Annotated in this window: 43 protein-coding genes and 3 pseudogenes; 26 read left to right on the top strand and 20 right to left on the bottom strand. The window is 56.9% G+C overall.

All coding sequences use genetic code 11. The features are described 5' to 3' along the window. Positions 1-497 (bottom strand): hypothetical protein (locus tag ECTHA_RS20125; RefSeq protein ID WP_174411983.1); only part of this gene is annotated, 497 nt, incomplete at its 3' end. Between the two features lie 246 nt (positions 498-743). Between ECTHA_RS20125 and ECTHA_RS0100790 the strand changes: the two genes are divergently transcribed. The 5 genes from ECTHA_RS0100790 (at position 744) to ECTHA_RS0100810 (ending at position 10,762) form a co-directional block, all read left to right on the top strand. Next, the gene (locus tag ECTHA_RS0100790) at positions 744-2,192 is read left to right on the top strand and encodes a type I restriction-modification system subunit M (RefSeq protein WP_244875607.1); all 1,449 of its coding nucleotides are present in this window, start codon (positions 744-746) and stop codon (positions 2,190-2,192) included. Further along, positions 2,192-3,346 (top strand): restriction endonuclease subunit S, encoded by a 1,155-nt coding sequence (locus ECTHA_RS16400; RefSeq protein ID WP_051582518.1) that lies wholly within the window; start codon positions 2,192-2,194, stop codon positions 3,344-3,346. The genes ECTHA_RS0100790 and ECTHA_RS16400 overlap by 1 nt, the downstream gene beginning before the upstream one ends. Next, positions 3,343-6,561, top strand: a complete 3,219-nt coding sequence (locus ECTHA_RS0100800; RefSeq protein ID WP_026623421.1) for a type I restriction endonuclease subunit R — start codon at positions 3,343-3,345, stop codon at positions 6,559-6,561. The genes ECTHA_RS16400 and ECTHA_RS0100800 overlap by 4 nt, the downstream gene beginning before the upstream one ends. Positions 6,562-6,609: 48 nt before the next feature. Continuing rightward, entirely contained in the window at positions 6,610-8,109 is a 1,500-nt protein-coding gene (locus ECTHA_RS19710; RefSeq protein ID WP_156946776.1) for a hypothetical protein, read from the top strand. Positions 8,110-9,586: 1,477 nt separating this feature from the next. Then, the gene (locus tag ECTHA_RS0100810; protein WP_026623423.1) at positions 9,587-10,762 is read left to right on the top strand and encodes a hypothetical protein; all 1,176 of its coding nucleotides are present in this window, start codon (positions 9,587-9,589) and stop codon (positions 10,760-10,762) included. Positions 10,763-11,147: 385 nt separating this feature from the next. On the opposite strand, the gene radC is transcribed toward ECTHA_RS0100810, so the two are convergent. From radC to ECTHA_RS0100835, 5 genes are all read right to left on the bottom strand, one after another. Continuing rightward, positions 11,148-11,693, bottom strand: a complete 546-nt coding sequence (gene radC, locus ECTHA_RS0100815) for a RadC family protein (protein WP_051582519.1) — start codon at positions 11,691-11,693, stop codon at positions 11,148-11,150. Between the two features lie 11 nt (positions 11,694-11,704). Beyond that, positions 11,705-12,514, bottom strand: a complete 810-nt coding sequence (locus tag ECTHA_RS16405; protein WP_035368892.1) for a DUF932 domain-containing protein — start codon at positions 12,512-12,514, stop codon at positions 11,705-11,707. A gap of 153 nt (positions 12,515-12,667) precedes the next feature. Then, positions 12,668-13,615 carry a recombination directionality factor gene (locus ECTHA_RS16410; protein ID WP_051582520.1) on the bottom strand — a complete coding sequence of 316 codons (948 nt, stop codon included), beginning with the start codon at positions 13,613-13,615 and terminating at the stop codon, positions 12,668-12,670. A 125-nt stretch (positions 13,616-13,740) separates the two neighbouring features. Further along, positions 13,741-14,772, bottom strand: coding sequence for a YqaJ viral recombinase family nuclease (locus tag ECTHA_RS16415; RefSeq protein ID WP_084306612.1), 1,032 nt, complete (start codon positions 14,770-14,772; stop codon positions 13,741-13,743). Between the two features lie 88 nt (positions 14,773-14,860). Beyond that, positions 14,861-15,193 (bottom strand): hypothetical protein, encoded by a 333-nt coding sequence (locus ECTHA_RS0100835; protein WP_026623425.1) that lies wholly within the window; start codon positions 15,191-15,193, stop codon positions 14,861-14,863. 675 nt (positions 15,194-15,868) lie between these two features. Here ECTHA_RS0100835 and ECTHA_RS0100840 point away from each other — a divergent pair. Both ECTHA_RS0100840 and ECTHA_RS0100845 read left to right on the top strand, forming a co-directional pair. Then, positions 15,869-16,552, top strand: coding sequence for a YagK/YfjJ domain-containing protein (locus ECTHA_RS0100840; protein WP_035368894.1), 684 nt, complete (start codon positions 15,869-15,871; stop codon positions 16,550-16,552). Between the two features lie 586 nt (positions 16,553-17,138). Further along, positions 17,139-18,248, top strand: coding sequence for an endonuclease/exonuclease/phosphatase family protein (locus ECTHA_RS0100845; protein WP_156946778.1), 1,110 nt, complete (start codon positions 17,139-17,141; stop codon positions 18,246-18,248). A 571-nt stretch (positions 18,249-18,819) separates the two neighbouring features. Here ECTHA_RS0100845 and ECTHA_RS0100860 read toward each other — a convergent pair. Continuing rightward, entirely contained in the window at positions 18,820-19,068 is a 249-nt protein-coding gene (locus ECTHA_RS0100860) for a hypothetical protein (protein WP_026623429.1), read from the bottom strand. 819 nt (positions 19,069-19,887) lie between these two features. Here ECTHA_RS0100860 and ECTHA_RS0100870 point away from each other — a divergent pair. The 3 genes from ECTHA_RS0100870 to ECTHA_RS0100875 all read left to right on the top strand — a co-directional run bounded on the left by ECTHA_RS0100870 (position 19,888) and on the right by ECTHA_RS0100875 (position 22,666). Beyond that, positions 19,888-20,940, top strand: coding sequence for an SPFH domain-containing protein (locus ECTHA_RS0100870; protein WP_026623430.1), 1,053 nt, complete (start codon positions 19,888-19,890; stop codon positions 20,938-20,940). A gap of 321 nt (positions 20,941-21,261) precedes the next feature. Beyond that, a complete protein-coding gene (locus ECTHA_RS19715) occupies positions 21,262-21,870 on the top strand; it encodes a hypothetical protein (RefSeq protein ID WP_156946780.1) in 609 nt (202 codons plus the stop codon). Between the two features lie 46 nt (positions 21,871-21,916). Beyond that, positions 21,917-22,666, top strand: a complete 750-nt coding sequence (locus tag ECTHA_RS0100875) for a hypothetical protein (RefSeq protein WP_026623431.1) — start codon at positions 21,917-21,919, stop codon at positions 22,664-22,666. A 129-nt stretch (positions 22,667-22,795) separates the two neighbouring features. Here ECTHA_RS0100875 and ECTHA_RS19720 read toward each other — a convergent pair whose 3' ends face one another. Both ECTHA_RS19720 and ECTHA_RS0100885 read right to left on the bottom strand, forming a co-directional pair. Beyond that, complete coding sequence (locus ECTHA_RS19720) at positions 22,796-23,638, bottom strand: hypothetical protein (RefSeq protein WP_156946782.1); 843 nt, start codon at positions 23,636-23,638, stop codon at positions 22,796-22,798. A gap of 215 nt (positions 23,639-23,853) precedes the next feature. Then, positions 23,854-24,468 carry a hypothetical protein gene (locus ECTHA_RS0100885; RefSeq protein ID WP_026623433.1) on the bottom strand — a complete coding sequence of 205 codons (615 nt, stop codon included), beginning with the start codon at positions 24,466-24,468 and terminating at the stop codon, positions 23,854-23,856. 1,463 nt (positions 24,469-25,931) lie between these two features. Here ECTHA_RS0100885 and ECTHA_RS16420 point away from each other — a divergent pair. After that, a complete protein-coding gene (locus ECTHA_RS16420; protein WP_035368898.1) occupies positions 25,932-26,111 on the top strand; it encodes a carbon storage regulator in 180 nt (59 codons plus the stop codon). A gap of 308 nt (positions 26,112-26,419) precedes the next feature. Beyond that, on the top strand, positions 26,420-27,094 hold the full coding sequence (locus ECTHA_RS19725; RefSeq protein ID WP_156946784.1) for a hypothetical protein: 675 nt from the start codon (positions 26,420-26,422) through the stop codon (positions 27,092-27,094). 6 nt (positions 27,095-27,100) lie between these two features. Here the strand turns inward: ECTHA_RS19725 and ECTHA_RS19730 are convergent, their stop codons facing one another. Both ECTHA_RS19730 and ECTHA_RS16425 read right to left on the bottom strand, forming a co-directional pair. Next, positions 27,101-28,222, bottom strand: coding sequence for a hypothetical protein (locus ECTHA_RS19730; protein WP_156946786.1), 1,122 nt, complete (start codon positions 28,220-28,222; stop codon positions 27,101-27,103). 46 nt (positions 28,223-28,268) lie between these two features. Further along, positions 28,269-29,483, bottom strand: a pseudogene (locus ECTHA_RS16425) (tyrosine-type recombinase/integrase); the annotation flags it as partial. Positions 29,484-29,945: 462 nt separating this feature from the next. Between ECTHA_RS16425 and ECTHA_RS0100905 the strand changes: the two are divergent. Both ECTHA_RS0100905 and ECTHA_RS0100910 read left to right on the top strand, forming a co-directional pair. Beyond that, entirely contained in the window at positions 29,946-31,007 is a 1,062-nt protein-coding gene (locus tag ECTHA_RS0100905) for an efflux RND transporter periplasmic adaptor subunit (RefSeq protein WP_025281202.1), read from the top strand. Then, on the top strand, positions 31,004-34,168 hold the full coding sequence (locus ECTHA_RS0100910) for an efflux RND transporter permease subunit (protein WP_029762327.1): 3,165 nt from the start codon (positions 31,004-31,006) through the stop codon (positions 34,166-34,168). Before ECTHA_RS0100905 ends, ECTHA_RS0100910 begins: the two co-directional genes overlap by 4 nt. On the opposite strand, the gene ECTHA_RS0100915 is transcribed toward ECTHA_RS0100910, so the two are convergent. From ECTHA_RS0100915 to ECTHA_RS18770, 3 genes are all read right to left on the bottom strand, one after another. Then, a complete protein-coding gene (locus ECTHA_RS0100915; RefSeq protein WP_025281204.1) occupies positions 34,155-35,006 on the bottom strand; it encodes a universal stress protein in 852 nt (283 codons plus the stop codon). The two genes, ECTHA_RS0100910 and ECTHA_RS0100915, sit on opposite strands and share 14 nt — an antisense overlap. A gap of 19 nt (positions 35,007-35,025) precedes the next feature. Next, on the bottom strand, positions 35,026-36,519 hold the full coding sequence (locus ECTHA_RS0100920) for a SulP family inorganic anion transporter (RefSeq protein ID WP_025281205.1): 1,494 nt from the start codon (positions 36,517-36,519) through the stop codon (positions 35,026-35,028). Between the two features lie 1,124 nt (positions 36,520-37,643). After that, on the bottom strand, positions 37,644-39,215 hold the full coding sequence (locus ECTHA_RS18770) for an ABC1 kinase family protein (RefSeq protein WP_025281206.1): 1,572 nt from the start codon (positions 39,213-39,215) through the stop codon (positions 37,644-37,646). 279 nt (positions 39,216-39,494) lie between these two features. Between ECTHA_RS18770 and pufA the strand changes: the two genes are divergently transcribed. The 7 genes from pufA to ECTHA_RS0100965 all read left to right on the top strand — a co-directional run bounded on the left by pufA (position 39,495) and on the right by ECTHA_RS0100965 (position 44,629). After that, positions 39,495-39,695, top strand: coding sequence for a light-harvesting antenna LH1, alpha subunit (gene pufA, locus ECTHA_RS16435; RefSeq protein ID WP_025281207.1), 201 nt, complete (start codon positions 39,495-39,497; stop codon positions 39,693-39,695). Positions 39,696-39,721: 26 nt separating this feature from the next. Next, on the top strand, positions 39,722-39,859 hold the full coding sequence (gene pufB / locus ECTHA_RS0100940; RefSeq protein ID WP_025281208.1) for a light-harvesting antenna LH1, beta subunit: 138 nt from the start codon (positions 39,722-39,724) through the stop codon (positions 39,857-39,859). Positions 39,860-40,335: 476 nt separating this feature from the next. Next, a complete protein-coding gene (locus ECTHA_RS0100945; protein ID WP_025281209.1) occupies positions 40,336-41,154 on the top strand; it encodes a motility protein A in 819 nt (272 codons plus the stop codon). Further along, on the top strand, positions 41,151-42,077 hold the full coding sequence (locus ECTHA_RS20260; RefSeq protein ID WP_026623435.1) for an OmpA/MotB family protein: 927 nt from the start codon (positions 41,151-41,153) through the stop codon (positions 42,075-42,077). The genes ECTHA_RS0100945 and ECTHA_RS20260 overlap by 4 nt, the downstream gene beginning before the upstream one ends. A 35-nt stretch (positions 42,078-42,112) precedes the next feature. Further along, on the top strand, positions 42,113-43,195 hold the full coding sequence (locus tag ECTHA_RS0100955) for an SO_0444 family Cu/Zn efflux transporter (protein WP_203225306.1): 1,083 nt from the start codon (positions 42,113-42,115) through the stop codon (positions 43,193-43,195). A 3-nt stretch (positions 43,196-43,198) separates the two neighbouring features. Next, entirely contained in the window at positions 43,199-43,867 is a 669-nt protein-coding gene (locus ECTHA_RS0100960; protein WP_025281212.1) for an SOS response-associated peptidase, read from the top strand. A 162-nt stretch (positions 43,868-44,029) separates the two neighbouring features. Next, on the top strand, positions 44,030-44,629 hold the full coding sequence (locus tag ECTHA_RS0100965) for a LemA family protein (protein WP_025281213.1): 600 nt from the start codon (positions 44,030-44,032) through the stop codon (positions 44,627-44,629). Here ECTHA_RS0100965 and ECTHA_RS0100970 read toward each other — a convergent pair. After that, positions 44,618-46,966, bottom strand: coding sequence for a LemA family protein (locus ECTHA_RS0100970; protein ID WP_025281214.1), 2,349 nt, complete (start codon positions 46,964-46,966; stop codon positions 44,618-44,620). The two genes, ECTHA_RS0100965 and ECTHA_RS0100970, sit on opposite strands and share 12 nt — an antisense overlap. Before the next feature lie 222 nt (positions 46,967-47,188). On the opposite strand from ECTHA_RS0100970, the pseudogene ECTHA_RS16440 reads away from it, so the two are divergent. Then, positions 47,189-47,887, top strand: a pseudogene (locus ECTHA_RS16440) (DUF429 domain-containing protein). Positions 47,888-47,891: 4 nt separating this feature from the next. Here ECTHA_RS16440 and ECTHA_RS0100980 read toward each other — a convergent pair. Continuing rightward, entirely contained in the window at positions 47,892-48,329 is a 438-nt protein-coding gene (locus tag ECTHA_RS0100980) for a hypothetical protein (RefSeq protein WP_025281215.1), read from the bottom strand. Positions 48,330-48,422: 93 nt separating this feature from the next. Between ECTHA_RS0100980 and ECTHA_RS0100985 the strand changes: the two genes are divergently transcribed. Next, entirely contained in the window at positions 48,423-49,532 is a 1,110-nt protein-coding gene (locus ECTHA_RS0100985) for a PQQ-dependent sugar dehydrogenase (RefSeq protein WP_025281216.1), read from the top strand. 11 nt (positions 49,533-49,543) lie between these two features. Here the strand turns inward: ECTHA_RS0100985 and ECTHA_RS0100990 are convergent, their stop codons facing one another. From ECTHA_RS0100990 to ECTHA_RS16445, 4 genes are all read right to left on the bottom strand, one after another. Next, the gene (locus ECTHA_RS0100990; RefSeq protein WP_025281217.1) at positions 49,544-49,780 is read right to left on the bottom strand and encodes a DUF938 domain-containing protein; all 237 of its coding nucleotides are present in this window, start codon (positions 49,778-49,780) and stop codon (positions 49,544-49,546) included. A gap of 2 nt (positions 49,781-49,782) precedes the next feature. Continuing rightward, a complete protein-coding gene (locus ECTHA_RS0100995) occupies positions 49,783-50,034 on the bottom strand; it encodes a BrnA antitoxin family protein (RefSeq protein WP_025281218.1) in 252 nt (83 codons plus the stop codon). Continuing rightward, complete coding sequence (locus tag ECTHA_RS0101000; protein WP_026623437.1) at positions 50,027-50,308, bottom strand: BrnT family toxin; 282 nt, start codon at positions 50,306-50,308, stop codon at positions 50,027-50,029. The genes ECTHA_RS0100995 and ECTHA_RS0101000 overlap by 8 nt, the downstream gene beginning before the upstream one ends. A gap of 69 nt (positions 50,309-50,377) precedes the next feature. Next, entirely contained in the window at positions 50,378-51,028 is a 651-nt protein-coding gene (locus tag ECTHA_RS16445) for a DUF938 domain-containing protein (protein ID WP_025281220.1), read from the bottom strand. 189 nt (positions 51,029-51,217) lie between these two features. Between ECTHA_RS16445 and ECTHA_RS16450 the strand changes: the two genes are divergently transcribed. From ECTHA_RS16450 to ECTHA_RS19985, 3 genes and pseudogenes are all read left to right on the top strand, one after another. After that, a complete protein-coding gene (locus ECTHA_RS16450) occupies positions 51,218-52,276 on the top strand; it encodes a GGDEF domain-containing protein (protein ID WP_051582524.1) in 1,059 nt (352 codons plus the stop codon). Positions 52,277-52,303: 27 nt separating this feature from the next. Next, on the top strand, positions 52,304-53,158 hold the full coding sequence (locus tag ECTHA_RS16455; RefSeq protein ID WP_025281221.1) for a Fic family protein: 855 nt from the start codon (positions 52,304-52,306) through the stop codon (positions 53,156-53,158). A gap of 476 nt (positions 53,159-53,634) precedes the next feature. After that, positions 53,635-53,965: pseudogene (locus ECTHA_RS19985) on the top strand (ATP-binding protein); the annotation flags it as partial.

A 53,965-nucleotide genomic window follows, 5' to 3' on the forward strand; every position in this document is an offset into this window, starting at 1 on the left:
CGGTAACTGATCGAGCCAGGGCGCGGCAATCTCACGCAGGCGGGGAGCAAGGGTGTCTGACCTAATGCGATCTGGCAGGCGGTCAAGGTGGGGGCGCAGTCGGTGAGCAGGTCGAGTAGCAGTCCCCTGAGGCGGTGCAAGCAATCGTCTATCGCATCCTTGCGGCGGCGTACCCAGCGCACCGCCCCTGCCTCCTCGATCTCGGGGCGCAGCATCCTGGCGGCCGCCACCAGACTGGGCGCGATCTCCGCGGTCATCACCGCCACTTCCACCGCCTGTAGCTTCCCCGACCAGCGGGCCGCCAGACAATCAGGTATCAGGGAAAACGTGCGGTGCCCCTGCGGGCAATACCAGCGGGCGATCCGTGCCCCCCGAGGCCGCTTGCGCGCATAGCTGCCGTGGCGGGCAAAGCCACAGCCCCCGGCAGGATGCAGCGGACAACACGTCAGGCTTGCTTTCAACCAGCCTTGCTGGGTAACGTATTGTTCGCCGGTCAAAGGCGTTCTCAACCGCAATAGCACACCGGCCACCGGCCCGCACGGCGGCTACCGTGGCGGGCCACTTTTATGGGTTGGCCTCAGATCATGCCCCTGTCCGCCCCGATCCGCCAGCCCGGTGAATCAATCCGGGCACTTCGCCTCACACCCGACTCACACTCTGCCACCACGCTGGCTCTATCAACGAGGAAATAATCCGCTTCAGATCAGGCGGTGATCAGCGATTTGGGGTGGGAAACAACACCCGTGCTGGGCCTGATCTTCCTGAGGTACGCCGAGCGCAAGTACGCAGCAGCCGAAGAGGTGCTCGGCCCGGTGGGTTCCGGGGGGCGACGCAAGGTGAGCAAGGACGACTACCTGGCCGAGGGGGTGATCTTTCTGCCAGAGAATGCCCGATTCTCGCACCTGTTATCCCTCACCGAGGGCGACAACATCGGGAAAGCCATCAACGATGCCATGAAAGCCATTGAGGAGGAGAACCCCGACCTCAAGGGTGCCCTGCCGCGTACCTACACGCGCCTGGAGAACTGGGTGCTGCAGGAACTGCTAAAGCTCATTGGCCCGGTGGATTTGTCGGGGGATGCATTCGGCAAGGTCTACGAGTACTTCCTGGGCAACTTCGCGCTGAAGGAAGGCCAGAAGGGCGGGGTCTTTTACACCCCCGAGTCCATCGTCAAGCTGATCGTGGAGGTTATCGAGCCTTACCATGGGCGCATCTTCGACCCTGCGTGTGGGTCAGGCGGCATGTTCGTCCACTCGGCGGACTTCGTGGAGCGTCACCACAAGACGGCCATGGACGAGATCTCGATCTTTGGAACCGAGAAGGACCAGACCACCGTCAACCTCAACAAGATGAACCTGGCGGTCCATGGCCTCTCCGGTGATGTGCAGGTGTCCAATACCTACTACGAAGATCCACACAAGGCTGCCGGGCGTTTCGATTACGTCATGGCCAATCCTCCGTTCAATGTGTCGGGGGTGGACAAGGAGCGCCTGGAGGGTGATCCCCGATTCCCCCTCGGGATGCCCAGGACCGACAACGCCAATTACCTCTGGATTCAACTGTTCCATGCGGCGCTGAAGCCCACCGGTCGGGCGGGGTTTGTCATGGCCAACTCGGCGGGCGATGCCCGAGGCAGCGAGCAGGTGATCCGCCAGAAGCTGATCGAGTCCGGTGCCGTCGATGTGATCGTCTCCGTGGGGCCGAATTTCTTCTACACCGTCACGCTGCCCTGCACCCTCTGGTTCTTCGACCGGGACAAGGAGGACGGAGAACGCGCTGATCAGGTGCTATTCATCGACGCCCGGCATATTTACCGCCAGATCGACCGGGCACACCGGGACTGGCTGCCGGAGCAGGTCGAGTTCCTGGCCAACATCGTGCGCCTCTACCGTGGCGAAGCAGTGGAGCTGGATCAGGGCAGTGAGCCGCTGCTGGCCGAGAAGGGGTTGGGCCAGGGCTACGCCGATGTGCCTGGGCTGTGCAAGGTGGCGACTCGGGCGGAGGTTGAGGCGCAGGGGTGGTCGTTGAATCCTGGGCGGTACGTGGGGGCGGCGGCGAGGGAAGCTGAGGATGTGGATTTTACGGAGCGGCTAGAGGAGCTAGCTGAGGAGCTGGAGGTGTTGAACTCAGAGGCGAGAGAGCTTGAGGAAGTGATTGCACTGAACACGTCTGCTCTGGTCGGAGGGCAATAATGAGCGACCAGTGGAAGAAGTGCTTGCTTGGTAACCTTGTCGAATTGAAGAGGGGGTATGATCTACCAACCTCTTCCAGGACTCCTGGCGACTATCCTATCGTCTCTTCCAGTGGGGTCTCCGGCACGCATGTAGAAGCCAAGGTCAAAGCTCCTGGAGTTGTTACTGGGCGATACGGCACCTTGGGGCAGGTTTTCTATATCAAAGAAGATTTCTGGCCGCTCAACACTAGCTTGTATGTGAGAGACTTCAAGGGGAATCACCCTAAGTTTATTGCATATTTCTTAGGCTCTCTTGGTCTTGCAAGCAGCAATGCAGCAGGTGCTGTGCCGGGACTAAACAGGAACCATCTTCACCAGCTAGAAGTATCTGCTCCTGATTACGTGGTACAAGAGAAAGTTGCGGCCTTTCTCTCCGCCTACGACGACCTCATCGAGAACAACACGCGCCGCATCGAGATCCTTGAGGAGATGGCCCGGCGGCTGTACGAGGAATGGTTCGTCCACTTCCGCTTCCCTGGGCATGAGGCGGTAAGCTTCAAGGACAGTGAGCTTGGGAAGATTCCGGAGGGGTGGGATGTTGTTCAGCTCAAAGATATTGTAAATAACTTTGATAGAAAGCGAAAGCCTCTTTCCAAGAAGCAGAGATCAGAAAGGCAAGGTGACTACCCTTACTATGGAGCTGCGAAGATTTTTGACTACATAGATGACTATCTTTTCGATGGGCGATATTTGCTTTTGGCAGAGGATGGTTCGGTCATAGATAAAGATGGTTATCCAGTCTTGCAAATTGCTAACGGAAAGTTCTGGGCGAACAATCACACACACATTCTTCAAGGGAAGCACCCAGTCTCAACTGAATTCTTATGCTTAGCTCTTTCAAGGCACCCTATTTCCGGTTACATAACAGGAGCCGCCCAACCAAAAATTACACAAGAAAACATGAATAGGATTCCCTTGATCATAGGCGCTTTGGAGACTCATGCTGCCTTCGACAAGCTGATAAAGCCAATGTTTGATATGCAGGAGACACTGGTAAAGAAGAACACCAACCTCCGCGCCCAACGTGACCTACTTCTCCCCAAACTGGTCTCCGGTGAGATCGACGTATCCAACATCTCCCTGCCCGACGACAAGGAGGTCGAAGTCGCATGACACCCCCGCCATCCCCCGCCTCTGCCTACTCCGAGGACACCCTGGTAGAACAGCCCGCCATCGCGCTGTTCGCTGACCTGGGCTGGGACACCGCCAATCTCTACGGAGAGTGGACGGGGACGGTATCAAGCGAGGGACGGCAGACCCAGCAGGATGTGGTGCTGGTGTCGCGGCTACGGGTGGCCCTGGAAACGCTCAACCCCAACCTGCCCACCGATGCCCTGGAAAAGGCCTTCGAGGAGCTGACGCGCGACCGCTCCAAGTTGCTGCCGGTGAACGCCAACCTGGAGGTCTATCGGCTGCTCAAGGATGGCGTGAAGGTGGAGGTGTCCGAGGAGGACGGTGGCACCGCCATCGAGATGGTACGGGCCATCGACTGGCGTCAGCCCGAGAAAAATGATTTTCTCCTGGTCTCGCAGTTCTGGGTACGCGGCGAGTTGCATACCCGACGCCCGGACCTGGTGGGCTTCGTCAACGGTTTGCCACTGTTGTTCCTGGAGCTGAAGGCCAGCCACAAAACCCTCAAGGCCGCCTATGACGGCAATCTGAGCGACTACCGCTCGGTGATCCCCCAGCTATTCACCTACAACGCTGTGGTGATGCTCTCCAATGGCTCCGAGACCCTGGTGGGTGGCACTTTCTCCCCCTGGGAACACCTATTCGAGTGGAAGCGGATCAACGACGAGGGCGAGAAAGGGGTGGTGTCCCTAGAGACTGCCATTCGGGGTATCGCCGAGCAGACGCGGCTGCTGGACATCGTGGAGAACTTCACGGTGTTCGAGGAGGCCCAGGGCGGCATGATCAAGAAGATCGCCAAGAATCACCAGTACCTCGGGGTGAACAAGGCCATCGCCGAGCTGCTGCGGATCAAGGATCGACCTGCCGGTGAAGCGGGTCGGCTGGGGGTTTTCTGGCATACCCAGGGTTCGGGTAAGTCCCTCTCCATGGTGTTCTTTACGCAGAAGATCCACCGCACCATTCCCGGCAACTGGACGTTCGTGATCGTCACCGACCGCAATGAGCTGGACGAGCAGATCTACAAGACCTTCGCCGCCACAGGGGCGGTCAACGAGGTGGAAGCCCACGCCGAGAGCGGCGCCCACCTCAAACAGTTGCTCAGCGAGGATCACCGTTACGTCTTCACGCTGATCCAGAAGTTCGGCACGAAGCAGGGCGAGACCTACCCAAAGCTATCCGACCGCCAGGACATCATCGTCATCACCGACGAGGCCCACCGCTCCCAGTACGACACCCTGGCCATGAACATGCGCACGGCGCTGCCCCATGCTGCCTTCCTGGGCTTCACCGGGACGCCGCTGATGGCCGGCGAGGAGAAGACCCGAGAGGTTTTTGGAGACTACATCTCGGTGTATGACTTCGGGCAGTCCATCGCCGATGGGGCCACGGTACCCCTCTACTACGAGAACCGTATTCCTGAGTTGCAGTTGGTCAACGACAACCTCAACGAGGATCTGACCCGGCTGCTGGAAGATGCCGAGTTGGACGAAGATCAGGAGAAGAAGGTCGAGCAGGTGTTTGCCCGTGAGTACCACCTGATCACCCGCGATGACCGCCTGGAAGCCATCGCCGAGGATCTGGTGCAACACTTCATCGGCAGGGGGCATCAGGGCAAGGCGATGATGGTCTGCATCGACAAGGCCACCGCCGTGAGGATGTACGACAAGGTTCAGGCCCATTGGCAGGCCAACCTGGCACGTCTCCAGGCTGATCTGGCCTCTGCCCCCGAGGAGCAGCAGGCAGTGCTCCAGCACAAGATCGAGGTCATGGAGACGACCGACATGGCGGTGGTGGTCTCCCAGGGGCAGAATGAGGTGAAGGAGCTGGCGGACAAGGGACTCGACATCCTGCCCCACCGCAAGCGCATGGTGGAGGAAGACCTGGACGAACGGTTCAAGGATGCCAATGACCCGCTGCGGCTGGTCTTCGTCTGTGCCATGTGGATCACCGGCTTTGATGTGCCCTCCTGTTCGACCATCTACCTCGACAAGCCGATGAAGAACCACACCCTGATGCAGACCATCGCCAGGGCTAACCGCAAGTACCCCGGCAAGGAAGCAGGACTGATAGTGGACTACGCAGGGGTATTCAGGAAGTTGCAGGAGGCGTTGGCCATCTATGGCGGCACCTCCTCTAAGGCTGGTGAATCATCGGGCAATCAACCGCCTCAGGATGACGACAGCCCCATCAAGCAGAAGGCCGAACTGGTGGAGTACCTCAAGCACCTACTGGCCAAGGCGATCACCTTTCTGATCGAGAAACAGGTCGATCCAGAAGCGATCAAGGCGGCAGAAGGCTTCAACAAGGTAGCCCTGCTGGACGACGCCGTGGAGAAGCTGCTGGAGAACGAGGAGACCAAGAAGGCCTTCCTGAACCTCGCCAGGGCCACCTCCCGAGTCTACCGAGCCATCCTCCCCGACCCATCAGCCAATGATCTGGCCCCTGATGCGGTGCTGGTCTCGGTGCTGGCCCAGAAGATCAAGGCCCTGGAGCCTGAGGTGGACATCTCCCAGGTGATGAAGGAGGTGGATGACCTGCTGGACCAGTCAGTGGCCCCGGTGCCTTACGTCATTGAGGAGACGGATGAAGAGAAGCTCTTTGACCTCAGCCAGATCGACTTTGAAAAGCTCAAGGCCAAGTTCAATAGCGGCAAGAAACGCACTGAGTCCGAGAAGCTGCGGGCATTGCTGAACCAAAAGCTGGAAAGCATGGTGGCCAGGAACCCCAGCCGCGCCGACTTTATGGAGAAGCTCCAGAGCCTGATCGAGAAGTACAACTCCGGGAGCTTGAACATCGAGGCCTTCTTCCAGCAGTTGCTGGCATTCACTGAGGAGTTGCAGGAGGAAGACCAGCGAGCGATGCGTGAGGGGCTCACTGAGGAGGAACTGGCGCTATTTGACATCATCACCAAGCCGGCGCCGGAAATGACCGACAAGGAGATCGCTCAGGTAAAGGCCATGTGTCGTGAGCTGCTGGAGACCCTCAAAAACGGAAAATTGGTTTTGGACTGGAGGAAGAAGGCCAAGGCCAAGGGGGATGTCCGGCGGACCCTGGAGATTCTTTTTGATCGGGAACTGCCGGAGAGTTTCGATGAGGAAATCTACACGGAAAAATGCGAAGCAGCCTTTCAACACCTCATGACCAATTACTATGGCGGTGGGCAGGGTGTGTATCAAATGGCAGTCGCAAGGTATTGATAGGGTATCAACGAAAGAAGAACACAGGCCTGGTGCTGGAGGATTTATATGATCAAGCTTTTTGTTATTTTAATACCCGCGTTACTTTTGCTTGGCTGCGGCGATAGCTATGAGGATCTGATTATGGAAGGAGAGCCGGCCTTTGTTTGCTCACAATTAAATCAGTACCATGTAGAAGGTAATGAAGGCGCGAAAAACCGACTGCTTAGTATCGTCATGCGTCAAACTTCAAGATACTATGATGCACCCGGGCCCGTTAGTGACTTCTTTTCTAACTACATTGCTCGTGATTTTGATTATGCAGCTCAGTTTGTACAGAGTCTTTCACAGGCCTGCATTGATGCCCCGAGTAGAAACATAGTGACTGTAAGTGTTGAGACAGTCGAGTCTCTCTACGATGAGCTTTCTAGACATCCGCGATGGGCTCTGTGTTACTCTTTTGGGAATAGGGGTGTGGGTTATCAAGAAATAATTCACGAGGCTGCTAATCCTACAGTGTTTATCATTGGCGGCGATCCTAACGCTTTTTATATCTCAAAAGTATTATCAGGTGAAGGATTCGGCCACAGCTACCTAGAATCTCAGCTCGAGAGGCGATGTGCTGATCAAAAAGGCCGTCGCATAATGTCAGTGCTGGGTACAGTTGCTCGTGAGGGGTATCGCATTATTGAAGACACCGAGCGTGAAGCTAGAATTGAAGAAGAACAACGTCGGCGAGCCGAGGAAATCGCAGAATTCTCTGTAAATATATTGGACTCAGATAACGCGTCCTGCGCTCGGCTCCATGAACAGCTGAATGCGTCACGAGGCGACGATGGCGGACCAATCCGCGATGCAATTGAGGAAATGGTCTATGATATTGCAAATTATTTAGAGCCCCACGAGGCCAGAGTGCTTGACTCCATGATAGATCAAGCTGGAGGCGCGATTAGCTTTGCTTATGGACTAAATAGAAGTTGCCGACCACCACACGCGTCAGTTGTTCGTCATGTGCAAAGTTTGCCTGATATAGAAATGGCACTTACTGACTTGGAGATCCAGGTAAATGACTTTTATACTGAACAGCGCGAGCTAGAGTCCCGCTGTCGTTTTGCGGATTCAGAAATGTGTATTGAAGCGCGGCTCGGTGCTGGTGTTGCATACGAAGCGGGGCAAAAATTTATTTCGTGCAACCAAAACAACAATAACCATAATAGTGAGGTGCCGTGTTTTGGTAGCCTGGAGGAACATTTTGAATATCAGAAAGATCTTGCAAGGAAAGAAAATATTCACCGCAGAGTAAGCGAACTAGAAAGAATTATAAGGAACCCAACACAAGAACTTCCAAATGCAGGGCACGCCATCAATCAGTTAGCCGAAGCATGCAAGCGTAAAGCTATTAATGATGGCTTAAGGGGTGGCGAATATCAGGCATATGTAACCGAGGTTTGCAACCCCGGTGCAATATATATATTCAATAATAAATACATTAATGAGCGTAAAGAAATGCAGGCTATGTTGAAGGAAGTGGATCGGCGAATCAATGCTCGCTTAGAGGCTTCGAGGTAAATTGATCGATAGAGAAAGTCAAGGATGGATTCGGGGGGGGGTATCGTAATTAGTTTGTCTTTTAGGATTTGTGTTAACAGGAGCAAAAATGACGTCGGGGGTTGATTGCTTCGTTATATGCTCAGTGAGCGTGCTTGCGTTCCTGAGTATAAGCGACGAGAGTTTATCACGATGGCGTAAGTTATAGGTTTGAGAGTGCTCATATGAAAAATCGGAGGTTTATAAAGCGACTGCAATGTGCCAAGTGTGCCGGTAGAGGGTGTTTTGAGAAAAGTAAATACGTCACTTGTGATGCATGTGAAGGTAAAGGCTGGGTGGAGCCGGTACCACTAAAGGAGGAGGTGTGCCCAATATGCGCAGGTGATGGCGTTGTCGAGCTGGTAGAGTGTGTGGCGTGTCAGGCCTGCCATGGTAAGGGGTATTTTGTAAAGGTGGCCGAATTAAGGGCCGAGAAGGTCGTATGTGAGGGCTGTTCCGGTGTCGGCTATGTGGTGTCCACAAGGTGCCCCATATGTGATGGGACATACGAGCGGGAGCTGAGTGAAGGCGAGGTCGCCACACTACTGATTGGACTATGTTTTTCAGAGAACGCTGACGATGAAGTCCTGCATGACATGACATCTACTGACGAGGCCGCTTATGCGTTAGATGATCGCGTGGTTTGTTGGGGGTGCGACGGGGTCGGAGAAGTATATGTCGCTGAGGACCTTGCGCAATGCCAAGTATTCGGAGAAGTATATATCGCTGAGGACCTTGCGCAATGCCAAGTATGTGGGGGTGCGAAGTTTATCAGTGGTAGTGAAGTCGACCCAGAAATGCCGAGTTCGTCCACGCATAATGAGTTAGCTCGTTATATGATGTCAGGCTATTGGCATGAAGGTGGTAGTTGGTATACCCATTGCGAGAATTGCGACAGAGGAGCTGTAGATGGGCGTCGTGTGAAATGCGAACGATGTGATGGGAAAGGAGTCTACGTGAAATATCGTGAGGTGGATGTGACGCCCGGTGTTACTTCGGGAAAGTAATTAAACGTTTTGGGATAGGAAGTACAGAAACCTCGCTAATCGGTCTGGCGGTTCTTGCTCAAAAAGACAAAGAGTATGCCAGCGGCTCAGATGTTAATTGCCATGAGCTCAAGGGATTCAACTCGCTGTCCTGAATACGAGTGGCCATCAGTATATCTATAGCTCGAAATTTGTTTAGGCTAAATATGGTGGTTAAATGGCGACGATTATTTTTTGGTCTACGTGTCTTGTGGATTTCGTTACGTTCGCCGAGCGTTTACGAATGTGGAAAAGAATAGACGCGCGTTATAGCGCCCCTCCTGTTAGCATACATTCCGTCTGGCTTGATAGAGTATTTGAAATGATCTGGATGCGAGTGAGAAGCGCCTAAAAAGCCGCGATATCCTCCTCACAAACTTGGCGAGCGGAGAGTTTCGAGTCTTGAAGCAAAGTAGGAAGTGTAGGAGCGATCAGTGAAGAACTTTGTTGATATCGCACGGCCCCTGCTGGATACCCTCTCTGAAGATAGGGGTCCAGCCGAAATTTTAACCCCAATCAGTACCCCGATCGGGTATATAGGGTTCGATGGCAAGGCGGTGCCGCTGAACGGGAGACCGGAAGACTGGGATCTTGGAGTCGTAGATGAAGTGACCGAAGAAAATAGAAGGGCGGCGGTTGATGTGGCAGAGGAATTAGGTATTGACGTGCTGGCATTTTATAAATCGTTCCGATTCGAGGATCATGCGCCATTTCGAGGGCAATGGGGTATCTTTCTGATTAACGCGGGTATCGGGGCGTTAGCGGGCGAGTTGAAAGGCTATAAGCCATATCTTAAACTAACAGAACTGGTTAAGATTGCTGCTGGGGCACTATACCAACATGAGCGGTACCACTTCTGGATCGATGCATGGGCTCTTGCACAAGAGTGCATACCACTATCCGACAGAGTAAAGCGCTACGAATATTACTTGGCCCGAAAGCCGATGTTGGCCTTGACTGATGACGATATAGAGGAAAGTCTTGCCAATCGCTTTGCGTTGGGCCAATTCAGAAATAATTTCCTAAGTGATGGCTCTCGAGCGTATCCGCTGTTGAGGCGTTTCTTTTTGAGGTGCCCATCCCCTTACTGCAGGTTTGACTTTGCGGGTAAGGCGCTGAGGGCATCTGAAGGTTTGCTATCGGGCAGCATCCTCAATGGGCTTCAGAGTGCTGCACTGGATTTTGTGCTCATTTCCAGACAAGAGACTGAGTTGCCTTTGCTTTGGGCACAGAGTGTTAGGCCAAACATCAGAGAGTACCCACTGAACTCTGCCGAGCTGTGTCCTGTGTTCTTGATCAAAGATGAGGAATATGCGGGTCGGGTTCAGCCTTACCAAGGGCCTAACCGTGACGAGTTCCGGCGATTTGTAGAGCGGTATCTGAACGGAGAACCGCAAAAGCGGACAGATCATGAATTTTATCGGATTGATAATGGCCAGAAAGTAAAGTTCCCGAATCCGCATGTGAACAGGATCAAGGGCCATGAATTCAGTAACATCTTGCTCAAGGCTGGGATGCGCCGTGCCGACTTCCAAAAAGAACGCGAGGCCACAAATAGGTGGAGGAAGCATGTCCCAAGGCTTGAGGCTAAGCCTCCGCTGAGCAATTAGCCTTGGAGAATCTTTGTGTGCTTAACGATACAACTGAGCTTCCCGATGCATCTCAGGTCTTGACGATGAAGTCGTTTCGTATATTGATAATTAGTTGTTTACCTGTGCTTGTTGTTCATGTGGCGAGGTTTATAATGCGTTAAGTTAAACGGGCAGCCCACCAGGAAAGCTAACCTTATATAAACATGGCAATGAGGAAGATCCCTTGATTTTTGTGCTGCCCTGAAATCAGAAAGTGACGGAGACGTAATGGATATGAATTGTCGCTGGGTCAATATCTGTCCGTTCCTTTTGAAAAAAAAGCTGCCGGCGCCTGTGCTCACCGTGACCTTGATGGCCACCATGAGACACAGACGCCGACAGCCCCGAGGGGGGCAGGCAAACACTATATCCAGCCTTTCTCGGCGAACGATACATACCCCTCATGCCCCACCACCACGTGATCCAGGGTACGGATGTCCATCAATGCCAGGGCATCCTTGACCCGGCGGGTGATGCGCTGATCCGCGTCGCTGGGTTGGGGATCGCCGCTGGGATGGTTATGCACCATGATCACGGCGGCCGCATGGTGTTGCAGGGCATGCTGGACCACTTCCCGGGGGAAGACGCTGGCCGCGTCCAGGGTACCCCGGAAGAGTTCCTGGAAGGTGATCACCCGGTGGCGCTGATCCAGCAGCAGCACCCCGAACACCTCATAGGGATAGTCCAGCAACAGGGTCTGCAGGCAGCGATAGACTTCCTCGGGCTGTCCCAGGCAGCGACCTCTGCGCAGACGTCGTCGGGCCAGCATCTTGGCCAGGTGCAACAACTGCGCTTCGGTGACCGCTTCGCTGAGCTGGTAGGTGCCGGGTGACTCCCCCGCCAGCAATTTGGGCCGGGCTTTGGGGGACGAGGCCTGGGAGGCTGGAGGTGTGGGAGATGAAAGCGCCATGGTTGCCTCCTTCACGCGGCCAGTGTCGTGCCCTTGAGCTGGGCAAAGCGCTCGGTGAGCTTCCACAGCGCCCGGTTGAGCCGCACATCCTCGGTGACGCTGCGGATCGGACGGGTACGCGTGGCACGCCCGGATCGTGACCGTCCTCGAAGCCCCCCTTTGAAGAGGTTTTCCTGGGTGCGGTTGAACACGCTCCATAGCGTGCCATTGGCATCCTCCGTGCGCCTGGCTTCCAGGATGTCGGCCGGCTTGATGGGACTTGACTGCTGCCAGTCATCGCCATAACGCAGCGATAATGCCGCTTCAGCAAACAGATGGGCCTCGCCCTGGCTGACCAAGGTGGATCGGAAGGCCTCCACACCCTGGGCAATCTTGGGCACCTGGTGGCTCAGTTCAATGGACCCTTCCAGGATCTCATCGACGATCTGCTTGCCGTGGCGGACACGAATCCCTCCCACATCACCGACCGGCGTGACCATGCCATTGAGACAGATCAGCCGGAACAATCCCAGATCCAGTTGATAAGCCGCTGAGCGGTCATGGCTGTTGGTCAATACCAGTTCGGTGATGCTATCCCCGACCGCCATCTGTCGGTCTGGGTCTTGCCGAAAGCGAATCATGTGCCGCGTCACTGCCTGGCGATCGGGGTCGCGCACGTTCGTCTGCTGGGCACGCACGGGATACCAGCCCTCGGCCTGCAAGGCATCCACTACCTGAATGGTGGGCACAAAACCGTAACGGTCGGAGACGGCCTTATCCGGTTGCTGCGCGAAGATGGCCGGGGCCGTGCGATGAAGTTCGTCGTGACTGAGAATCTGCATGGTGAATGTCCTCTTGGTTTACGTTGCGCACAGCATCACCGCCCGCTCCCCGAAGGCAGCAGGCGATTGATGGGTGTCCTGAGTGGTGTTGATGAGAAAGGGGGGAACACCGCCCAAAGCGGTGACTTGGGGCGTCAGGCAGTCCTGGAAGACTCAGGCCTGTCGGGCTTGCTGGGCAGCCATGGCTGGCCCTTTCGAGTTCGTTTCGGCCTGGGCATCTTTCTCAGAGCCCTGCTTTGGGGATTTGGCCTGCAGCTTGTCGGCCAGGGCCACGGGTTGCGAACGCTGCCAGGCATCGGGCGCATCGGGATAAAACTCCTCCACCACGTCGATGGCTTCCTCGGCACTGTCCTCGAAGGCCCCATTGGCAAAACCTGCCTTGGCCGCCTTATCCAAAGCCTCCTGGTCAAATCCCGACTCTTGGCGCTCGGCATCAATGCGCTGGGCTTCGATGAGAGCCTCTTGGAGCGTCCACCCCTCACGCAGGGTGATGTCCACGTAAAAGATGGGTGTGCCATGGCTTTGTCGGGTGGACTTGCCCCGTAGCCGCAGCTCCAGGGGCAGACAGGCCAGGCGATTGCCGGATATCGCCTTGAAATAAGCCAATCGGGCAGCCAGGGTGCGGATGGAGTTGAACCCCGTGGTGCGGAAGATGAAACACCCCAGCGGATCCTCCTCCCCGACCAGCACATTCAAACGCCCATAGGGCTTACAGGCACCGCCCTGGGCCAGGGGGCAGGTATCCGGGGCCGGACAAGGCAAGGTCTCCATGCCCTCACGGGTCTGGCGCTTGCAGGTCTCGCCATCACCGACGCACAAAGGCCGCGCCGTTTTCCGGTCAAACAGGGCATATTCGGCCCGCAGGTTCAGATCGGGTTCGTTGAACAGTAAGTGGATGGGAATGCGCCGCAGTTTGCCCTCCTGCTGGGTGCGCAGGGTCTCGTCCAAGGGGTGACGTATCCAGCCCTCCTGGGTCTGGAGTTGGGAGGTGAGCGTGAATTGATCGTCCTTTTGGGGCAGACGCTTGCCGCCCTTTTCCACCACCTTGCCAATGGCAATCCGTCCCAGGATGGGTGGGGTAATGACCAGGCCTTTGAGCATGACAGGTCTCCTTGAGTGATTGAGATCCCTACCTGACAGACAGCCCAGGACGTGACCGCCACCCACGCAGCGGCCCGCCCTGGACTGAACAGGACAGAAGGGGTTATGGACAGAAGAGGGGGGGACTACGAATCCAGCATCACAAAACGCCGCTGGCCGGGACTTTCCTTCTGGTAGGCCGCCACCAGGTCCGGATGATCGGCCTTGAGCGCCTGGGTGTTGAGCCGATTCACCGGAGCTGTCTGCTTCCAGCGCACCCGGCCCGTGGGGAACTGCGCCACCGTGGCTTCCCCCATCGCCTGCTGCAGGGTGTGACGCAACTGGGCTTCCTCCTGGCCGCGTTGCGCCAACTCATCCCGGACCCGCTGTAATCGGGCAAAGACCTCGCACAGATCGGCATCATCCGAGAAATCCACCGTCTGGCCAGAATCCCGGGGATACAACCGTCGCAGCGCCTGTCCCGCCGAATCACTGGCATCTGCCGGTGGGGGCACATCCTGCTCCACAGAACGCCAGAACTGGGCCTCCAGGGCGATCAACTGCTCGATCATCGCCTCATCTCGTTCGATGCGATGGATCTCCAACTGCTGACCGGCAATCAGCACCGCCACATCGGCCGCCTGATGACCGGTCACGGCCAACTGATGCATCACCTGCAGCTGCACATACTCCGGCACCCCGTACTGCCACAGCTTCGCGCCATGCATGCCGGCTGTCTTGCACTCCAGGATCTGGACATCCTCTGATCCCACCACTTCACGATCCAGATTGGCCAGCATCCAGCTGTGTTCGGTGTGCTGCAGGATCGCATTGACGCGTCGCACCTTGCGCCCGGTGTGCTGGGCATAGTGCTCGGCGACGATGGGCTCCAGGACCGTGCCCCAGTGAAGCGGGCATTGAAGTCGATCCTGACGCCTGTCAGAGGACTCGGATGCTCCTCTGCCGGTTTTCTCCATCCACAGGGTCAGAGGGGACTGATAGGGGTTCAGCCCCACGGCCGCTGCCGCGTCGGAACTGCCAATCCCCGACTGACGAATTGCCAGCCAGGCACGGTGATCCAGCGCCCGGGTATTGACCAGGCGCCGTGCCTGCCCGTGACGACGCCCCGGTGAGAGGGTTTCCTGGGCAGGGCAAAAGGCTTGCTGGGTTTGACTCATGATCATGCTCCTTGGGATACAGACACGGCCCAGCCGCCCGCTTCTACTCAGGAAGCAGGCTGGCAAGGCAAAGGGAAAGGCAAAGGGATTAGGCCACCTGGGGACGGAAGGTATGGCCACAGGCCTGACAGGCGTAGTTGTCGAGGACCTTGTCATCGAGTTCCTCACCCAACCGGGCACCGGCCACACCACCTGCAGTGCCCCCGACCAGGCCCCCGAAGAGGGCACCGGCCAAGGTACCCATGGCAATCCCCACCGGACCGCCAACCACACCCAGGGCCGCACCTGCTTTGGCACCGGTCAACACCCCCGCCGCACCACTGGCCGTACCGGCCACTGCACCCGTGGCACCACCCACCTTGCGACCGTACTGGCGAGATACCACCTGAGATGAACCACAACTGGGACAAGCGATCGTCATATCGACCTCCTCAAAAAACGACAAAATGAAACGTCCAACGAAGAAGCCCATGCTTCTTCAAGGAGGTGATATAGGGCTGACTTTCGTTTAAATCGACAGTTCCCCGCTCCTGTTGAGAACCTTTTTTGCTCAAAATGCGGGGCGAGGTATAATTTATACTTTTTTCAGAAAAATAAAAGGAGATCTCAAGTTATAATCTGATCATAAGAAAATAGTCTATCATTATTATAAGTGACTTGTCCGATTTAATCCGAAAACACAATTATTGAGAGAATTTTTCTACGGTAATAGTAATATGTCTTTAAAAGTATCTCTGATATTCCTAAGGATTAAATATTCCCAAAATATTTAATCCTTATAGGAAATATAAGATAGATTAAAAAATAATAAAAATAATATATAAAAAATAATAGATAAGAATAATAGATAGTAAAAAATATAATAATATTTATATAATAATCTTTTTTTAAAAAAAAGTATAGAGTGATTAGATACTGGGGATTGGGTCTGACGATTTGAAGATATGCCGTCCTTCAGATCGTTATGGCCGAGTCAATCTCTGCATGCTTGCTGACCGTAACGCCGCCAGCCCCTGGTCAGTACGCCCTTGATTCTTACAATGGCCATGTGTTGCGCAGGCCGAATGTATGGCAAACCTTGAAAGGGAGCTTGAATATGTTCGATAGACAAAACATCCGACACCCTGATTGTACGAAGCTCATACTGCACTATGACTGTGAGTACCAAGGCTACCCTGTCTTGAGGCCAGGTGAGGGACCTCTAATCGCGCAATACCTGGACAGCAGCCTCCAGACGATCCATAAGGCATTCATGGATTACGGGCGGCTGTTCGCTTTTCGGGTCGATTTGCGCTACCCCGCCAACATGAATCACCAGCCGATGCATGACGACAATCGAGTCCTCAAAAATTTCTTTGGTTATTTCAGCTATGAGCTTCAGCGACTCAATACCAAGTACCGTTCGAAGGTTCGTTACATCTGGGCTAGAGAGAAAAATCACTCTCATCTGCCGCATTATCACCTGATGTTCCTTCTCAACTATGACGCTTTCAATTCCCTGGGCAGCGCTGAGCAAAGTCCTGGCGGTGGCTATTTCGGTGACAACATGTACCATCGCTTGGTCAGGTCTTGGGCTAAAGCGATTGATTGGCCGTTGGAGCAGATGGGCGGCCTTGTCCACATCTGCCAGTCTCCCGATACTGGGCAATGGTCGCAGTGTGTTATTCGAGGAGATGCTCAGGGCATGAATGAACTGGTGCGAACGGCCAGTTACCTTTGCAAAGCGCATACGAAGTATTTTGGGCAGCGCAGCCACAACTTTGGAGCCAGTCGCGTCTGATAAACGTCTTAAAAACAGTAGCTTGTCGCTCGCTTGTGTCGATTACGCCCGGGCATGCCCTCTCGGGATCACGCACAAGGTGTCTCAGAGCTTGCCTGAGAGGAGTTGGAGGTGTTCCTGGTATGAATGTACTAGGGTAAATAATAAATCGCTTAAAAAGCTTCTCATTGCCTTCTGCGATAATGGTGCGCGATGTTGTGATATGCTGCCCTGAATTTCGGCGAGATTTTACGACTCTTCTAGGCGCTTTTGGCTCACCAATGGCGCAGGATAAAACTTGTCCTGGTATGCACTGCTGGCATGGCAACAAAGAGACTTTTTGGTTGTCGTGACAGTCTTTTTTGAGGTTGTCTGAGCTTGAGTAGGTCTTGTTGGCATATATCATGCGGTGTAGCGCGCCTAAGAGTGGATCTGCGGGGCGATCGATTGTCAGGGTATGTCTTGGTACTGGGGGTGTTCATTTTCGCTCAAATTCGAGCTCTCCTTGGTTTTTTAATATCAGGCTTGACGATGATTATCTAGGTGATTTTGAAATTATCAAGGGCTTCAGAGAATTTTTCTGAACTTAAAAAAAGTGATCGATGGAATGCTGAAGAAGAAGTTTGTCTTGTTAATTTTATTTTTTTGGGTAGCTGCGCCAGGGTTTGTGCTGGCAGAGGTTCGCATCGCGTCCTGGAATATCCAACATTTAGGATGGCAGAATGATAAAAGCTACCAAGCAGTGGCTCGAGTGGCATCTCAATATGACTTTCTAGCGATACAGGAATTAATGAACGCAGAAGGGATTGAACGTTTGGAGGCGATGTTGGAGGAAAAAACAGAGGAATCGTGGTCTTCTATCTACTCGCATCGGCTTGGGACGAGCACCTATTTGGAGAAGTATGCATTTCTTTGGCGAGACTCGGCGGTGCAGTATGTAGAGGGGGCGGTGGTTTACCTGGATGACGCGGATGTGTTTGCCCGTGAGCCCTTCAGTGCGGTATTTCGCTCGACAAACACGGGGCAGGAATGGGTGGCTGCCACGGTGCATGTCGTCTACGGGCGACGTATTTCTGACCGCACGCCAGAAATCCACGCGTTGAGGGGGTATTGGGACTGGCTGGGAGAGATCTATCCTGAACATCAGGAATATCGGATGCTCTTGGGGGACTTCAATCTGCGTCCAGGGCACCCGGCATGGGCTGAGCTGAGGGAAGTGGCGAAGCCGTTGGTGACTCGGGGTGCCACAACGCTTTCAACGCATGATCGCCAATATGCCAATCTCTATGACAATATCTGGGTGCCCAAGAAACATGGGCTGTCGATTAGCAAGGCAGGTATCGACAGGTTTCCCCAGAGCCTGAGTCAAACCACGCCTCATTACTGGAGCCATGAAAAGGCGAGGGCGCACGTATCTGACCATGCGCCGGTCTATGCCCTGTTGGGTGATGTAGAGCGCCATCCTTTGCGGTCCGGGGAGTTGTACGTGCCTAATCGAATCGGGTCTTCAGGAGACCGGCCTGCAAAACAGGCCTGTATTGATCTCAATGAATCCAGCCGCTCTGCCTTGACGCGCTTGCCTCATGTCGGGCCTGCCAGGGCTGATCAGATCGTTGATGGGCGCCCGTGGGGAGGTGTCGGTGACCTGGAGAGCGTGCGTGGCTTGGGGGGAGAGCGCGTGCGTGATATTAGTCAATCTGGGTTGTTATGCGACTGACGTGAGTGACAGTACGGGCGGGCAAGGGCCAGACGTGGGCGACAGCGGGGGAGCCTGGCCCTGGTTAGCAACCCCCGCTGTCAAGTTAGCTGGAACCTGACCCGCTGTTAGACCCTTAAAACCTCGAAGGCGGCGAAGAGAAAGGGATCAGATGAAGCACTCTGAAGAACCGCTGGGCGGCAGTGCCCGAAAAGCTGGTCCCCCCAATAATCGGCCCAACTCCGAGGTGGCAGAGGAAGAATGGATTAGCGCCGCAGATCTCAGCGAAGCCGTTGAGCTGATCCATTACGGCTGACCCAGGGGCGTCGATTTGAGCGATACACCAACGCCACATGGCCCGCATTACTCCCAATCATCGTCCTCGTCATCCTCATCGATATCAGTACAGGCAGCCGGCCAAATTTCTGAGCAACATACCGCTTCCTCACCTGACAGAGCATCGGACGGCATATGCTTGATCATTCTAAAATCCTTGGCGCTCATAATTTCATGAACTGTTTTTACGAGTAGAGGGTAGACTCTATCAGTATCGAGCGACCATCCTGAATCACATAGTGAGGAAAGCTTAACGCTATAAAGCCACGGTTTGTGGCTCCCGCCTCTTTTCACCCTGCCAATCCAGAGTGTCCTTTGTCAGGCCACGAAACAGCTTGTCCATGCCGAACTGGAGGGAGGGTACTGCCCCGGAGAGGAAGAACAGCGCCATGTGCCTGAAGGTCAGTGAGCGCTGCCGGGAAAAATCCTGGGGCCGGTAGCGATGCACGGCGACGAACTCGGGGTCATCGAGGGCTGCATCAAGCTTGTTGAGAATTGTTCTCATAGAGGCAAGCGGGGTTCTGTTGGCTGGTCAACAGTTTTTTCATGGTTCTGGAAGTTTCTGGCTTGCCTGAATTTGAGATTATTTTTTCAACTTCAATCGGTTATTGCCGCCGAGCTTAAGTTTACGATATTGCCCATCAGCGTCGCCTTCTTGATCTGAAGCAGGAAATCCGTCACAAAATCCGGTAGTGTTTCCTCGACAGTCATGCGATGGATTAGACATGGAACACCGGAACCCTGCACGGCTAGCCGCCAGATCATCGGCCCCAGGACCAGGTGTGCTCTTGCACCCGGTTGTCTGCGGGGGGGGGGCACCCCGCCTTTATGGTTGCTTTGGCGCTGTCTAGCAGAGACCTGCGTGGAACTGCTCCGCTTCCGGCTCAACCTGAGCCCGAACCCTCAAATGCGTTTCACCGACGCGCGCGAAGCCCACCCCAGCCGACGTTGCGTTCTCGTCCGCCTAAGTCGATTTGAACGGACTCCATACAACACGGGTCGCTGGTCGACAGCTCAATTTTCCCCCGAACACCACTGATCCTAAGTCGTACCGGCCTATTTCCCCTCGTGGAACCAATGTTTTCATGTTAGGGAAGTCTCTTAAATCTATGGGCTCCGAAGAATCGAAGCGGATCTGCGTTTGAACCCTGCATGTTATGGGCAGCGGCCTATCCGTGGATCTAACTCTCATGTTTGGAAGCAGAGTGAAAAGGCACTATTTGGCATTTGGCCAAAAAGCTACCTCAGCTGGCCCCGTTTTTGTGCCGCCTTGAGCGGTGCACTCTAAACGCGTTCTGTAGAAAATAACAAAGGAGATGTCTAAATGGCATTGATCGATCGAATTAAATACGACTCATTATCTGACGATGTGGTCGTATGGAAATTTCCAAGCGAGGATATCTGTCTCGGCGCGCAGCTAATCGTGAATGAAAGCCAGGAAGCTTTGTTCGTCAAGGGCGGAAAAGCCCTTGATTTGTTTGGTGCAGGCACACATACATTGAAAAGTGATAATTTGCCTTTGTTACGCAAATTGATCCACTTTCCGTTCGGTGGGAAAACCCCGTTCTCCGCTGAGGTTTGGTACGTAAATAAAACCGCAAAACGCGATCTGAAGTGGGGTACCAAGGGCCCCATCCAAGTTGTGGACCCTTTGTATAACTTCCCTGTAAGCGTCAGGGCATTTGGTAGATGGGGTATGAGGGTAGTAGATGCGCGAAACTTCATTCATCAGATTGTTGGTACTCAAAGTTCTTCTTCTTCTTCCAAGGGATACATTGGTGCTGAGCGGATTGAAGAATACTTTGTTGGCGAGATCGTGCAAAGACTTTCTGATACGCTCGGTAAGTTTTTTGTAGAAAGGAACAGTTCCGTTTTTCAAGCGAGTGCGCATCTTAATGACCTGTCGTCGTTCGTTGCGATAGGTGTCCGCTCTGAGTTTCATCGCTTTGGAATTGAGATTGTTAACTTCAATATTGAGCGTATAAGCATACCAGACGAAGAGCAGAAGAAATTCCAAGAAATTCTTGGAAAGCGCATGGAAATCGATCAGGTCAGTAAGGCGCAGGTGAGCCAAGCTTATACGACGATGCGCACTTTCGATACCCTTGAAAAAGCGGCTGAAAACGAGGGTAGTATTGCGGGTCAATCGCTTGGTGCTGGTCTAGGCCTAGGTGCGGGGTTAGGTGCCGGTGCTTCAATTGGTCAGCAAGTCGGCAGCGCAATGAATGTCCAACCCCAGGAGGAGAAAAAAAAGGAAGCAATATCTCAAGGCGACCCAATAGCTAAACTCCAGAAATTGAAACAGATGCTTGAAGGTGACTTGATAACCCAAGAGGAATTCGATCGTAAGAAGAAGGAGATTCTTGATTCCATGTGAACGGAGTTAACATTAATTCGCGCGGCCAAAAAAACCGTAATAATTATTTTGTTTTGGGATGTGAGTGTCTTGCGGAGAAAAATAAACATCGTTGCTATTCAGGCACTAGATTTAGCCCATCAAGTCCGTAGATATATTACGTGTTGTGCTTGTAGCTCATCTTCAGGAACGAAAAATGAACACTTCAAGCATACGGTGTCGTAATTTCGTGCTCTAACTTATTGTTTTTCTCGGCTTGAGCAAAAACTGATAGTCTGAATAGTAATTAAACATCAATGCTCGACAGGCTCGTAGCGGCGAATATGGTTAGGGGGGTAGCAAATGGAAATAAGCGAATGCCCGCAATGTGGTGCGGCGACGACACCATCTTTGCGAAAATGTGAGTATTGCAAGGCTGAGTTTTTTGTTAGCAGCCTAGCGTATCTCGGAAGGTTTGATTCAAATGGAGTTGGCAAATATTTGGAGCATTATAAAGACTTAACGCGTCGCGATCCATGCGATGCCGAGGGTTTGCTTGGCCTCGGGCTATGCTATTTACAGATGGGTACTTTTCCGCTGGCCCGGAAGTATTTTGAGAAGATTATCGACGCATCTCCAGATATTTCGCAGGCCTATTACTATTATGTTCTTGCAGGTATCAGTGGGCGGCGACTAATGACACTGTCTCTCAATGAGGCAAGGCAGTTTGTTACGTATCTTCATACCGCGATTCAGTTGGATGATGAAATGCCGCAGTACAAATTACTGTTGGCAATGCTGAAGAGGGATTATTACGAGACAAATGGAATGAGGGATTCATCACCTCGGGCTGCTGAACTTCTAGCTCAAATAGAGGGTTGTAATATTAATAGAAATGAATTAGAAAACTTAAAGGCCGCCGTAAAAGTTGCAAAGGAGGATCAATATTATGAACTTCTAGTGGTGCGATGATATTGTGCGAAAGGCAATTAATAAGTTAGATAAAAAGGAAACGCAAATGTCGGATGAAGAGAAGCAGGAAACGCAAATGTCGGATGAAGAGAAGCGTCAAGCTGTCAAGAAGTACTTCAAGGAATTTCCGAAGGGGGCTGTTTGGGCAATTCTAATAGGCATTCCATTAATACTTCTATACGGACTTGGTATTATACTAATAGCAATTGGTGTTATAATGATTTGGTCGTGGAGTAAGAGGCCGACTGACGCGGAAATGGATAATTATATAGCTGAGGACTTATCAAAAGCAGAGAGTAAAGCACTTCAAAAAACCTCAATTGATGAGTCCGAGCTGGTTAGCGAAGCTGTCGTGGTGACCGGCCCGAGGCTTTGGAATACTGCGGGTGCAGAGATTCTTTTTAAGAAGGGTAAGGATGAATTGCTGAGGTTTACACCGATAAATATAAGTGTGCTTCATCTGACTCAGCATCAGATTGTCTCTTATCAAGCCTGTTTAGACTTATTGACGGGGAATTTATTAAACGAGTCGACAGACGAGTATTTCTATAAGGATGTCGTTTCTGTTGCAACAAAGACTGAGTCAAACTCATTCACCTCTGAGAAGTTCGGCACGATCCAATTGAACGCTGCTGAGACCTTTGTTCTCACCACCTCGGGGGGGACTTCCGTTAAAACGGTGCTGAAAGATCCTAAGCTTATCGAAATTATGGGTGGTGGCGATATCCCAACAACGGACGCTGAGCGTGCGATTCAGGTTGTAAGAAAGATGCTTCGAGAAAAGAAGCAGACTTAACGCACAAAGTGGTGGATTCGAGTGAGGGCGGATGGTTAGCCCGCCCTCACCACGCGGTCTGGGGGGGGGGTGGATTGAAGAATAGCCTACTTCGCGGATACCATATGATTCTAAGGCGATCATATCTCCTCACGACTTTAAGTCAAGTTGCTTGCCTTTACCATGTTCAATTAGTCGAAGACTCTCGCTTTCTGGGTTGCTTAATTCATTTTGATGATCATATCCTGGAAATACCTCGCGAGCTATGTTGTTTGTTCCGGCGGCCATGCTTTCCTGCACCTTCTGCACGGCGAACAGGCGCTTCTTTACCTCGTGAAGCGCTCGTACGTTTTTATCCTTGATGGCATTGATTTGTTCCTCGGTGAATTGGCATTGCTTTTCGATCGTTGATTTCTGCTCGCGCGTCTCAACTAACATAATTTCTTTTTCATTTATTTTCTCTAGAATTCTTATTTCATTTAGTATGCTTCTTAGCTTTTCCTTATGAATCTCAACTAAATGTTTTGATTGCTTAAGATCCGTTAAGTATTTTGTGATTGCTTCTGCTTCCCTTAAGCGTCTAATCAAGTTGTCGACTTCATGCTCAAGGATTACAAGTCGTTTATCAAGATCCCTGTTATGTTTCATTAGTTCAGTGTAATGATGTTCTAGTTGCGCAAGTTGGCGATCTTGTGTTTCGTCAACTTTTAGGCACTCGGGTATCGAAGACAGTACATCGCTGATTACCGACATGCAGGAGTGAAACGCGTGATTGCTTTCATTGCAACGTAAATTCATCAAGCGCAGGTAGTTTCTATAGTTTTTTTCTCTTTCTGACATTACCTCTCGAACGACAGCTATTTTATCAAGCATAAGTTCGTATTCTTGTGCTTTGGCTGCGTATTCCTTATGGCTACTAAGTTTATTTTTTTTACGTCCGAAGTTCTCGTCAGTGGGTTTATTTTTCCTGTGATGCTCTTCTTTGCTTTTCATAAGTAATCTCGCCATGGCTTTGACGGCAGGTTATTGGCTTGAAGTACTCGTTCGAATTGTTTCTTTTCTCTGGAATTTAAATTGTGAATCTTTCTTTTCGCTCCCTTGGGGTTGATTTGCTGATCACTTGTAATTAATGCCTTCTAGTCTTAGCAGGTGCTTATTGTTCTTATGATTGATGACTATCCGCCGCTGCCTCTCGTGCCACGGATAGATCACGACTGGTTCTGATCAGAACTTAATTCGCGCTCCACAATTGCTCGGAGTTCGCTAAGCTTTTTTCCAACTAGAGTCCTAGTTTCGATTTCTGTGGCGGTTCTATTGAATTCAAGCATCGCCTTCTCATGCTCGATTCTCCGCTTATAATCCTCTTGCTCAAATTCACGCCGGATCGAATCAATTTTTGACTCGTGCGAATCCGCAATCGATTTTATTTCAGTTGCAGACTGTGCGTCTATGTATTTCTTGTACGAGCGAATGTAGAACCAGAAACCTAAACAGAAAAGAATGGCGGTTGTGGTTACCGCTCCAATTGCTAAGTTCCTTTGGGTGTTTGCCTCAGCGTAGATCTCTTCGGCTATCTCTTTCCGGAATTCTTCTGCATAACTTGATCTTAAACTTTCTTTTGATATCTTTTCTCTTTCGCGCATTGCCTCTAGTTGAGCGGCTAGTGTGGCATTTTTGAGTAAAAGCTCAGTGTTCTGTTCTGATAGCGATTCCAATTTATCCTCAAAGCGTGAAGCGTCATTTGTGTCTCCGCAACTTAGTAAGATTGGCGTACAGATAATAAGAAATGGGAGTCGATAAAACGACACTTTTAATGTGTTCATGAGTGAATTCCTGTTGATATACAGATTCAGCTTTAGCGAAGCCCGAAAACGATAACTGGCAGCGGTGATGAGCTCTTACAAAGGGTTATGACAGATTATTACCGGAATTCGTGGGTAAATCTCACCAAAATGCGTGATAAATTTTCAAAAATAGCAAGATAAATGAGGAAATCAGGGCTCACCGTTGCGCCAGTTCGGTGAACCCCAGATGCCCCTGTTACGGTCCCGCCCTATCAGAGGTCTTCCATCCCACCCTCTCTGCGGCGAGACAAAGGGGCCAGTCCCGGACTGAGCGCGGAAGGTAACGCCTCCGCACGCAGCTTGGGTTGGCCGGCGGCTGACAATCAGAAGGGTGGCTCATCTCCCGGTAGCGGGCAAGCCCGGCGGCGGTTTGCCGTGGCATGGTCGGGGGGGGGTTGTTGCATCTGTCTCATGCACGTGCAGCTGCGCGAAGTACACGGACTCCAGGTGGTCCACCAGATTGAGCAAGACAGTGTGCAGGGCGCGCACCGTGTCGGGATCCAGGTTAACGGGCAGGTTGGTGGGCGCCATGGGAATCGGGTTCAGGGTGCCGCCACGATCCCGGTCGACTTTGCGGCCATAGCACCTGTGGCACTACAGCCCAGCGCGACCACAATGCAGGCACCGCTTGGGTCGATACCCCTCGGGATGCGTCAACCAAGCCGATAAGTGTTGCTCAAGGGACGCAATCCCTGGCAGGATCAAAGCCATGGGGCTCGTGCCTTCTGGTGTTGTTTTTTTTGTCGAAGATTTCACACTACCAGAGGTGTACCGGCCTTTTCTTTGACCCGGATGTCCCGGATTGAAGGCGGAGATGTGCTTTAACAGGCCCTCAAGGAGCCAGGGATGTGGAGGTGGTGGTAAGCGGGGTCAGTGCGGGACGTAACAAGGAAGGAAGCTCGAAAGGCGGAACTGAAGGCCCTGCAGGACCTGATCATGCCGTTTTTCGATGCTTTGGAGACGTTCAGTGCCCGATTGGCCTTGCTGGAGAAAAAGGTCGAGAAGAACAGAACAACCCCGGCAAGCCGCTCCGTCCTCGGAAGGCCCGCGCATGCCCCATCACCTTCTGGTGATCCTGCAGCGGCTCGGCGGAGGCCGTCAGCCCTTTTTCGATGACGAACTTGATCTCGCCCAGTGCGGGGGGGGCCTCGAGCGCTGTGACGCAAGGACACCAACGATATGTATCGGCATGCCTTGGCCTGGGCTCTTGGTGCCAAATCCCGAGTCCAACGAGTAGGGCACCTGCGAAAGGCTCATGTTGTAATGCTTTGCTACTTGGGATACATTCAGGAGAAGTTTCCCGCCAAGGAGTGGTCAGCAGATGAAATTCCCCACCGTATATCCCTCAGTTCCTGTCCTACAGGCCTCGCGGCCCATCTCCGCTCACGTGTTGGTATCCAAGGCGTACGTGGGCGAATCTGCGCAACAAGGAGTCCTTTTGCATGGAAATATTTGACCTGAAGCTTAACGATCGCATTCAGATCGGTGATGATGTGGTGATCGAGATTTTGAAGCGCACCGGTATACAGGTCAAGATTGGTATTGAGGCTCCCCGTGATGTGAAGGTCTATCGCAAAGAGCTTTATGACCACTTGCAGGCGACGGGAGAGAAACGTGCGTAGAGTGCTGAACGTTACCAGCCGCCCCACGTGAAGCTTGTCACACGGACCAGGGCATGGCTGCCACCTACGGGAGCGCCGGCGAGGCTGTCAAGGTAGATGGAACCTGCGTCATGTCGTCTGTAATGAAGCACGAGGATGATTTTGAGTTTCGGGGTTGCGCGCTACACCTGGGCTCTCGGCCTACAGGTACAGGTATGATCGAACCAGCGCTCGGGATTGATGGCGGAGGCTAGAGCGTAGCCTAAATGTTAGCTCAGTGGTTTTCATGTATTTATTAATTGACCATAAATTTCCATGGTGAGGTTAGCGTGAAGCTATTAGCGACTTTGGTTTTGGCCTTTTTTGTTGTTTTATCGTCTGCTTGCTCTGCTCAAGACGAGGACCTTAGCAAGTATATTAATAGAGAGCACTTGGGTGTGACAGTCGCCTACTTTGAGCAATTAACCGGGCCGGCGATGAGGGTGGGATTTGATTCACGAGAGTACCGAATCGGGGAGTGTCAATTTAAGGCGCATGTGTCTAATGACTCGATAACCGCGTTTTCAATGGCAACCAATGATGGTTGTTATTTTGACATGAGTTCTTTTCTATTTCCTGACGAGGAATACGCTTTTTTCCGCGATGCATCATTTGGTGATGTGGACGGTGCACTGGGTGGGATCAGTCACTACCATGCCGATTGCTTGATGTCCTGTGGTAACGCCATTGATCCATCCGTTTATTTGCATTGGTATGGCCCTAGAGTGCTGGATTGGATCGAAGTTGTTGTGAGTGCAGAGATTGTAACTGAAGAGATATCTGCTGCAGCTTCAAAAGTTACAGACTACTTAATAGAAAAGCATGGGGAAGACTGGGTGATGTATCAGGATTTTAATTGCTCACCTGAGGATTATTATAGTGTTGCTCAAAGGGCTTTCAATGATGTTAAGGTAAGTGAAGTTAAAGTGGGATATTATGTCTATAATCCGGGTTGCGATTATTGAATGAGTTTAGCTTGTGTTACGGTTAGCACTAATGCCGTTTGTCTCCAATTTTTTCGCCCTTGCTTTGTTTCTGTATTTATTGTTGGGTTCGGCTTTAATGATGCTGTAGATCGCCTGCTGGAGAGTTTTTTTCTGGACGCCTATTTCGTTTAAGCTGTCATAGCACGATTCGGAGTCATTGTAACCACGTTGATCCGAGATGTAACGCTCAGCAAAAATATCAATTATTTTTAATAGATCTGGTACGCCTTTATTCCGAGAAAGACGCTCTTTAGAAAAACCTTCTAAGCTAATATCATGATTTGACGGGGTTTGTCCATGTAAGCAAAGATGAGGTGCTTGCTCTAAGCATTCACGGGTGACGTTCTTGTTGTTCTGCCATCTCTCATTGATCCATATCTTGATCGCTGTCTTCGGGTTAATGCTGTTTTTTTCTAATCTTTCGAGGCCGCCGCAATGATAAAGATGCCAGTGCACGGCGTGAAGGTCGCGAATTAGCATGTTCGACCATTTGTTTATCTGATAATCCCCTACTTGATCATAGTTTTTGGGTCCGTAAAGGGCGTGGTGGCGTTTGTTTATACTTGCCAAGTCACTCCTCAATAGGAAACATCCTGAGAGTGCTATTGTCGTGTTCGTTGTGCTGTCGTTGTCTTTAAAATAAAGCTCGTGGTTATGATAAGGCCAAATGTAATCGTCTATATGGTTATGATAGTGCTTGCCAGATAGAGCGTGGTAGGCAGGGCTCTTGAGGGCAAGGTGGTAAGGGTCGCTTGCAGTTATGCGGCTACGTGTAGGGTTCGCGGTTGCCACCTTTACCGGTGTCGACGTTCCCCATTCGCCAGAGAGAAGTATTTTCTCAATGTCGTTATGAGAGGGTATGAACCCATCAACTTTTCCGATATCAATCCTAAGCGGGTTTTCTCCCGTGCGATCGAAGATCCCTGGTCTATAGTGGCGAGGAAATCGCAGCCCAATAGAGATAGCTTGCCTGGGGAATACTATCAATGATGATTGTGTGTCATTAACGAGGTCGATAAGTAATTCCAGTTTTATTTTTAGTTCTTCTAGTGTGGCTTGTACCGATATGATTTCCTCCCATTCTTCTTCATGATAAACATCGTTCATTCGGGCCCCCATTTTGGTATATCGCGCATCAACAATGCTGCCACAGCTATTTTGCTGACTGTCGACTGTTCAGAATGCTGAAATCTACCCTGGAGAGTATTCCTCTGCCTGTTGGGTTCGTATAATCCGCCCAGTCTTGCATCATGTCTCGGCGTTTCTCGAATAAATCACCACGACGATAGGCTGCTTCGACTTTGTTTTCGATGGTGTGTGCCAGTGCCATCTCCGCGACGTCACGGGGGTAGCTGGTCACTTCGCCGGTCCAGTCTCGAAAGCTGGATCGAAATCCGTGCGGGACATAGTCTCCATTCTCACCACCCAGACCGTACCCCATGCCACGCATCAATTGAAGCATGGCCATGTTGGATAGGGGGCGCCCATAGCGCGCACCTGGGAATACATAGGCGGTACCCTGGACCTGGGGCATTGCTTTTAGCAATGTGACGGCTTGTCGAGACAGCGGCACCCGATGCTCACGGCCTGCCTTCATCCGGTCAGCTGGGATCGTCCAGATTTCATTGGTGAGGTCAATCTCTGTCCAGACCGAGTGAAGTACCTCCGATGTTCTGGTGGCAGTCAGGATCAGAAATTGCAGCGCCTTGGAGGAAATGCTGTCCTGTCCCTGAAGTGTGGACATGAACGTGGCGACTTCGTGGTAGGGCATGGCAGGATGGTGGACCACCTTTTTGACTCTTGATGGCTTGGGCAAGAGCTTGTCGAGGTGGCCACGCCAGCGAGCCGGGTTCAAGGGATCTCTGTAGTTATGCGCTGCTGCGTAGTCGAGGATGCATTCGATGCGCCCCTGCACACGCTTAGCCGTTTCGGTCTTGGTTGTCCACATGGGTGAAAGGATTTTCAGTACATCCTGGGTGGTGACCTGGTCGACTGGCTTGGCGCCGATCACCGGCCGGGCATAGGTCTTCAGGGTGCTGACCCACTGCCGAGCGTGCTTGACATTTCGCCAGCTGCGGCGGTGCGCAAAGATGTACCGTGCAGCGCAGTTCGTGAAAGAGGGGGTGGCTTGGATGGGCACCTGCTGCTGGACGCTTGCCTCGATGGGGTCAACGCCACTTTTGACGAGCTTGCGGCACTCAGACGCCCGCTCTCGCGCCTCGGCAAGAGGGACGTCCGGATAGGTGCCTAGCCCCATGTAGCGCTGCCTACCCTGAAGCTTGAATCGGTAGATCCAGCTGACTGACCCACTGGCACTGATTTGCAGGTAGAGCCCCAGGCCATCGCCGGTCATCCTTTTTTTTTCTCTTTGGCGAGCTTCTGAACCGCTTTGTTGGTCAGCTTTCCCATGGTGGGCCTCGTGGTATCGGCGCGTGATGCTAGTGAGGTTAACACATCGTGACCCACACGCTGACCCACACTTTGGAGCTGCTTGCGATAGCATTGAATTGTACGTAGCTGGACAGAAAATTCCAAAAAAGCTCGCAAAAATATGAAGCTACAGCAACTCCTGGGATGGATTTAGATTTGATGTATACGGACTCTCTCTCCGCCATGTTGTGCATCTAAGCCCCTGAATTCAGGGGCTTTTTTGTTGGTGTGACAGTTAGCAGCCCCCCAGCTAGTCCCCCGCGCCGATCAAATCCAATCAGCCAACGGCATCCCCACCGCCACCCTGGAACTCAAGAGCCAGTTCAAGCAGACTGCGTCACAGCCCCGACTTCGGTACCATCGAAGAGAAAGCCGACTCCCCGATGCCTCCATGCCCCTCATGTCCCTGCGGCTTCCCAGTCGCCTTATCCTCCTCCTTCTGGCTGCTGCCCTCTGGCTGACTGCCTGCGGCGAGACGAATCAGGGCGATCACGCCGAAGAGGCCGAACGTGGTGTCCCGGTAGCAGCCGCCGAGGTCCGGACCCGGGATCTGTCGCGCAGCCTCACCCTTTCCGCCACCATTGAACCGCGGGTCGTCATCCGCCTGGCCAGCCGCACTCAGGGCACCATCGACCAGGTGCACGTGGAGGCGGGTGACCGGGTGGACCGGGGCGATCTGCTGCTGGAACTGGACCTCTCCGAACATCGGGCCGAGCTGGCCCGGGCCCGGGCCCAGGAAGAAGAGGCCCAGTTGGAATACGACCGCAGCCAGCAACTGCGTGGCGAGGGCGTGGTCAGTGATGCCGATTTCCAGCGGGCTCGGGTGGCCCTGCAGATCCATCGCAGCCAGCGTCAGCTCTGGGAAACCCGCATCGCCTACGGTCGGGTGATGGCCCCGCGGGATGCCGTGGTCACCGACCGTTTCGTGGAACCCGGCGAGGCGGTGGAGGCCCAGGACACCTTGTTTGAGCTGGCGGCCATGGATGAGCTGGTCATGCGCCCCGGCGTTTCCGAGAGGGACGTGGTGCACCTGGAAGTGGGTCAGAGTCTGCCCATCACCCTGGATGCCCTGCCCGATGAGACCCTGGAGGGGCGTATCCGCCGCATCTTCCCCATGGCCCAGCCGGGCAGCCGCCTGGTGACCGTGGAGGTGGCGCTGCCCGCCGATGCCACCGGGCGGGGTGTCCGCCCCGGTTTTCTCGGGCGTATTTCCACCCGCGTGGACGCTCGCCCCGAGGCCCTGGCTGTCCCGGCGGCGGCCATCGGCGAGGATGACGAGGGGCGCTATGTGTATCTGATACACGATGAGCGCCTGGAACGTCGCACCATCGACATCGGCGTGAGTCGGGGCCAGTGGACCGAGGTACTGGAGGGCCTGGAGGATGGTGATGTAATCCTGGCCACCAATCCCATCGACATGAGTGAAGGCACCCGCGTGCGCATCGTCGGGTGGCGGGGATGAATCTGTCCCATCTGTCCATCCGCCGGCCGGTCGGTACCCTGGCCCTGGCCTCGGTGGTGTTCGTGCTGGGCCTGTTCTTCGTGGACCGGCTGCCCATCGACCTGTTGCCTAATATCGAATATCCCCATATCCGTGTGACGGTGAACCACCCGGGCGTGGCCCCGGAGGTGATGGAGGAGCAGGTCACCCGGGTACTGGAGCGCAACCTGGCGGCCACCGAGAACCTCACCCGCATCTACAGCCGGGCCTCGGAGGGGCGCACCAACGTCAACCTGCTGTTCGAGTACGGCACCAACCTGGACCTGGCCCTGCAGGACGCCTCACGGTATCTGGAACTGGCCCGCACCCAGTTGCCACCGGATATCGAGCCCCCCCGACTGTACAAGTTCGACCCCTCCCAGGACCCGGTCTGGCAGGCGGGTTTCAGTTCCACGGTGCGCTCCGAGGTGGAGGTGCGCGACTGGGTGGAGAATCGCCTGGCGCCCCAGTTGCTGGCCATTCATGGCGTGTCCGGCGTCGAAGCCGCCGGCGGCATGGTGCGGGAGATGGAGGTGATCGTCGACCAGGTGCGGTTGCGGTCCTATGGCCTGACCATGAAGGATCTCATCGACACCCTGGAGGCGGAGAACGTGGATATCGCCGCCGGCTGGGTGACCGGTGAAAGCTTTGACGTGATGGCCAAGACGGATGGCCTGTTCACCTCGGTGGCGGACATCGAGAACGTCCTCATCGATCTGCCGGGAGATACCCGTCAGCGTATCCGCCTGTCGGATGTGGCCAGTGTGCGTGACGGGCATCGGGAGCAACGGCTGTTCGTGCGCCTCAATGGTACGCCAGCGGCGCAGATCTCCGTGTTCAAGCTGCCCGAGGCCAACACGGTGGAGGTGGTGGATCAGGTGCAGGCCACCCTGGCGCGCCTGGAGCGTTCCGGTTACATCCCCGAGGACATTGCCCACCAGGCGACCACCGATCCGGCCTTCTTCATTCGCGGTGCCATCGGCAGTGTGGCCACGGCGGCCATCCTGGGCGGGGTGCTGGCCATGCTCATGGTACTGCTGTTCCTGGGGAGCCTGCGCAAGGGGTTCGTGATCGGGTTGTCCATCCCCATCGCCATCATGGCGGCGTTTGCACTGATGGGGGCCAGCGGCCTCACGCTCAACATCATCAGCCTGGGTGGGCTGGCCCTGGGGGTCGGCCTGCTGGTGGACAATGCCATCGTCATGCTGGAGAACATCTACCGGCATCGGGAGCAGCTGGGCAAGTCCTCCCGGGACTCGGCCCTGGATGGCTCCCGCGAGGTGGTCTCGGCCATTACTGCCTCCACCCTCACCAATCTGGCGGCGGTGCTCCCCTTCCTGCTCATCACGGGCATCGCATCGCTGATCTTTAGGGATCTGATCCTCACCATCGCCTTTGCCATCATCGCCACCCTGGCCGCCGCCCTGACCCTGGTGCCGATGCTGGCGGCCCTGCTGGGTGAGGTGCGATTCACGAGCGGTCTGGAGCACAGCCGTCCACTGCGTGCCTTCAATCGAGGAATCGGCCATCTGCGGCGTGGCTATCGACGCCTCCTGGCCCGGGTATTGCGTTGGCGCTGGGCGGTGGTGGGGTTGGCCGGCGTGGCCCTGGTAGGGGCCTGGCTGGTTTCCACGCAGCTGGGAAATGAGTTTTTGCCCCAGGTGGATGACGGCAACGTGAGCGTGCGCATGGTGTTACCGCCGGGGACCCCGCCTCAGGAGACCGATGCGGCGGTGCGCCAGATCGAGCAGCGTCTGCAGGATCTGCCCCATGTGGAAACGGTATTCAGCATGGTGGGTGGGCATCTGAGCGGGGGCATCATCAACGAGCGACCCGGTACCGCCAACCTGCGTGTGCAGCTCACGCCTGCCCGGGACCGCCCCGGCACCTCGGCAGGTGAGTGGGTGGCCGATGCCCAGCAGGCACTGGATGAGCTGGATCTGCCGGGGGCCCGCATCAGTGTGCGGCCCCCCTCCATTCCCGGGCTGAGATTCGGCACGGGTGACGCGGATCTGGAGGTGGGTATCGTCGGCGAGGATCTGGATCAGTTGCAGCGACTGGCGGGGGAGGTGAGCGCCCGGCTGGAGGGAATCGCAGGTCTGGAAGGCGTGGAGGTGGGTCGCGAGGACCGCAGCCCGCTGCTGCGGATCATTGTCGATCGGGAGCGGGCGGCGGACCTGGGAATGCGTGTGTCGGAAGTGGGCGGGGCCATTCGCGACGCCGTGGACGGCGCCGTTCCCACGCGTTTTCTCACCCAGAATCAGGAGTACGATGTGCGCGTGCGCCTGCCCCGGGAGAGGGTGGCCGACACCGAGGCCCTGGGGGGCATGCTGCTGTTCCGCCAGGAGGGTGAACCGGTGCTCCTGCGCGACGTGGCCCGGTTTGAACTGGGTGAGGGACCGGCCCATATCGAGCGGGAAAACCAGAGCCGCATCGCCCGGGTGAACGGGGACATCAACACGGCGGTGGCGGACACCGGCACCATCATGGCGCAGGTGGAAGAACGCCTGGCGGATCTGGAACTGCCGGATGATTACAGCCTGATCTTCTCGGGCCAGTGGGAGACCATCCAGGAAACCCAGCGGGAGTTGCTGACCGTGGTATTGCTGGCGGTCTTTCTGGTGTTCGTGGTGCTGGCGGTGCAGTACGAGCGCCTGAGCAATCCCCTGGTGATCCTGTCGGCGGCGCCCCTGTCGCTGGTGGGGGTGGTGAGCATATTGTGGCTCACGCAGACGCCCCTGTCGGCACCGGTGATGATTGGTGTGGTGCTGCTGGTCGGCATCGTGGTGAACAATGCCATCCTTTTGGTGGAGTACATCGAGATGGGTCGACGGGTGCAGGGCCTGGGTTTGGCCCGCGCCGTGGTGCGTGCCGGCAGCGTCCGCCTGCGGCCCATCCTGATGACCACATCGACCACCGTGCTGGGCATGACACCGCTGGCCACCGGTATGGGTTCGGGCACGGAGATCATGCAGCCCCTGGCCCTGACCGTGATCGGGGGGCTGCTGGTATCCATGTTGCTGACGTTGCTTGTGGTGCCGTGCCTGTATCTGATCCTGGGAGGGGCTGCGCAGGGGATGAAGCGGATGCTGATGGGGCACGCCGACCCCTCATCCCCCGGCCTTTCCACTACCGCAGGATGATCAACGGAATCGGCGAGCGCATGATCATGTTGGTGGTGGTGCTGCCCACAAACCAGCGCCGCAGCCGGGAGTGGCCGTAGGCCCCCATGGCCAGCAGATGGATGTCGTGTTCCTGGCGGTAGGCGCAGACCGCTTCAGCCACATCACCGGTGCGGATCTGCGCGCGTGCATCGAAGCCATTTTGAGCCAGCGTGCCGCGGGCGTTGTCCAGGCGTGAGCGGTTTTCCTGATTGTCGTCGCCCACCATCAGAATATGGGCCTCCAGTCCCTTGAGCAGGGGGCTCTCGGAGACTTTTTCCACCACGGTATGCGCCGTGGCGCTGCCATCGTAGGCGATCAGGAAACGCTCCGGCTCCCGGTATTCCAGAGGGGCCACCAGCACGCCGCGCTTCAGGGTGCGGATGATGCTCTCCAGGTGGCTCCCCACGTGCTGTTTGAGCATGTCGCCATCCTTGCCCTGCTTGCCCACCACGACCAGGCGAGCCTCCTCCTGGATATCGTCCAGGGCTGCGGTGACGCCATCATTGCGCAGCAGGCTGCCGGGGTCGGCGACGCCATTGGCGCGAACCCGTTCCAGCGCATCGTGCAGGATGGCGCGCCCCTGTTCCCGCAGCAGCTTGCCGCGCTGCTCCTCGGCCTCTACCATCTGCTCCAGCAGGGCCTCGCGGCCCCCCAGGCTGAGGTTGCCGCTCAGGTCCCGCTGGGCATCCGCATGAGGGTTGTGGATCACATGCAGCAGGGTGAGTGGCGAGTTCATGCGCCGGCTTGCCCAGGCGGCGTAATCACACACGGACAACGACGAGCGCGAGCCATCGATACAGGCAATGACCTTGTTCATAGGGGCATCCTCCAGCAGGTTAGTGGCCCATGAGCCGGTCAGCGGCATCGGCCTTGTCGTGTGCGGCGTGACGGTCGACGATGGTGGCGGTGGCTTCATTCATGCCGATGATCTCCACCTCGACACCTTCACGACGGAAGTTGATGACCACGCGGTCAAGGGCGGCCACGGAACTGATGTCCCAAAAATGTGCACGGGACAGATCGATGGTCACCTTATCCAGATCCTCCCGGAAATTGAACGCTTGCATGAACTTCTCCGTGGAGGCGAAGAAGACCTGCCCATACACACGATAGGTGCGGTGCAGGGTGTGTTCATCCGGGCGGGTGTCGGTGTCGGCGCCCACGAACATGAACTGGCTGACCTTGTTGGCGAAGAACAGGGCTGCCAGCAACACGCCCGCCAGCACGCCCAGGGCCAGGTTGTGGGTGAACACGGTGACCGCCACGGTGGTGATCATGACGATGTTGGTGCTCAGCGGGTGATCCTTCATGTTCTTGATGGAGGTCCAGCTGAAGGTGCCGATGGACACCATGATCATCACCGCCACCAGCGCGGCCATGGGGATGATGCCCAGGATCGGACTGAGAAACACCACCATGATGAGCAGATAGATGCCCGCCATGAAGGTGGATAACCGCCCTCGGCCACCGGATTTGATGTTGATGACCGATTGCCCGATCATCGCGCAGCCCGCCATACCGCCGAAGCTGCCGGCAACGATATTCGAGATGCCCTGGCCCTTACACTCGCGGTTCTTGTCGGTGCGGGTGTCGGTGAGGTCATCGACGATGTTCTGGGTCATCATGGATTCCAGCAGGCCCACCACGGTCAGTGCCAGGGCGTAGGGCAGGATGATCCACAGGGTTTCCAGGTTCAGCGGGATGTCCGGCCAGAGGAAGACGGGCAGGGTATCGGGCAGTTCGCCCATGTCGCTGACCGTGCGGATGTCCAGATTCAGCAGCCAGGCCAGCAGGGTGAGTACCACGATGGTCACCAGTGGCGAGGGAATGGAGCGGGTCAGGTAGGGGAACAGATAGATGATGGCCAGCCCCAGGGCAGTCATGGCGTACACATGCCAGGTGACCCCGGTGAGTTCGGGGAGTTGCGCCAGGAAGATCATGATGGCCAGTGCGTTGACGAACCCTGTCATCACCGAATTGGAGATGAAGCGCATGTAGCGCCCCACCTGCAGATAACCTGCGATGATCTGCAGCACGCCGGTAAGAAGGGTGGCCGCCAGCAGGTATTCCAGCCCATGTTCCTTCACCAGGGTGATCATGAGCAGGGCCATGGCCGCGGTGGCCGCCGAGATCATGCCGGGTCGGCCGCCGGTGAAGGCGATGACGACCGCGATGCAGAACGAGGCGTACAGACCCACCTTGGGGTCCACACCCGCGATGATGGAAAAGGCAATGGCTTCCGGGATCAGGGCCAGGGCAACCACCAGGCCGGAGAGCATGTCACCGCGTATATTGGAAAACCATTCCTGCTTGATGCGGGTGAGGTTCATGGATGATGTCCTATGACTGCGAATTCGTTGTCGGCCGGGCCCGGATCATTGCCAAATGACGTCACGCGGCCCCGTCTGTGATGATCGGAGTCGCGAAGTACGCGGTTGAAACGGTCTTGTCAGGGCGTTTCTGCGAGGGGGCGTTGCCCGGGCGTGGCCGGGATCCAGTGTTCCAGCGACGGTCTTCAAGGAGTGCCGTGGGGAGGCCAATGAAGAGGCCAATGAAAAAGGGGCAGTAGTCTACACGGCGGGCAGGGCCTTGGCCAGCTTGTCAAGCCTTGCAATCGGCTGAGTGGGGCCTGATGTGGGTCCCGACCACTGTGTTCTTTCGTGGGACTGGGCCGAGTCCATCGCGTGGTTTCCAGATGATGCGGTGTGTCGACGATACCTGCAGTGATTCGCTGCTCGAGATGAGGCCCTGCGCGGGACCATCCGCTAACGCATACCGATCCGCGTGTCCGGCGACAAGCCCGGCCTGCAAATTGGCCGGCTGCGATGGCGGCACTTCGCCGACACCCGACACTCTTTGCCGAAACACGACTGGGCGCTGGCGTTGTTGACCAATGCCAGCCAGGGTGGCCTGGGGTTTGATGCAGCACCCCGGAGGAAGTTGAATCATTGGCACGAGGTCAATATCCCGTTGCTCTCAGTTCAATGATGTCGGTGATCTTTTCGCCGTCCCAGCGAGGTCAGACCCTCAAGCTCACTGAGGGCCACCAGATCGCCGGCTTGTTCGGCAATACCTTCGCAGAGGTCTATGGGTGGGAAACGGGAAGGTACGATCCGGTAGCTCTTGGGCCAATGCACCTCCACGTCAGGCCGTGGTGGTGGGGTGCCCAACAGTCAATCAGAACATCCTGCTGCCGATTTACAAGCTGTTTGCGGCGATCAACCCGGTGCGGGACGGAACTGTGTGGAGCCTTTGGTTGGTACGGGTGGAGCGGTGAGTCAGCCAAGATCATCCCGCGCACACTGGCGCAACTGAAATTGAAGATGGTGGATGAAGGGGTATTCGTACGCTTCTCACCGGATGATGCGGCGCTGGAGGCCTGCATGGCCTACGGATACTCCCTGGGCGCACGTCTGCGGGACAGGCAGGCAGCCTGAGGGGTTGGGCTGTCGCCTCACGCCTCCAGCCAGGGCTCCATTCGCTCCAGAAGGTTCATCCCGGGAGCCAGTTGACGCAGAACACCGTCCAGCAGGCCGACGCCGCGGCCGACACGCATCAGTTCAACGGGCAAGCCCTCAATGCGTGAACCGAGGCGTCGGCCAAGCTGGGCCGGGTCCTTGCTTGCGGTCAGCGGCTGGCCCGCCTCACCCAGGCCGTGACTTCCCAGCAGCAGGTCCACAAGCCAGAGCAAGGCGTCGGCATCCTGCACAGGATCAAGATCCAGTCCGGCTGCCGCGAGGGCACGGCTCAAGGCGCTGAAATCCCCCCTCATCAAGGCTCCAACAGCCTGCTTCAGAGCCCTTCTCAGCCCCTCGGGCAGGGGCCCGGTGAGGCCGTGATCCAGTAAGACCAGGACCGGACCATCAGGGCCAGGCCGTACCCACAGGTTGCCTGGATGGGGGTCCGCATGGAAGTAACCGTGTTGGAACAACTGCTCTGCATAGACATCCATCAATTGTTCGGCCACGGCCCTCGGGTCAAGGCCGGCCCGACGAAGCCCTTGGACATCGTTGATCTTGATGCCTTCCACCCAATCCGACACCAGCAGCCTGGAAGTGCTCAGGCTCTCTAGAACCTCCGGGATGACCACCCGACGCGATGCCAGCAGTTGCCCCAGTTGCTTGCCTGATCGGGCTTCGCGGAGGAAGTCCACCTCCATGGGCAAGGTCTGCCGCAGGTAATCCAGCACGGGTTCGAGCCGCAGTTCGGGCTCGAGGCGACTGATCCCGTTCAGGATGTGCTCCATCGCGGCCAGGTCGGCTTCGATCAGGTTCTGCATGTCCGGATACTGAACCTTGAGGGCCACCCTGCGTCCGTCATGCAGGCGGGCGTGATGTACCTGGGCGATGGAGGCGGCAGCCACGGGCTGGGGGTCCACCTCGGCAAATACCCGATGAATCGGCTGCCCCAGTTCCTGGGTGAGTGCCTGTTCGATCACGGGCCAGGGTTGTGGTGTGACCCGGTCCTGCAGTTGGGACAGTATCTTCGTGTAGGTGAGTGGCAGCAGGTCGGGCCGGGATGAGGCAAACTGGGCCGCCTTGATCAAGCTGCCACCCAGGGACTGCGCGGCGGCGAGCACCCGGTGGGCGCCGCGCTCGTGTTGCAGTTCCCAGTCCCGGGACGTGGCCAGCCAGGGGGCCCAACGGCCACGTTCGCGCAGCACCGCATACCCCATCCACAGTTCCTGGGCCATCAGGCCCAGGATGGCGCTGCGAGCCAGGGGCCCCCAGGGGGGTGTCGGCACCGAAACGAGCGGCGGGCGAATCCAGGGTGCGACCTGGCGGCCGGCGTGGTCCATGGCCCCCAGGGCAGCGGTGGACCATAGGGTCCAATGCGACCGGTTCAGATCCATGCAGCGCAGCGGCAGCAAGCCATCGAAGGGGCTGTTCGTCTCGTTCCACAGTGCCAAGTACTCCAGGGTTGCCCGGTTCCCTGCATGCTGCGCACCCCTCTGTGTGCCATGCAGCATTTCCTGCCAGAGACGCAAGGCATCCAGAGTGCCGAGAACAAAGGGCTGATCGTGCATCGTGATCTCCTCATTTCCATGGGCCGATGAGCTGGTTGCCAACCGGGTCGCACTGATGGCCGTCGCCGTGGACTTGACCTCGCGCAAGCTTTTTCGCCTTCGCTGAATGAAGCTGTATCGTCTGCTTGACATCTTTCCGCGTCAACGTAGACTTACAACCAGGCTACAGTTCTGGGTTGTGCAGGCAGCAGGAATCGGCACCACCAACCCTGTGGCAGTGCTTGAAGAGTAACCGGTTCCCTAAAGAAATCCGGTCTTTAAACCTAGAGGGCTTTACCAATGAGCGAATACAGAGCGAGCAAGCCGAGCAATCCCGCCGACGACTGGAAGCTGTGGTTGGTGGTCAACCCAGGCACGTGGCTGATGCCGATTCTGATGACCGTACTGGTGGTGGCTCTGGTAGTGCACGCCTTCGTTTATAGCAACGATAACTACAATCCGCTGACCTATGAAGTGTCTGCGGAAGCCGTTGCTGAATAATCTGACGTAATTGGAGGGTTCAAACCATGTATGACAGCATCTCCGGCCTGAGCGAAGAACAGGCAAAAGAATTCCACGAACAGTTCAAGACCACTTTCACCGTGTTCATGGTGCTGGCCGCTGCGGCCCACTTCCTGGTGTATCTGTGGAGACCTTTCTACTAAGGTCCTATCGGCTGCCTTGCTAAGAGCAGGGTAGCGGTACAGGTGGGGGAGTTCTGATAAACCCTGGCTGAGGGGGCATATCAGGCTCCACCACCTTCCCACGTTTCTTTCCTTTCCTTGTATTCCCTTCATGTGGCGAGATGAGGGCGTAGGTAGGAGTTTGACTAAAACCATCGGGTATTGCAACCCCCTGGACGCAGTTTGACCCCCGAACTGCCGAGAATTTTTTTCGGTGTTTCCCCGACACCTTCAGTCTCCCTGGCGTCAAATCGCTGACATCCCTTGAAAATCCTCCTCTTGCATCGGTACCGATGAGCCGCCTGCGTGTCTGTAAACCGGCAAGACCTGGCCGCTTTGGGCGGCTCAAGATTCCATCTGTTGGTCACGAGCGGCCGTGAACTGCCCCTGAAGGGGGTCTGATCAAGATGGCATGCACTGTGCATCGAATGTTGCAAACAACATCAACCGGTGCACAGATGCGCAAGAAGATTCTCTGGGTTTTGGGTGCTGTGGGTTTCCTCACCCTGATCGCCCTGTTGGCCTCCACCGTCGGCCTGGCATGGGCCAATCTTCCGGGGCTCATGCTGGTGGTCGGGGGCACCTGGCTGGCTTCCGTGATCGGGCATTCCCCGAAACCCGTCATGGATCTTTTGAAACGTTTACCTGAATTGTTCCGGCAACCCCCGGTGGTACACCTGCCTACCCAGGATCACAAACGCCTGTTGAAGGTTGCTGACCTGTGTCGGCGTGGTCATGTGCGCATCGCGGAGGACACCGCCAAGACTATTGGTGACCCGTTTCTCATGGCCGGTGCCCGCCTGGCCCTGGATCGTCATAGCGGAGATGAACTGGTGCGCATGCTGCAATGGCGCATCCGGCGCCAGAAAGAGTCGGACCATCGGGACATTCGCATCTTGCGCACCATGGCCACGTTTGCCCCCGCGTTCGGCATGCTCGGTACGCTGGTCGGGTTGGTGGCCCTGCTGGGTAACCTGGGGTCGTCAGGCCTGGAGTATGTGGGGCTGGCCATGGGGTTTGCGCTGATGAGTACGCTCTATGGGCTGCTGGCGGCCAACCTGATCTTCAAGCCGCTAGCCCTTAAATTGGAGGACCGCTCCCGGCACCAGCTGCTTCACATGAATTTCCTGCTGGATGCAGTGCTCATGCTGCATGAGCGTCAACATCCCGTGATGATCAACGAGTTTCTTGAATCCGTGCCACGGGATCGGGATGAGCCCGCCGAATGGGCAAGCGCACCGGTCCGGGCCTTGCCGCAGGAGAGGTTGCGGGCATGACCACTTCAGCCTGGGGACCGAAGGTAGCACCCGGGGAAAGCATCCCCGCAGGCTCGTTCCGGGGTCGGGAACACGTGGAGTTCGACGAGCCGGTACAGACTGATGGGGGCTGGACCGTTGGGTACCTGGATGTGCTTTTACTGCTCGTGACGCTTTTTGCCGCCCTGCTGGCCGCAGCCTATCTGCAGATCGACGAACTGCAGGGGCGATTCGCCAAGGCAGACAGCGAACCACAAACCGTGAACCTGCAAACCTTGTTGGAGCCAGCGATACCAGAACCTGCCTCTGTCATCCCGTCCCCCAATACACCTCCCGCATGGCCCATGGACCCAGCCCCGCCGGTGCCAGCGCTAACCTATCCTGCGCCGGAAGTGTTGACCCAGACCATCCCGGTGTTATCCATAACGGACGCGGCCGCGGCTCCTCGCATTGAGTCCGTCCCGGCACCGATCCTGGTGGAACCTGTGGAATCCCCCGAGGTTCCGCCGGCACTGGAGGCGCTGGCCGATCTGGTGGCCGGCCAGGGAGCGGAACAGCCATTGGAGATGCTCATCGAGGAGCATCAGGTGCGCCTGGAGGTGGGCAACGACATCCTGTTTCCTTCCGGTACGGCCCAGTTGAGTGAGGCGGGTATCGGTCTTCTGGAGGAGGTGTATCAGGTTCTGGCCCGGGAGGCGTTGAGCATCATCGTCGAGGGTCACACGGATGATGTGCCCATCAATACGGAGCGGTTTCCTTCCAACTGGGAATTGTCCTCGTTGCGCGCCACCACGGTGGCCCGGCAACTGATCGAACTGGGCATCCCGGCCGACCAATTACGCATTGCGGGTCACGCCGACACACGCCCCCGAGTCCCCAACGACACCCCGGAAAACCGTGCCCTGAACCGCCGGGTGAGCCTGGTGCTCGAAGTGGCCCAGTAAAGAGATTTACCATCTTTCTGCCTATACTGGCGGACATGACCATACTCAACGCCATTCTGGATCTTGCGCTGACGGCCGCCCCCTGGCTGCTTTTGGGTTTACTGGCAGCGGGCGTCATCAAGGCATTTCTCTCCGAGGCCCGGATGAAAAGCTGGGTGGGAGGAGAGGGCTTGAAGGGGATTTCCCGGGCGGCTGTCATTGGGGCGCCATTGCCCCTGTGCTCCTGTGGTGCGATTCCCACCGGCCTTGCCTTGTACCGGGGTGGGGCAGGGCGGGGGCCCTCCACCGCCTTCATGGTTGGCACACCGGGGATCGGGGTGGATTCACTGGCAATCAGCTATGCCTTGCTCGGCCCCTTCATGATGGTGGCAAGGGCTGCGGGTGCGGTCACAACGGCCGTGACCACGGGACTGCTGGTCAATCTGAGTCGTCCGAGTGTGACGCCAAGCCCCGAATTCCCCGATACAAGCGCGGCGGGAGACAGCTGTTCCAGCGGTTGTTGCAACACGGGGTGCGACGGCGAGCCAGAGCCTGAACCACAGGCTGCAGCGGCGGGCGAGGCAGGTTGGCGGGTTCGCCTGGCCTCCGGCATGCGCTATACCTTCTCCGATCTACTGGATGACATCAGCACCTGGATACTGGCGGGGCTGATCCTCGCCGGTGCGCTGGTGGCCCTGGTGCCACCGGAGTCCCTCTCGCAATGGGGTAGCGGGCCGCTGGCCATGCTGGTGATGGCCCTGATCGGGGTGCCGCTTTACATTTGCGCCACCGCGGCCACGCCGGTGGCGGCGGGAATGCTGATGGCGGGCGTCTCCCCTGGCACGGCGTTGGTCTTCCTGCTGGCCGGGCCCATCACCAGCATGGCTACGTTGGGCGTTTTGCGCCGGGAAATGGGCAATCAGGCCCTGGCGCTTTACATGACCGGCATCGTGACCACCACCATCGCCCTGGGTCTTGCAGTGGATCTGATCGTGAAGGCCAGTGGCCTGGATCTTGGTCAGCAACTGGGGGCAGCCCGTGAGCTGACGCCCATGTGGCTGGAAATCGCCGCGCTTGTAGTCCTTCTGGCTGTGGGGATTCGCCCGGTACGCCGAGTCCTGATGCACCGCTGGAGCTGAGCCATGTGCGGACGTTACGCCCTGCATACCGCCTGCAGCCTGATCGCCCAGCGCTATCTGGACCTGGAACTGACCGAAGATAACTTCGAGCCCCGCTTCAACGTGGCACCCGGGACGCTGATTCCCGTCATCCGCATGACCCCCGATGGGTTGCCCTCGCTGGACCAATGCCTCTGGGGATTTCGGCCCGCCTGGGCGGGTGACGATGCCCCAAGGCCGATCAATGCCCGGGCGGAGAAGGTGGCGGTGAGCCGCTACTTCCGTGAAGCGTTTGCACATCGGCGCTGCCTGGTGCCTGCTAATGGCTGGTATGAATGGCAAGGGAGTGGCCGGGAGAAGCAGCCCTTTTACGTCACCTTGATGCAGCAAGCTGAGAACGAGGCCCTGTTCTTTGCCGGTATCTGGGAGCCATCCGCAGATAATGGGCCTGATGGCTGCGCCATCATCACGGAACCGGCCCGCCCGCCACTGTCGCAGATCCACCCCCGTCAGCCGGTGGTGCTGGATCCTTCCTGTCTCTCCGCCTGGCTGGATCCTGCCATCACCGAGCGCCAGTCCATCCGCCAATGGATGCGCCGCCTGGCCCCGGAACGTCTTACCTGTCATCCCGTCAGCCAGCGCGTGAATCATGCCTCACATGAAGGGATAGACCTGATTGAACCAGTGCCCTGAGCCGGTCTACACATGGTCGACTTACAGTGGGATGGCTGATATGGGAGCATTTTCGATGGCAGATCACTCAAGGACACATGGGGCACAACCATGTGACATGGGAGATCGATCGGGGAACGGCCTTGGGGCAATCCCCTTAATGACGAAGAGGGGCACGGTTTCATGGTTGAACTGATATTGCTGGGGGCACTTTTACTGGGCGTCGTGGCCATCATTGGCTGGACGATTTCCATCTTCAACCGCTTGGTCACGCTGCGTAATCAGGTGGCCAACGGATTTGCACAAATCGACGTGCAGTTGACCCGTCGCCATGATTTGATCCCCAACCTGGTGGAGACAGCCAAGGGTTATCTGCGCCATGAACGTGAAACCCTGGAAGCGGTGATCCAGGCACGCAACCAGGCTGCTGCAGGCTTGAAACAGGCGGCGGCCGACCCTACCAACGCCTTGGCCATCCAGCAACTGGCCGGTGCCGAGGGTGCCTTGGCAGGTTTGATGGGCCGCCTGTTTGCGCTCTCCGAGGCCTATCCGGACCTGCAGGCCAGCGAGAACATGCAGCAGCTTTCGGCGGAGCTGGCGGCCACGGAGGATCGCGTCGCACTGGCGCGTCAGGCCTTCAACGACTCTGTGCTCAACTACAACAATGCCCGGGAGATCTTTCCGAACCGTCTTGTCGCGGGCCCGATGGGGTTTGAGGCCGCGCAGTTGCTGCAGATCGAAAACGTCTCCATGCGTCAGGCGCCCAAGGTGTCATTTGGTTGATGGCACCATGGCGGATACATCGGGCGGGGTGGCAACCGACACCTCCGCCCGGAAAAAATCACGCCGGCGAAATCGGAGCAAGGTAGCCAGAAAGACTTCCGGAATATGCCCCAGGCGCGTGTTGTATCGCTCCACGGCATGGTTGAATCCGTCCCGCATGAAGGCCACCTCGTTTTCCAGTGCCACCAGGGTGTCATGGAACCCGATCATCGCCTGAGATGTGGTGAGATCAGGATAGGACTCACGTAACAGGCGAAGCTGTTGCAGCAACTGTTGCTCAACGGCCAGCAACTGCTCTGCCTTGGGAATATCCACCGCCTCGCTGCTGGCCTGAGTGCGTAACTGGGCCAGTCTCTCCTGCAGTGTCCGCTCGTGGGCCATGGATGTCTTGACGACCTCCTGGATGGTCGGGATCAGGGTAGCTCGTTTTTGCAGGGACACGCCAATATTCGACCAAGTGGTGTCCACGCGATTTCTCAGGAACACCAGGTCGTTGTACATCAGCACCACCACGGCAATCAGCATGTAAATGGGGGTGATCATCGCCGCAATGAGCAGAGCAGCCCCATTGAATGCCCCCATCAGTCCAATCAGGGTCAGCAGTGCCGCCAGGGCTGCAATGAAGCCCAGGGTCAGGGAAGTAAAGCCGCCCCGGGCCTTGCGGAGCATCAGCTGAGCCTCGCTGAGATTGCTGAGGAGGTAAGGCGGTTCAGAGGCCGCCATGTACAGCGACTGCTGGGTTTCGGGGTCAATCTGTGCCCGTCCCAGTGCATAGAGGGTGTCGCCCACGTCCAGGCGCTCCTCCGTATGCCGGTAGCGACCACTACTGACGATCGCGCCGCCGGGCGCCCGATCCGTTTGGCGCTGGGTGTGTTTGCGGGTTGTGATGACCTGGGCGCCTTCGGGATCAATGGGGAAGTCACCCTCACGATCACGACAGATGAAGCGTTTACCCACCTTTTCCTCACTGATCGTGACCCAGCTGTCCTTCTTTGTGCCGCGATTTTCCTCCAGTTTGTAGTGATAATAGACACATCGTGTCTTTTCGATAGGTGAGGTGAGTGCTTCATCCCGAGGCGCGGGGAGTATTTCACCCTTGAGTTCCGTAAGGCCGTAGGTGGCGCCGGCACTGGGGCTGGTGGGTATGTTTTCAATGGTGCGTTTGAGATGAATCATCGACAACCCGATGGGCAGCATGAAGACGGCCCCAAGGGCCCCGATGATGAGGATGAGCACGGGTGCTCCACCTTCCAGCCGGGTGGGTTCAAAGTTTGCCTCCCTGACTTCCATGACCTGCAAGGCCTCACCGCCCAGGGGGACGGAGTCGGGTCGTTCCCATCCGCTCAGTCTGGCCACAAGGCGCTCGGGCCAGTGCTCCCAAGTGCCACGCACTCGCTCGGTGGTTCGCGCAACATTGACATGCAGGCGTTCAATCAGTCGGGCTTGCTCCTCGGGTAAATGGGTGTGCAGCGCTTCGCTCCAGGGAGGCAGTGAGTCCCAATACCCGTCCCATTGCAGGCCATGCTGGCTCAGAGCCCCCTGAATGGTCTCCCTGGCGGCCTGGGCGGCGGCCTCTTGCTGCTGCATGGCCACCTGAAGATCGACCCTGGCCGCAGCCAGGCTCCACAGCATCAGCAATGCCAGCGTGGAAACCATGAGCAGACTGAGGAAGGCCGCCACCTTGTGTATGCGCATGGTCCAGCACAGGGTGAGTACGATCAGGGCCACGGCAGCCAGCGAGAACCAGATGGACATGAGAGTGGTGCGGGCAAGGGACTGGCGCTGATGCGATTCCCCGAAGGCGGAAACCCGTGCCACGTAATGCTCCGGCAGTCCATGTAGCGAGATCCCCAGGGTGTGAGCCACCGGACTGGCCAGACCCAACACCGTGATCGCATCGCCCGGGTCGATCCGGTACTCCGTGAAACGCCGATCACCTCGGGTCTGCTGGTATTTCCTGGGCGCCGAGAAGCCTTGGCGGCCTCTATCGCTGTATATCCTCACGCTGCCTGTTTCGTCCTCGAGCCGCAGGAAACCGGTGGCGTCGCGAGTGTCGCTGACCGTTCGCCAATAGTAACCCCCTTCCGAGTCACGTACCTTGCGCTCCTCGACATGTCGAAAATACAGCGTCTGCCGTCGGGAACTGGGTGCGGTGACCATGGGACCATCACTGGTAGCCTTACCCGACAGTTGCACCACGCCGGGAATGATTTCGGCCACCTTGATCTCGGGGAGTCGCTCCACCGCCCGCATTTGCCCCATGCTCGTCAGGCCGGAATGGGCGGCATAGCCGGCCGCGAGGGACAGCAGAAGGATCGCAATCAGGCGCAGCAGCATTGAGTGGGTCCATATGGCGGGCGAACCTCAAGCATCAATGGCGATACAGGGGCTGGCAAGTCATCTGCACGTCGTCCAAGGGGCGACCGCGCTCCACCACCGCAACCTGTCTCACACCCGGACGCGACCCTGGCGCCTGACTTTCTTATACTGGCAGGCATGGAGGTACCCAAGGGTGTGAGTGCTCGTATCGAGCCGCTGGCATGTTCAGGTCACGGGCCTGTGGCCGGCCTGGATGGTTGCCGGGGGCGATGGTTGTGCGTGACGGGCGATCCTCACTGCCCCGAGACGATCCGCGCCTTGATCCTGGAGAACCCACGCGATCTCCTGGACCTGGATCCCCGTCCCCAGGTGGTGGGAGCGGACATCCCCATTGGCCTGGCAGACGCGACGCCTCGCCGTGCCGATGTGGAGGCCCGTCAGCGCCTGGGTCGCCCGCGCGGCAGCAGCGTATTCCCGGCACCCTTGCGGGTGATGTTGCAGGCCCCATCCTACGAGAAGGCCTGCCTGCTTGGTCGCCAGCATGCGGGGCGGGCCCTGTCCCGCCAAACCTGGAACATCATTCCCATGATCCGGGCCATGGACAACTTCCTGCAGGAGTGCGTGGACCGTCAGGCCTGGCTACGGGAGGTGCATCCTGAACTGAGCTTTCAGGCATGGAATCAGGGCCAGGCCATGAACCACAACAAGAAGACATCCGAGGGTCGCCGGGAGCGACACAGCCTGTTGGAGGCGACTTTCCCGTGAGCACACGAGGCGGCCTGCCGTGATCTGGTCCATGAACGCTACGCACCGGACGACCTGCTGGATGCCTTCGCCGTATTCTGGACCGCAGCCCGGATCGCTCAAGGGCGTGCCATGCGGCTGCCCGAGGTGCCGGAGAAGGACGCCACCGGGCTGCCCATGGAGATCGTGTGCTGATGAGTTATTCGGGACGTGGGCTCAACCAGGCGAACAGCAGCCCACCCAGCGCACCCGCCAGTGCCAGCGCCAGGATGCCGGTGGAGAACCTTGATGCACCGATCAGGGTGGCCGGCAGCAACTGGTTCATCACCACCAGGGCAACCGAGATGCCGGCGGCGCCGGCCAGGGTGTGGAGCGCGATACGGGCCTCTGGCCACCAACGTGCAATCAGTCCACTCACGGGCAGGGCGATCAAGAAGGCGGCTGCCACCAGCACGCCGTAGGTGGGGGCAAAGTTGAGCAGGTCGTGGGCGGTGCTCTCCAGTCGCATCAATGCGTCGACGGGCGCCCCCAGGCCCTGGATCATGGCCAGGTTGAACTGGGTCTGTATGATGCTGCCCAGCAACGTGGCCAGCAGAAGACCCGCAAACCAGGCCAACGCCGTGTTGAGTCGTTGCATGACACCTGCCTCCTGGATGCTGCTGCGGTGATGGCCCTCGGGACCGTGCATGGTTATTCTTGCAGGTCAGCCCACCGAAATCACGTTGCCGACATGACCCTGCGACTGATAATGGCATTGCCGTTGGCCCTCATCCTGTTCGCCGCGCCGCTCAAGGCGGCGGATTACCGTATCGATACCATCGCCTCGGGGCTGGAACATCCCTGGTCACTGGCCTTTTTGCCGGATGGCCGTATGCTGGTCACCGAGCGGGCAGGGCGCCTGCGGGTGATCGAGGACGGTGAGCTTCTGGAGGCACCCGTGGAGGGCGTGCCCGACTCCTTCGTGCGTAGTCAGGGCGGCCTGCTGGAGGTGCTGCCCCATCCCGAATTCGAGCAACACCCCTATCTGTTCCTGACGCAGGCCGTGGGGGAGCCCAGGGCCAACACCACGCGGCTGATCCGGGGGCGACTGGATGGCAACACCCTCACGGAGGTGGACATCCTGTTCGAGGCCACGCCCGATCGCACCCGACCGGTGCACTATGGCGGTCGCATGACCTTTCTGGACGATGGCACCCTGCTGCTGGGACTTGGGGATGGTTTTGACCATCGCGAGGACGCCCAGCGCCTGGACAGTCACACCGGCACCATCGTGAGGCTGGACCCGGAAAGCGGCCGCGCCCCCGCCGACAATCCCTTTGTGGGCCGTGACGATGCATTGCCGGAGATCTACAGCTACGGCCACCGCAATGTTCAGGGCCTGGTATGGGATGCACAGACCGGCATCCTCTGGTCCCACGAGCATGGCCCACGTGGCGGCGACGAACTCAACATCATCCAGCCGGGCGCCAACTATGGCTGGCCCGTCGCCACCCACGGGGTTGATTACTCCGGCGCCATCATCACCCCCCACACCTCGTTGCCGGGCATGGAAGACCCCATCCATCACTGGACGCCGGCCATCGCTCCGGCGGGCATGGCCCTGTATCGCGGCGATCTCTTCCCCGAGTGGCAAGGCAGCCTGTTCATCACCTCCCTGGTCCAGCGCCATGTGCGCCGTCTCACCCTGGACGGGACCCGCGTGGTGGATGAAGAAATCCTCTTCGACGAGGTGGATGAACGTATCCGCGACGTACGCACCGGGCCCGATGGTGCCCTGTATCTGCTCACCGACAAGGCGGATGGACGTGTGCTGCGCGTGGACATGCCGACCGTCCCGTAAGGGGGGGCGGGTCACGCCCTGTCGGCAGGCATTCGCTCCAGAATGATGGAGAAATTATTCACCGGCATATCGATCACGGATTGCAGGGATAGCCCCTGTTCCCGCCCCAAGGTTTCGATATCGGCGATGTCCCGCACACCCCAGTCCGGGTTCTGGGCCCGGAGGTACTGGTCAAACCGCTGATTGCTGGGCGCGGTGTGCGTCCTGTCGCGGGAGTAGGGGCCAAAGCCTCCCTCACCCGATTGCACGCTTAGCCGGCATGGTCTAGCTCCTGTCGGAGGATTTCCCTGAGTTTACCGGCAGTTAGCGGTACGTTTTCATCGTCAAGTGCTGCCCGCAGGGCCTCATTGATTGCGGTTTGATACCCGATCCCTCTGGATTCGGCGCGCCCCCGGAACGCTTCTATGACGTCATTATCCAACATGATCGTGATGCGGGTTTTTCCAGGGGATTCGATCACGGAGCCGCGATTACCCTTGCTGAAATCATATTCTTTACGCATGGTAGTTTCTCGCCTCATTTTGGCTGGCCTTACGCGCGGAAATGATTCGGACTCGATCGTTCCGGGGGGTGTGGACTACGACCAGAATTCGGCCCAGAGAATCCGCGCCAAGAGTGACGAAGCGGGGCTCATCTTCCGAGTCAGGGTCCTCAATGGTGATCCCAAATGAATCTCTCAGCACCTGCTCTGCATGAGCAAAGCTCACCCGGTGCTTGCGAAGGTTGGACGCCGCCTTCTCTGGATCGAATTCGATCTCCATGCGGGCAGTGTGCATACTATATGCATACCGGTCAATGCTCGTTAAAGCGAATATTTTAAGCGAAGAAGGGACTGACCGGTCGGGTCACGCCCTGTCGGCAGGCATTCGCTCCAGAATGATGGAGAAATTATTCACCGGCATATCGATCACGGATTGCAGGGATAGCCCGTGTTCCCGCCCCAAGGTTTCGATATCGGCGATGTCCCGCACACCCCACTCCGGGTTCTGGGTCCGAAGGTACTGATCAAACCGCTGATTGCTGGGTGCCGTATGCTTCCTGTCGCGGGAGTAGGGGCCGTAGAGGTAGAGCAGACCGCCGGGTGTGAGGTACTGGCCAGCACCTTTCATCAGGCCCTCCGTGGTGGCCCATGGCGAGATGTGAGTCACATTGATGCAGACCATGGCGGCAAAGCCATCCGCTGGAGGGCGATCCGATTGCCCCAGCCCCCAATCCGCCTGACCCGCATCCAGTCGCACCGGCGCCTGCAGATTGGGCAGGGACGCGCCCTCCCGCCAGGCCGCGATACTGCTCAGGTGATGCGGATCCAAATCGGTGGGCCACCAGGTGATGTCGGGGAACGCGCGGGCAAAGTCCACCACATGCTGACCGGTGCCACTGCCCACCTCCAGGGCATGATGGCCACCCAAGCCCGCGAAGGCATCCCGCAGGACGTCCAGAATGGGGGTGATGTTTTCGTGGTAGGAGGGGGAATCCAGGCGAGCGTTGGCGGACATGAAGTCTGGCTCCGGGGCTCATGGGTGAGGGTCACTTGCGGCGACTGGGGCCATCAGCGGTCACGGGAACCTCGAAAAATCGCCCCAGTCAGGGCATCATACTCCCAACTCTCCCGATCGGGTGGATGCCCGTCTTGCAGTTCGGATTCTCTCACCCGGGAGACGACCCAATTGGATAGGTCCCCGCGCATGCATCCTTTTCAAGCGAATCATGACCATCGCCGGGGGGTGCTGCAGGCCATGCTGCTGGTCACCGTGATCAGCGCCCTCATTTTTGCGGCCCTCAACTTCCCCGATGGCATGTTTCTGGTGGCCTGGATCCAGGTGGCCGTTGCCGTTTTCGCCGCCGGCTTGCTGGTGGTGGTGCGCCGTACAAAGAGTCTTCAGATATGGGCTGTCTGTTTCGTGCTGGTCTTACTGACAGTCACGGTCGTGCTGCTCAGCCGGCCGGATGTCTCGAAGTTCGCCTTCGTCTGGCTGCTGATCATCCCGCTTGTCACCCATCTCCTGCTTGGCTCCAGGCTCGGTCTGCTGTTGTCATTGACCTATATGGGGCTGGGCGCCGCCATTTACCTCTACCGCTTCGGTGGTAACGCCGAACTCGTTCGGGTGGAGGTGCTGTCCAATGCCGTCATCGCCGCATTGACCACCCTGGGTCTGTCACATTTCTACGAACGCCACCGCGAACGCACCGAACGGGAACTGATGCGCCTGGCAACGACGGACCCGCTGACCGGATTGGCCAATCGCATGCGTCTGCACGATGTCTTCCGGCGGGAACGGGCGCAAGCGCAGCGCAATGGAACCGCGCTGTCGCTGCTCATACTGGACCTGGACCGCTTCAAGCAGATCAACGACGAGCACGGTCACGAGGCTGGCGACACGGTGCTGGTCGCCTTCGCCGACATGCTGCGCGCGCGCCTGAGGGAGACCGACCTCATCGTACGCTCTGGCGGTGAGGAATTCCTGGTGCTGCTCAACAACACCGATGGCAAACAAGCTGTCGCCATCGCCGAGCAACTGCGAGCAAATCTGGAGCAGTTGCCCATCCATTACGGGGGCCAGGTCCTCAAGCTCACCGTCAGCATCGGTGTCGCCAGATACGGAACGGACGGGCGCGACCTGGATACGCTCACCCGAATCGCCGACGAGCGCCTTTACCAGGCCAAGGGGAGTGGTCGCAACAGCGTTTGTGGTGGCCCTGAAGATGAGGGTGGGGTGGCGCTGGTGATGGCCGCTGGTGGATAACCCGCAGGCTGCGACCGCGACAAAGCGATGACGATACCCAAGCTCAAATCCCTCGGTGGACTCGACCGCAATCTGCAACAGTCGTTGTTGAGCCAGATCCGCGACCTCTGGACCCATACCTCCACCGCTCTGGAGGGCAACAGCCTCACCCTGGGCGAGACCAAGTTCATCATCGAGGAGGGGCTGACGGTCTCCGGCAAGCCGTTGAAGGATCATCAGGAGGTGATGGGGCATGCCCGCGCCATCGAACTGATCTACAACGCGCTGGGCGGGGCAGTCACCGAATCCCACTTGTTTGACCTGCACCGGGCGGTGCAATCAGAACTCGTGGCGGACATCTACAAGCCCTGCGGTGCCTGGAAGGCTGAGCCCAACGGCACCTATGCCGTCACCGAGGAGGGGCGCCAGACCTTCATCGAATACGCCTCGCCCGAAGACGTGCCCGCGCTGATGGCGGGGTGGCTGACCGAGCTCAATCGGCTCGCTGAGGAATCCCTGAGCGAGACGGACGCGGTCGATGCCTATGCCAGGTTGCACCTGGGGTTCGTCCACGTACATCCGTTCTGGGACGGCAACGGGCGCCTGGCCCGTCTGTTGAGCAACATCCCGGTGCTGCGCTCCGGCCATCTGCCGGTGGTGATCCACGTGCGCGACCGCAAGGAATACATCGACATCCTGGCCCGATACGAGCTGGCCAGCGGGCAGCTCACGGCCGAAACCGGTGTCTGGCCCGCCGAGGCCCAGGAGGCACCCTTCCGAGCGTTCTGTCAGCGGTCCTACCAGGCGACCCGGCAACTGGTTGAGCAGGCGAGTGAGCAGCAGGCGAGGCGCGACCTTCGTCGCAACGCTCATAAACCGCACTCAGATCGGGATGACGAATGACTGGCTCCGTTAGTCCCTGAGTTCGAGGTCTTCCCGAATCACCTCCGGATGGCGGAACGCAATCTCGATGAGCGCCTTTGCCGGCCCTGAGGGCTTACGCCGCCCCTGTTCCCATTCCTGACCTGGGAGGAGCGGACCTGGGAGACGGAACGGACTGTGGAAGGGCGCTGCATCCGGGTGTGGGGTGCCTGAGCGGGCTGCTGATCGTAACAAACCTCGAGAGAGATCAGTCTTTCGGATCTGTAATTTGAACTGATTCACATTTCTATCGATTGACGTTGTCACCTTTCTGAAATTGTGGAAAATACACCCTGTCGCCAGTGAAGGCAGTCAGGGATGAAAGGCAGTGCATCATGAAGGCACTGCATCATGGAGGATCCGTTGGATGGATTCATTGCCGCGCGACACCGGGCCCCGCCACATGGATTGTGGCGGGGCCTTTCCTATTCTGCGGGCTTCCGTCCTATACTGCGGTCATGCCTCGCTTCTTCAACAATGCCGGTCCCACGGTCCCCGCTGACCACTATGCCATTGATCCTTTGAGTCGCATCGACTGGGAGGATCTGCAGGCGCTGATCGAGCAAAAGCGTTATTTTGTCCTCCATGCCCCGCGCCAGACGGGCAAGACCACCACGCTGCTGGCGATGATGGAGACGATCAATGCCCAGGGGCGTTACGCTTGCGCGTATGCGAACATCGAGGCGGCCCAGGCAGCGCGCGGGAATGAGGAAAAGGGCATCCCGGCCGTCTGCGATGCCCTGGTCAATTCCATCCAGCTCTACCTGAAGGATGATCACCTGTCCCGAT

Origin of the sequence: Ectothiorhodospira haloalkaliphila ATCC 51935 (genome assembly GCF_000633935.1) — a bacterium.
Taxonomy (GTDB): domain Bacteria; phylum Pseudomonadota; class Gammaproteobacteria; order Ectothiorhodospirales; family Ectothiorhodospiraceae; genus Ectothiorhodospira; species Ectothiorhodospira haloalkaliphila.

Coding starts and splice junctions, on each gene's coding strand:
- ECTHA_RS16400 (WP_051582518.1), top strand. CDS start 2,192: ATGAGCGACCAGTGGAAGAAGTGCTTGCTTGGTAACCTTGTCGAATTG.
- ECTHA_RS0100800 (WP_026623421.1), top strand. CDS start 3,343: ATGACACCCCCGCCATCCCCCGCCTCTGCCTACTCCGAGGACACCCTG.
- ECTHA_RS19710 (WP_156946776.1), top strand. CDS start 6,610: ATGATCAAGCTTTTTGTTATTTTAATACCCGCGTTACTTTTGCTTGGC.
- radC (WP_051582519.1), bottom strand. CDS start 11,693: ATGGCGCTTTCATCTCCCACACCTCCAGCCTCCCAGGCCTCGTCCCCC.
- ECTHA_RS16405 (WP_035368892.1), bottom strand. CDS start 12,514: ATGCAGATTCTCAGTCACGACGAACTTCATCGCACGGCCCCGGCCATC.
- ECTHA_RS16410 (WP_051582520.1), bottom strand. CDS start 13,615: ATGCTCAAAGGCCTGGTCATTACCCCACCCATCCTGGGACGGATTGCC.
- ECTHA_RS16415 (WP_084306612.1), bottom strand. CDS start 14,772: ATGAGTCAAACCCAGCAAGCCTTTTGCCCTGCCCAGGAAACCCTCTCA.
- ECTHA_RS0100835 (WP_026623425.1), bottom strand. CDS start 15,193: ATGACGATCGCTTGTCCCAGTTGTGGTTCATCTCAGGTGGTATCTCGC.
- ECTHA_RS0100840 (WP_035368894.1), top strand. CDS start 15,869: ATGTTCGATAGACAAAACATCCGACACCCTGATTGTACGAAGCTCATA.
- ECTHA_RS0100845 (WP_156946778.1), top strand. CDS start 17,139: ATGCTGAAGAAGAAGTTTGTCTTGTTAATTTTATTTTTTTGGGTAGCT.
- ECTHA_RS0100860 (WP_026623429.1), bottom strand. CDS start 19,068: ATGAGAACAATTCTCAACAAGCTTGATGCAGCCCTCGATGACCCCGAG.
- ECTHA_RS0100870 (WP_026623430.1), top strand. CDS start 19,888: ATGGCATTGATCGATCGAATTAAATACGACTCATTATCTGACGATGTG.
- ECTHA_RS19715 (WP_156946780.1), top strand. CDS start 21,262: ATGGAAATAAGCGAATGCCCGCAATGTGGTGCGGCGACGACACCATCT.
- ECTHA_RS0100875 (WP_026623431.1), top strand. CDS start 21,917: ATGTCGGATGAAGAGAAGCAGGAAACGCAAATGTCGGATGAAGAGAAG.
- ECTHA_RS19720 (WP_156946782.1), bottom strand. CDS start 23,638: ATGAAAAGCAAAGAAGAGCATCACAGGAAAAATAAACCCACTGACGAG.
- ECTHA_RS0100885 (WP_026623433.1), bottom strand. CDS start 24,468: ATGAACACATTAAAAGTGTCGTTTTATCGACTCCCATTTCTTATTATC.
- ECTHA_RS16420 (WP_035368898.1), top strand. CDS start 25,932: ATGGAAATATTTGACCTGAAGCTTAACGATCGCATTCAGATCGGTGAT.
- ECTHA_RS19730 (WP_156946786.1), bottom strand. CDS start 28,222: ATGAACGATGTTTATCATGAAGAAGAATGGGAGGAAATCATATCGGTA.
- ECTHA_RS0100905 (WP_025281202.1), top strand. CDS start 29,946: ATGTCCCTGCGGCTTCCCAGTCGCCTTATCCTCCTCCTTCTGGCTGCT.
- ECTHA_RS0100910 (WP_029762327.1), top strand. CDS start 31,004: ATGAATCTGTCCCATCTGTCCATCCGCCGGCCGGTCGGTACCCTGGCC.
- ECTHA_RS0100915 (WP_025281204.1), bottom strand. CDS start 35,006: ATGAACAAGGTCATTGCCTGTATCGATGGCTCGCGCTCGTCGTTGTCC.
- ECTHA_RS0100920 (WP_025281205.1), bottom strand. CDS start 36,519: ATGAACCTCACCCGCATCAAGCAGGAATGGTTTTCCAATATACGCGGT.
- ECTHA_RS18770 (WP_025281206.1), bottom strand. CDS start 39,215: ATGCACGATCAGCCCTTTGTTCTCGGCACTCTGGATGCCTTGCGTCTC.
- pufA (WP_025281207.1), top strand. CDS start 39,495: ATGAGCGAATACAGAGCGAGCAAGCCGAGCAATCCCGCCGACGACTGG.
- pufB (WP_025281208.1), top strand. CDS start 39,722: ATGTATGACAGCATCTCCGGCCTGAGCGAAGAACAGGCAAAAGAATTC.
- ECTHA_RS0100945 (WP_025281209.1), top strand. CDS start 40,336: ATGCGCAAGAAGATTCTCTGGGTTTTGGGTGCTGTGGGTTTCCTCACC.
- ECTHA_RS20260 (WP_026623435.1), top strand. CDS start 41,151: ATGACCACTTCAGCCTGGGGACCGAAGGTAGCACCCGGGGAAAGCATC.
- ECTHA_RS0100955 (WP_203225306.1), top strand. CDS start 42,113: ATGACCATACTCAACGCCATTCTGGATCTTGCGCTGACGGCCGCCCCC.
- ECTHA_RS0100960 (WP_025281212.1), top strand. CDS start 43,199: ATGTGCGGACGTTACGCCCTGCATACCGCCTGCAGCCTGATCGCCCAG.
- ECTHA_RS0100965 (WP_025281213.1), top strand. CDS start 44,030: ATGGTTGAACTGATATTGCTGGGGGCACTTTTACTGGGCGTCGTGGCC.
- ECTHA_RS0100970 (WP_025281214.1), bottom strand. CDS start 46,966: ATGCTGCTGCGCCTGATTGCGATCCTTCTGCTGTCCCTCGCGGCCGGC.
- ECTHA_RS0100980 (WP_025281215.1), bottom strand. CDS start 48,329: ATGCAACGACTCAACACGGCGTTGGCCTGGTTTGCGGGTCTTCTGCTG.
- ECTHA_RS0100985 (WP_025281216.1), top strand. CDS start 48,423: ATGACCCTGCGACTGATAATGGCATTGCCGTTGGCCCTCATCCTGTTC.
- ECTHA_RS0100995 (WP_025281218.1), bottom strand. CDS start 50,034: ATGCGTAAAGAATATGATTTCAGCAAGGGTAATCGCGGCTCCGTGATC.
- ECTHA_RS0101000 (WP_026623437.1), bottom strand. CDS start 50,308: ATGCACACTGCCCGCATGGAGATCGAATTCGATCCAGAGAAGGCGGCG.
- ECTHA_RS16445 (WP_025281220.1), bottom strand. CDS start 51,028: ATGTCCGCCAACGCTCGCCTGGATTCCCCCTCCTACCACGAAAACATC.
- ECTHA_RS16450 (WP_051582524.1), top strand. CDS start 51,218: ATGCATCCTTTTCAAGCGAATCATGACCATCGCCGGGGGGTGCTGCAG.
- ECTHA_RS16455 (WP_025281221.1), top strand. CDS start 52,304: ATGACGATACCCAAGCTCAAATCCCTCGGTGGACTCGACCGCAATCTG.